54 protein-coding genes (2 of these 54 cut by a window edge) are annotated in these 55553 nt (G+C 73.7%); 26 read left to right on the top strand and 28 right to left on the bottom strand.

What is annotated here, in order from left to right; translation table 11 throughout:
- On the bottom strand, positions 1-159 hold the beginning of the coding sequence (locus tag ACQP2F_RS24675) for a hypothetical protein (protein ID WP_433291123.1). The gene continues 222 nt to the left of window position 1, outside the view; only the first 159 of its 381 coding nucleotides appear in the window; it begins with the start codon at positions 157-159; its stop codon lies beyond the left edge, outside the window.
- Here ACQP2F_RS24675 and ACQP2F_RS24670 point away from each other — a divergent pair.
- Together ACQP2F_RS24670 and ACQP2F_RS24665 are read left to right on the top strand one after the other, a co-directional pair.
- Complete coding sequence (locus ACQP2F_RS24670) at positions 143-505, top strand: TetR family transcriptional regulator C-terminal domain-containing protein (protein WP_433291121.1); 363 nt, start codon at positions 143-145, stop codon at positions 503-505. The two genes, ACQP2F_RS24675 and ACQP2F_RS24670, sit on opposite strands and share 17 nt — an antisense overlap.
- 26 nt (positions 506-531) lie before the next feature.
- Positions 532-2022, top strand: a complete 1491-nt coding sequence (locus ACQP2F_RS24665; RefSeq protein ID WP_433291119.1) for an AMP-binding protein — start codon at positions 532-534, stop codon at positions 2020-2022.
- A gap of 41 nt (positions 2023-2063) precedes the next feature.
- Here ACQP2F_RS24665 and ACQP2F_RS24660 read toward each other — a convergent pair whose 3' ends face one another.
- The 4 genes from ACQP2F_RS24660 to ACQP2F_RS24645 are packed head-to-tail and all read right to left on the bottom strand — an operon-like array spanning position 2064 to position 5203.
- On the bottom strand, positions 2064-2372 hold the full coding sequence (locus tag ACQP2F_RS24660; protein ID WP_433291117.1) for an NIPSNAP family protein: 309 nt from the start codon (positions 2370-2372) through the stop codon (positions 2064-2066).
- 37 nt (positions 2373-2409) lie between these two features.
- Positions 2410-3801, bottom strand: coding sequence for an NAD(P)(+) transhydrogenase (Re/Si-specific) subunit beta (locus ACQP2F_RS24655; RefSeq protein ID WP_433291115.1), 1392 nt, complete (start codon positions 3799-3801; stop codon positions 2410-2412).
- Positions 3798-4103, bottom strand: coding sequence for an NAD(P) transhydrogenase subunit alpha (locus tag ACQP2F_RS24650; protein ID WP_433291113.1), 306 nt, complete (start codon positions 4101-4103; stop codon positions 3798-3800). Before ACQP2F_RS24650 ends, ACQP2F_RS24655 begins: the two co-directional genes overlap by 4 nt.
- Positions 4100-5203, bottom strand: a complete 1104-nt coding sequence (locus ACQP2F_RS24645) for an NAD(P) transhydrogenase subunit alpha (protein ID WP_433291111.1) — start codon at positions 5201-5203, stop codon at positions 4100-4102. The genes ACQP2F_RS24650 and ACQP2F_RS24645 overlap by 4 nt, the downstream gene beginning before the upstream one ends.
- Positions 5204-5369: 166 nt before the next feature.
- Here ACQP2F_RS24645 and ACQP2F_RS24640 point away from each other — a divergent pair, with 166 nt between their 5' ends.
- Positions 5370-6116 (top strand): acetoacetate decarboxylase family protein, encoded by a 747-nt coding sequence (locus ACQP2F_RS24640; protein WP_433291109.1) that lies wholly within the window; start codon positions 5370-5372, stop codon positions 6114-6116.
- On the opposite strand, the gene ACQP2F_RS24635 is transcribed toward ACQP2F_RS24640, so the two are convergent.
- The 4 genes from ACQP2F_RS24635 to ACQP2F_RS24620 all read right to left on the bottom strand — a co-directional run bounded on the left by ACQP2F_RS24635 (position 6080) and on the right by ACQP2F_RS24620 (position 12089).
- The gene (locus ACQP2F_RS24635) at positions 6080-6754 is read right to left on the bottom strand and encodes a M15 family metallopeptidase (RefSeq protein ID WP_433291107.1); all 675 of its coding nucleotides are present in this window, start codon (positions 6752-6754) and stop codon (positions 6080-6082) included. The genes ACQP2F_RS24640 and ACQP2F_RS24635 overlap by 37 nt on opposite strands.
- The gene (locus tag ACQP2F_RS24630; protein WP_433291105.1) at positions 6735-6896 is read right to left on the bottom strand and encodes a hypothetical protein; all 162 of its coding nucleotides are present in this window, start codon (positions 6894-6896) and stop codon (positions 6735-6737) included. The genes ACQP2F_RS24635 and ACQP2F_RS24630 overlap by 20 nt, the downstream gene beginning before the upstream one ends.
- Before the next feature lie 109 nt (positions 6897-7005).
- Positions 7006-10326, bottom strand: a complete 3321-nt coding sequence (locus tag ACQP2F_RS24625) for a hypothetical protein (protein WP_433291103.1) — start codon at positions 10324-10326, stop codon at positions 7006-7008.
- 188 nt (positions 10327-10514) lie between these two features.
- Positions 10515-12089: a methyl-accepting chemotaxis protein gene (locus ACQP2F_RS24620; protein ID WP_433291101.1), complete on the bottom strand. Its 1575-nt coding sequence runs from the start codon at positions 12087-12089 to the stop codon at positions 10515-10517.
- A 123-nt stretch (positions 12090-12212) separates the two neighbouring features.
- Here ACQP2F_RS24620 and ACQP2F_RS24615 point away from each other — a divergent pair, with 123 nt between their 5' ends.
- The gene (locus ACQP2F_RS24615) at positions 12213-13796 is read left to right on the top strand and encodes a methyl-accepting chemotaxis protein (RefSeq protein WP_433291099.1); all 1584 of its coding nucleotides are present in this window, start codon (positions 12213-12215) and stop codon (positions 13794-13796) included.
- Positions 13797-13846: 50 nt separating this feature from the next.
- Here ACQP2F_RS24615 and ACQP2F_RS24610 read toward each other — a convergent pair whose 3' ends face one another.
- Positions 13847-15367, bottom strand: coding sequence for a methyl-accepting chemotaxis protein (locus ACQP2F_RS24610; protein ID WP_433291097.1), 1521 nt, complete (start codon positions 15365-15367; stop codon positions 13847-13849).
- A 112-nt stretch (positions 15368-15479) separates the two neighbouring features.
- Here ACQP2F_RS24610 and ACQP2F_RS24605 point away from each other — a divergent pair, with 112 nt between their 5' ends.
- Genes ACQP2F_RS24605 through ACQP2F_RS24595 form a run of 3 tightly spaced genes read left to right on the top strand, consistent with a single transcriptional unit; the run spans position 15480 to position 18956 of the window.
- Positions 15480-17369, top strand: a complete 1890-nt coding sequence (locus ACQP2F_RS24605; RefSeq protein WP_433291095.1) for a propionyl-CoA synthetase — start codon at positions 15480-15482, stop codon at positions 17367-17369.
- A 17-nt stretch (positions 17370-17386) separates the two neighbouring features.
- Positions 17387-18121: a PASTA domain-containing protein gene (locus tag ACQP2F_RS24600; protein ID WP_433291093.1), complete on the top strand. Its 735-nt coding sequence runs from the start codon at positions 17387-17389 to the stop codon at positions 18119-18121.
- A gap of 43 nt (positions 18122-18164) precedes the next feature.
- The gene (locus ACQP2F_RS24595) at positions 18165-18956 is read left to right on the top strand and encodes a phosphotransferase (protein WP_433291091.1); all 792 of its coding nucleotides are present in this window, start codon (positions 18165-18167) and stop codon (positions 18954-18956) included.
- Positions 18957-19021: 65 nt separating this feature from the next.
- On the opposite strand, the gene ACQP2F_RS24590 is transcribed toward ACQP2F_RS24595, so the two are convergent.
- Entirely contained in the window at positions 19022-19570 is a 549-nt protein-coding gene (locus tag ACQP2F_RS24590; protein WP_433291089.1) for an AAA family ATPase, read from the bottom strand.
- 173 nt (positions 19571-19743) lie between these two features.
- Positions 19744-19908 carry a hypothetical protein gene (locus ACQP2F_RS24585; RefSeq protein WP_433291087.1) on the bottom strand — a complete coding sequence of 55 codons (165 nt, stop codon included), beginning with the start codon at positions 19906-19908 and terminating at the stop codon, positions 19744-19746.
- Between the two features lie 74 nt (positions 19909-19982).
- On the opposite strand from ACQP2F_RS24585, the gene ACQP2F_RS24580 reads away from it, so the two are divergent.
- From ACQP2F_RS24580 to ACQP2F_RS24570, 3 genes are read left to right on the top strand one after another with little or no spacing between them, the layout of a single operon-like run.
- Positions 19983-20108, top strand: coding sequence for a hypothetical protein (locus ACQP2F_RS24580; RefSeq protein WP_433291085.1), 126 nt, complete (start codon positions 19983-19985; stop codon positions 20106-20108).
- A gap of 14 nt (positions 20109-20122) precedes the next feature.
- The gene (locus ACQP2F_RS24575) at positions 20123-21166 is read left to right on the top strand and encodes a DNA polymerase IV (RefSeq protein ID WP_433291083.1); all 1044 of its coding nucleotides are present in this window, start codon (positions 20123-20125) and stop codon (positions 21164-21166) included.
- Complete coding sequence (locus tag ACQP2F_RS24570) at positions 21163-23130, top strand: hypothetical protein (protein WP_433291081.1); 1968 nt, start codon at positions 21163-21165, stop codon at positions 23128-23130. The genes ACQP2F_RS24575 and ACQP2F_RS24570 overlap by 4 nt, the downstream gene beginning before the upstream one ends.
- Positions 23131-23291: 161 nt before the next feature.
- On the opposite strand, the gene ACQP2F_RS24565 is transcribed toward ACQP2F_RS24570, so the two are convergent.
- From ACQP2F_RS24565 to ACQP2F_RS24555, 3 genes are read right to left on the bottom strand one after another with little or no spacing between them, the layout of a single operon-like run.
- Complete coding sequence (locus ACQP2F_RS24565; RefSeq protein WP_433291079.1) at positions 23292-24656, bottom strand: transaminase; 1365 nt, start codon at positions 24654-24656, stop codon at positions 23292-23294.
- A 39-nt stretch (positions 24657-24695) separates the two neighbouring features.
- Entirely contained in the window at positions 24696-25724 is a 1029-nt protein-coding gene (locus ACQP2F_RS24560) for a nucleoside hydrolase (protein ID WP_433291077.1), read from the bottom strand.
- Entirely contained in the window at positions 25658-27295 is a 1638-nt protein-coding gene (locus ACQP2F_RS24555; protein ID WP_433291075.1) for a sulfatase, read from the bottom strand. Before ACQP2F_RS24555 ends, ACQP2F_RS24560 begins: the two co-directional genes overlap by 67 nt.
- 134 nt (positions 27296-27429) lie before the next feature.
- Here ACQP2F_RS24555 and ACQP2F_RS24550 point away from each other — a divergent pair, with 134 nt between their 5' ends.
- Together ACQP2F_RS24550 and ACQP2F_RS24545 are read left to right on the top strand one after the other, a co-directional pair.
- The gene (locus tag ACQP2F_RS24550) at positions 27430-29790 is read left to right on the top strand and encodes a phosphoketolase family protein (protein ID WP_433291073.1); all 2361 of its coding nucleotides are present in this window, start codon (positions 27430-27432) and stop codon (positions 29788-29790) included.
- Positions 29791-29831: 41 nt separating this feature from the next.
- Positions 29832-31304 carry a serine hydrolase domain-containing protein gene (locus tag ACQP2F_RS24545; RefSeq protein ID WP_433291071.1) on the top strand — a complete coding sequence of 491 codons (1473 nt, stop codon included), beginning with the start codon at positions 29832-29834 and terminating at the stop codon, positions 31302-31304.
- Between the two features lie 21 nt (positions 31305-31325).
- Here ACQP2F_RS24545 and ACQP2F_RS24540 read toward each other — a convergent pair whose 3' ends face one another.
- Positions 31326-31745, bottom strand: a complete 420-nt coding sequence (locus ACQP2F_RS24540; RefSeq protein ID WP_433291069.1) for a GNAT family N-acetyltransferase — start codon at positions 31743-31745, stop codon at positions 31326-31328.
- 487 nt (positions 31746-32232) lie between these two features.
- On the opposite strand from ACQP2F_RS24540, the gene ACQP2F_RS24535 reads away from it, so the two are divergent.
- Positions 32233-35145 (top strand): tetratricopeptide repeat protein, encoded by a 2913-nt coding sequence (locus tag ACQP2F_RS24535; protein WP_433291067.1) that lies wholly within the window; start codon positions 32233-32235, stop codon positions 35143-35145.
- Between the two features lie 150 nt (positions 35146-35295).
- On the opposite strand, the gene ACQP2F_RS24530 is transcribed toward ACQP2F_RS24535, so the two are convergent.
- Together ACQP2F_RS24530 and ACQP2F_RS24525 are read right to left on the bottom strand one after the other, a co-directional pair.
- Complete coding sequence (locus ACQP2F_RS24530; RefSeq protein WP_433291065.1) at positions 35296-35838, bottom strand: YciI family protein; 543 nt, start codon at positions 35836-35838, stop codon at positions 35296-35298.
- Between the two features lie 11 nt (positions 35839-35849).
- Positions 35850-36956 carry a hypothetical protein gene (locus ACQP2F_RS24525; RefSeq protein WP_433291063.1) on the bottom strand — a complete coding sequence of 369 codons (1107 nt, stop codon included), beginning with the start codon at positions 36954-36956 and terminating at the stop codon, positions 35850-35852.
- Between the two features lie 37 nt (positions 36957-36993).
- Between ACQP2F_RS24525 and ACQP2F_RS24520 the strand changes: the two genes are divergently transcribed.
- Complete coding sequence (locus tag ACQP2F_RS24520; protein ID WP_433291061.1) at positions 36994-37518, top strand: pyridoxamine 5'-phosphate oxidase family protein; 525 nt, start codon at positions 36994-36996, stop codon at positions 37516-37518.
- A gap of 31 nt (positions 37519-37549) precedes the next feature.
- Positions 37550-37801, top strand: a complete 252-nt coding sequence (locus tag ACQP2F_RS24515) for a hypothetical protein (RefSeq protein WP_433291059.1) — start codon at positions 37550-37552, stop codon at positions 37799-37801.
- On the opposite strand, the gene ACQP2F_RS24510 is transcribed toward ACQP2F_RS24515, so the two are convergent.
- Positions 37791-38408: a TetR family transcriptional regulator gene (locus tag ACQP2F_RS24510; protein ID WP_433291057.1), complete on the bottom strand. Its 618-nt coding sequence runs from the start codon at positions 38406-38408 to the stop codon at positions 37791-37793. The genes ACQP2F_RS24515 and ACQP2F_RS24510 overlap by 11 nt on opposite strands.
- A gap of 61 nt (positions 38409-38469) precedes the next feature.
- Between ACQP2F_RS24510 and ACQP2F_RS24505 the strand changes: the two genes are divergently transcribed.
- Positions 38470-39348 carry an oxidoreductase gene (locus tag ACQP2F_RS24505; protein ID WP_433291055.1) on the top strand — a complete coding sequence of 293 codons (879 nt, stop codon included), beginning with the start codon at positions 38470-38472 and terminating at the stop codon, positions 39346-39348.
- Here ACQP2F_RS24505 and ACQP2F_RS24500 read toward each other — a convergent pair.
- Complete coding sequence (locus ACQP2F_RS24500; RefSeq protein WP_433291053.1) at positions 39335-40252, bottom strand: aldo/keto reductase; 918 nt, start codon at positions 40250-40252, stop codon at positions 39335-39337. The genes ACQP2F_RS24505 and ACQP2F_RS24500 overlap by 14 nt on opposite strands.
- 133 nt (positions 40253-40385) lie before the next feature.
- Between ACQP2F_RS24500 and ACQP2F_RS24495 the strand changes: the two genes are divergently transcribed.
- The 3 genes from ACQP2F_RS24495 (at position 40386) to ACQP2F_RS24485 (ending at position 43104) form a co-directional block, all read left to right on the top strand.
- The gene (locus ACQP2F_RS24495) at positions 40386-41249 is read left to right on the top strand and encodes a LysR family transcriptional regulator (RefSeq protein WP_433291051.1); all 864 of its coding nucleotides are present in this window, start codon (positions 40386-40388) and stop codon (positions 41247-41249) included.
- Positions 41250-41308: 59 nt separating this feature from the next.
- Complete coding sequence (locus ACQP2F_RS24490) at positions 41309-41632, top strand: diguanylate cyclase domain-containing protein (RefSeq protein WP_433307603.1); 324 nt, start codon at positions 41309-41311, stop codon at positions 41630-41632.
- A gap of 893 nt (positions 41633-42525) precedes the next feature.
- Positions 42526-43104: a dihydrofolate reductase family protein gene (locus ACQP2F_RS24485; protein WP_433291049.1), complete on the top strand. Its 579-nt coding sequence runs from the start codon at positions 42526-42528 to the stop codon at positions 43102-43104.
- Between the two features lie 4 nt (positions 43105-43108).
- On the opposite strand, the gene ACQP2F_RS24480 is transcribed toward ACQP2F_RS24485, so the two are convergent.
- Entirely contained in the window at positions 43109-44011 is a 903-nt protein-coding gene (locus tag ACQP2F_RS24480) for a phosphotransferase (protein WP_433291047.1), read from the bottom strand.
- Positions 44012-44070: 59 nt separating this feature from the next.
- Between ACQP2F_RS24480 and ACQP2F_RS24475 the strand changes: the two genes are divergently transcribed.
- On the top strand, positions 44071-44523 hold the full coding sequence (locus ACQP2F_RS24475; protein ID WP_433291045.1) for a hypothetical protein: 453 nt from the start codon (positions 44071-44073) through the stop codon (positions 44521-44523).
- On the opposite strand, the gene ACQP2F_RS24470 is transcribed toward ACQP2F_RS24475, so the two are convergent.
- From ACQP2F_RS24470 to ACQP2F_RS24455, 4 genes are read right to left on the bottom strand one after another with little or no spacing between them, the layout of a single operon-like run.
- Positions 44520-45308, bottom strand: coding sequence for a universal stress protein (locus ACQP2F_RS24470; RefSeq protein ID WP_433291043.1), 789 nt, complete (start codon positions 45306-45308; stop codon positions 44520-44522). The genes ACQP2F_RS24475 and ACQP2F_RS24470 overlap by 4 nt on opposite strands.
- A gap of 59 nt (positions 45309-45367) precedes the next feature.
- The gene (locus tag ACQP2F_RS24465) at positions 45368-46021 is read right to left on the bottom strand and encodes an isochorismatase family protein (protein WP_433291041.1); all 654 of its coding nucleotides are present in this window, start codon (positions 46019-46021) and stop codon (positions 45368-45370) included.
- 5 nt (positions 46022-46026) lie between these two features.
- Positions 46027-47082 carry an acyl-CoA dehydrogenase family protein gene (locus ACQP2F_RS24460; RefSeq protein WP_433291039.1) on the bottom strand — a complete coding sequence of 352 codons (1056 nt, stop codon included), beginning with the start codon at positions 47080-47082 and terminating at the stop codon, positions 46027-46029.
- Entirely contained in the window at positions 47079-47792 is a 714-nt protein-coding gene (locus ACQP2F_RS24455) for an alpha/beta hydrolase (RefSeq protein WP_433291037.1), read from the bottom strand. The genes ACQP2F_RS24460 and ACQP2F_RS24455 overlap by 4 nt, the downstream gene beginning before the upstream one ends.
- A 121-nt stretch (positions 47793-47913) precedes the next feature.
- On the opposite strand from ACQP2F_RS24455, the gene ACQP2F_RS24450 reads away from it, so the two are divergent.
- Positions 47914-48783: a class I SAM-dependent methyltransferase gene (locus tag ACQP2F_RS24450; RefSeq protein WP_433291035.1), complete on the top strand. Its 870-nt coding sequence runs from the start codon at positions 47914-47916 to the stop codon at positions 48781-48783.
- The gene (locus ACQP2F_RS24445; protein WP_433291033.1) at positions 48783-49412 is read left to right on the top strand and encodes a TetR/AcrR family transcriptional regulator; all 630 of its coding nucleotides are present in this window, start codon (positions 48783-48785) and stop codon (positions 49410-49412) included. The genes ACQP2F_RS24450 and ACQP2F_RS24445 overlap by 1 nt, the downstream gene beginning before the upstream one ends.
- On the opposite strand, the gene ACQP2F_RS24440 is transcribed toward ACQP2F_RS24445, so the two are convergent.
- Together ACQP2F_RS24440 and ACQP2F_RS24435 are read right to left on the bottom strand one after the other, a co-directional pair.
- Positions 49379-49987 (bottom strand): hypothetical protein, encoded by a 609-nt coding sequence (locus ACQP2F_RS24440; protein ID WP_433291031.1) that lies wholly within the window; start codon positions 49985-49987, stop codon positions 49379-49381. The genes ACQP2F_RS24445 and ACQP2F_RS24440 overlap by 34 nt on opposite strands.
- 65 nt (positions 49988-50052) lie before the next feature.
- Positions 50053-50568, bottom strand: a complete 516-nt coding sequence (locus ACQP2F_RS24435; RefSeq protein WP_433291029.1) for a hypothetical protein — start codon at positions 50566-50568, stop codon at positions 50053-50055.
- A gap of 221 nt (positions 50569-50789) precedes the next feature.
- On the opposite strand from ACQP2F_RS24435, the gene ACQP2F_RS24430 reads away from it, so the two are divergent.
- From ACQP2F_RS24430 to ACQP2F_RS24420, 3 genes are read left to right on the top strand one after another with little or no spacing between them, the layout of a single operon-like run.
- Positions 50790-52862, top strand: a complete 2073-nt coding sequence (locus ACQP2F_RS24430; protein WP_433291027.1) for a sensor histidine kinase — start codon at positions 50790-50792, stop codon at positions 52860-52862.
- Positions 52859-53515, top strand: coding sequence for a response regulator (locus ACQP2F_RS24425; protein ID WP_433291025.1), 657 nt, complete (start codon positions 52859-52861; stop codon positions 53513-53515). The genes ACQP2F_RS24430 and ACQP2F_RS24425 overlap by 4 nt, the downstream gene beginning before the upstream one ends.
- Positions 53512-54369, top strand: coding sequence for a glutamate ABC transporter substrate-binding protein (locus tag ACQP2F_RS24420; protein WP_433291023.1), 858 nt, complete (start codon positions 53512-53514; stop codon positions 54367-54369). The genes ACQP2F_RS24425 and ACQP2F_RS24420 overlap by 4 nt, the downstream gene beginning before the upstream one ends.
- Positions 54370-54386: 17 nt before the next feature.
- Here the strand turns inward: ACQP2F_RS24420 and ACQP2F_RS24415 are convergent, their stop codons facing one another.
- Entirely contained in the window at positions 54387-54965 is a 579-nt protein-coding gene (locus ACQP2F_RS24415; RefSeq protein WP_433291021.1) for a CGNR zinc finger domain-containing protein, read from the bottom strand.
- Between the two features lie 75 nt (positions 54966-55040).
- Between ACQP2F_RS24415 and ACQP2F_RS24410 the strand changes: the two genes are divergently transcribed.
- On the top strand, positions 55041-55553 hold the start of the coding sequence (locus ACQP2F_RS24410) for an MFS transporter (protein WP_433291019.1). It continues 660 nt past the right edge of the window; only the first 513 of its 1173 coding nucleotides appear in the window; it begins with the start codon at positions 55041-55043; the stop codon falls past the right edge of the window.

The following is a 55553-nucleotide window of genomic DNA, read 5'->3' as shown; positions in this document are numbered from 1 at the left end:
GATCATCCGCGATCCGAACACCACGGTGACGCCGAGGTAAACCGCCGACAGGCCGTGGGCGGTCTCCGCCGTACCCCCTCTCCGGAGGTCGGCCGGCGTCACGCCGAGCAGCGCCGAGCTGCTCGCCTTCGCCTGCGAGGAGGTGATCGCCCAGGTCACCGACCGCATCCAGGGCATGACCTTGCCGGCCGGCATCCGCGAGGCGGCGGCCGAGGTGCTGCTGGAGACCATGCCGGCCGACGAGCGCCGGCACACCGAGGCGGCGATCGCCTTCTCGTTCCTGGCGCTCGGCCTGCGCGATCCGGCGCTCGCGCGGGTGCAGAGATTGCACTTCACCAGCATGTACGAGCTGTGCGCCCGCCTTGCCCCGCCACCGTCGGCCCGGCGGCTGCATGCCATCGTCGACGGCCTCACCGTGCACGTGCTGGCCGGCCATCTGACCGTCGCCGAGATGGTCGCCGAGCTGGGCGCCTACCTGGACGAGCTCTTCCCGCCCGGAAGCTGAGACGCGGAGGCTGCCATCATGCGGATATGCCGCTCCTCGCCGCGCTCCTCGACCCCGCCGACCTCGGCGCCGCCCTGACGACGCCGGAGGGCACGTTCGCGCGGCACGACCTGCTCGGCTGGGCCGCGTCGATCGCCGCCGACATCGCGGGCGCGCGCCTCGTGGCCGTCGACGCCCACCCCGGCGCCCCGACCATCGCCGCCGTCGCCGGAGCGCTGCTGGCGGGGGTGCCGATCGTGCCCGTTCCGCCCGATGCCGGCCCGGTCGAGCGCACCCACATGCTGCGCGACTCGGGCGCGGAGATGCTGCTGACCGACGATCCCGGGGGTGCCGATGAGGGTGGCGGCGGCCGGCCCTCGAAGGGCGCCGGGCCCGCCGGGCCGTCCGTGGCTGCCGGCGGCTCCGTGGCCACACCGCTGCCGGTCGTGCCGATCACGCGCGCCGGGCGGGCCACCGCCATCCCCGCCGAGCCCGACCCCGCCGCGCCCGCCCTCGTGCTCTACACCAGCGGCACCACCGGCGCGCCCAAGGGTGTCGTCATCTCCCGGGCCGCCATCGCCGCCGACCTCGACGCCCTCGCCGACGCCTGGAACTGGACCGCCGCCGACACGCTCGTCCACGGCCTTCCCCTCTACCACGTGCACGGGCTGGTTCTCGGCGCCTTGGGCCCGCTGCGCACCGGCGGCCGGCTGATCCACACCGGAAGACCGACCCCCGACGCGTACGCCGCAAGCACCGGAACCATGTACTTCGGCGTTCCCACCGTCTGGTCCCGGATCGCCGCCCGCCCCGACGCCGCGCGCCGCCTGTCGGCCGCCCGCCTGCTCGTCTCCGGCAGCGCACCCTTGCCCGGCTCGGTCTTCGACACCTTGCGGTCGCTCACCGGCCAGGCGCCGGTCGAGCGCTACGGCATGACCGAAACCCTGATCACGGTCAGCGCCCGGGCCCACGGCGAGCGGCGTCCCGGACAGGTCGGGCTGCCGCTGACCGGCATCACGACCCGGCTGGTCGACGAGAAGGGCGAGCCGGTGCCGCACGACGGCGTCACGATCGGTCATCTGCAGGTCGCGGGCCCGACCCTGTTCGACGGCTATCTGCGGCCGGGCGGCGTGGAGCCGTGGCAGACCGATCTCCGGGCCCGGGAAGCCGGGGGCGCCGCCTTCTACCCGACCGGCGATGTTGCGACGATCGCGCCCGACGGGTGGCACCGCATCGTCGGCCGCGCCTCGACCGATCTGATCAAGACCGGCGGCTACCGGGTCGGCGCCGGCGAGGTCGAGGACGCCCTGCTGCTGCACCCCGCCGTCCGCGAGGCCGCCGTCGTGGGCGTGCCCGACGAGGACCTCGGCGAGCGCATCACCGCCTTCGTCGTCGGCGATCCGGTCCCCGAGCGCGAGCTGATCGACTTCGTGGCCGCCCGGTTGGCCGCCCACAAACGCCCACGCCGCGTCGTGAAGGTCGAGGCCCTCCCGCGCAACGCGATGGGAAAGGTCCAGAAGGCCCGGCTCAAGGGCTGATCCGGTCGCGGCGGCCGCGCGGGTCGCGGCGGCCGCGCGGGCTAGTCAGGCAGCAGCGGGCGCATGAAGGTTCGCTCGTAGCGCAGCACGCACCCGGACTCGTCGCGGATCCGGTCGGCGGCGACGAACTCCGGGTCGACCCCGAACCGCTCCCGGTACGTCTCGTAGGCCGCGAGGCTCGGGAAGCTGAACAACGCCTCGGCCCGGTCGCTGGCCCCTTCGGCCGGCAGGAAGTACCCGTGGTGCACGCCGCCGTGGTCGGCGACGAGCCGCATCCAGGCCCGCGCGAACCGCTCGAAGGCGTCGATCTTCGCCGGGTCGATCGTGTAGTGCACGACGCAGGTGATCACGACTCCACCATGCCCGCCAAGCGAGATTTCCACCCCTTCATTCCGCGTACGCGTGGAGCCCGGTCAGCAACGCCGCCAGCCCCGCCTTGGCGTCGGCGAAGAGCATCGCCGTCCGCGGGTCGGTGTAGAGCTCGTTGTCGATGCCGGCGTAGCCGTGCCCGAGCGACCGTTTGAGCACGATCACCGACTTGGCCTTGTCCACGTCGAGGATCGGCATGCCCGACACCGGGTTCCCGGGCCGCCGCGCCGCCGGGTTGGTCACGTCGTTCGCCCCGACCACCAGCACCACGTCGGTCCGGGCGAACTCCGGATTGCTCTCGTCGAGGTCGCGCAGCTGCGGATAGGGCGCGTTGGCCTCGGCCAGCAGCACGTTCATGTGTCCCGGCATCCGCCCCGCGACCGGGTGGATCGCGTAGGACACCTCCACCCCGCGCTCGCTGAGCGCCTCGGCCAGGGCGACGGCCTCGTGCTGGGCCTGGGCCGCGGCGAGCCCGTAGCCGGGCACGATGATGACCTTCCCCGCGTACGCGAGCTGGATCGCCGCGTCGTCGGGCTTGATCTCGCGTACCGGCGCCGCTCCCGCCCCCGCACCGACCGCGACCGCGTCTCCGGTGCCGTAACCACCCGCGATGATCGCGCCGATCGGCCGGTTCATGGCGTCGGCCATCAGCTTGGTCAGGATCGCGCCGGCCGCGCCGACCAGCCCGCCGGCAATGATCAGCGGGGTGCTCCCGAGGACGAACCCGGCCATCGCCACCGCGGTGCCGGTGCACGCGTTGAGCAGCGAGATGACCACCGGCATGTCGGCGCCGCCGATCGGCAGGGTGACCAGCACGCCCGCGGCCAGCGCCAGCACCGCGACCCCCACCAGCAACGCCGGCTGCTGATCGCCGGCCACGAACCAGACGCCCAGCGCCACCGCGACCACCGCCAGCCCGGCCGAGATCGGCCGCCCGAACGGCACCACGATCGGCCGGCCCGGCACCCGCCCGGCCAGCTTGCCCGACGCCACCAGCGAACCGGTGAACGTGACCGCGCCGATCGCCACGTCGAGCACGCCGGTCACCGCGGCCTGCGCCGACGCCGCCCGGTCGCCCAGCGCGATGAGCGCCGCCGCGCCGCCGCCGACCGCGTTGAACAGGCTCACCAGCTGCGGCATCGCCGTCATCAGCACCCGCCGCGCCGCGATCAGCCCGGCCGCCGCTCCCGCGACCGCCCCGATCGTCAGGGCGATCACGGCGCCGGTCGTGGCCACCCCGTCGTGGGCGAGCACGACCGCCGTGGTGAGGATCGCCACCGCCATGCCGGCCGCCGAGATCCGGTTGCCGCGGCGGGCGGTCGCGGGCGCGTTCATCAGGTGCAGCCCGATCACGAAGCAGACCGCGCACCCGAGGTACACCAGGTGCACGACGGTGTCGAAGGCGGTCACCGGCGGCCCCCTCGCTCGCCGGTCCGGGTGCGGAACATCGCCAGCATCCGGTCGGTCACCAGGTAGCCGCCGGCCACGTTCATCGCCGCGCAGAAGGCGGCCACCGCCAGCAGCACGTACCCGCCGACGCTCGTCACCGTCGCGGCCAGCAGCATCACGCCCACGATCACCACGCCGTGGATCGCGTTGGCGCCGGACATCAGGGGCGTGTGCAGCGTCGCCGGCACCTTGCTGATCACCTCGAAGCCGACCAGCAGGGCCAGCGTGAACACCGTCAGATCGGCCAGCAGCATCGGGCTCATGCGTGATCCTCCCCGTCGTCCTCGCCGTCGCCGCGCTCCGGCACGAGCACGGCGTCCGTGATCTCGTCGCCCGGGTCGAGCACCACCTCGCCCCGCGGCATCAGGTGGGTGAGCAGCGCGAGCAGATTCCGCGCGTACGCCGTGGACGCCGCCGCCGGCACGGTGGACGCCAGGTTCGCCGCCCCGATCACCGCCACGCCGCCGTCGGTGACCGTGCGGGTGTCCGGAATCGATCCCTCCACGTTGCCCCCGTCGTCGGCCGCGGCGAGGTCGAGAACGACCGAGCCCGCCCGCATCCCCTTCAGCGCCTCGGCCGTGACCAGCAGCGGCGCCCGCCGCCCCGGCACCTGCGCCGTCGTGATCACGACATCGAACCGGGGTATCGCCGCGGCCAGGCCACGCAGCTGAGTCTCGGCCTCGTCCTCGGTGAGGCCGCGCGCATAGCCGCCCTCGGCGTCGGCCGCCGGCCCGCTCAGGTCGAGCACGGCGGCCCCGGTCGACGCGATGTCGCCGCGCGCCGCCGCCCGCACGTCGTAGCCGGTGACCTGCGCGCCCAGCCGCCGCGCCGTGGCGATCGCCTGCAACCCGGCGACGCCCGCGCCCAGCACCAGGACCTGCGCCGGCCGCGTGGTGCCGGCCGCCGTCATGAGCAAGGGGAAATAGCCCGGGTAGGCCTCGGCCGCGAGCAGCGCCGCCTTGTAGCCGGCCACGTTCGCCTGCGAGGTCAGCGCGTCCATGGCCTGGGCCCGGCTCAGCGTCCGGGGCAGCCGGTCGAGGCTGATCGCCCGGACCCCGGGGGCGAGGGCCGGCGCGCGGCCCAGCAGCCCGATGACCAGCTGCCCGGGCCGGGCCGCCGCCGCCAGGTCCTCGGGCGGATGCAGGCACAGCAGCACGTCGCTGCCCGCATAGACCAGCTCTCGCGTGACCACGGTGGCGCCCGCATCGGCGTACCCGATGTCGTCGAACCAGGCCCGCCGCCCGGCCCCGGCCTCGACGAGCACGTCGACCTCCCGCTTGCGCAGGCGCCCGGCGACCTCCGGCGTGAGCGCGACCCGCCTCTCCCGCCCGGCCGTCTCGGCCAGCACACCGACCGTAGTCATGATCACCTCATTGTCGATCCGCACGGTTCACCCACGATGCTGTCCCACACAAGCCCACGAAGCCACCCGGCGGCAACCGTCCCCTTTCCCTCCGTTGCCGGGTCCCACCCTGGGGTCGGCCCCCGGGGGAGAGTCAAGTCCCTTTTCCGGGCGATAAGGTCGGCCCATGGCGCAGCGCCTCGGTCCCGGCACGTGGTCGATCCAGGGGGAGACGGTCACGCTTCCGGTGACGATCACCGACGCGACGCTGACGGCTGCCGTCTTCACCGCCCCGGCCGCCGCCGCCCGCCGCGTGCTCGAGGGCGTCCCGCTGTCGCCGATCGTGCTTCTCGGCCGGGCGATCACCCTGCTCATGACCGTCCACTACGGCGAATGGGCGCTCAAGAGCTACGACGAGGTCGGCGTCGGCCTGCTCGTGCGCGGCCCGCGCGGCCGTCCCGGCCTGCACATCGTCGACCTGCCGGTGACCGGGGCGTTCACCCGCGAGGCGGGCCGGGACTTCTGGGCGCTGCCGAAGTGGCTGATGGAGGCCGACCTGACGTTCGGCGACTCGACCGAGGTCACCGTGCGCGACGGCGGGGCCGAGGTGATGCGGGCCTCGATCGGCAACGGCCGGGTGCGGCTGCCGTTGCGCACCCGGCTCTCGCTGCCGTCCTGGTCCTACCTCGACCACGGCGCGCAGGCGGGGCGCCTGCTGCGCGGCCGGCTTCCGATGCATCTGTCCGGCATGCGGGTGGGTCGCGGCGCTTATTCCGTACGGCTGGGGAAGCACCGCATGGCGGACCGGATGCACGCCCTCGGGATGTCCGGCCGGCCGTGGCTGACCGTGACCGGGGCGCGCATGACCGGTCCGCTCGGTGAGTTCCGTGAGGTCGCTCAGGGCAACCGCAGCACCATGCCCGGCCGGATCTGATCCGGGTTCGGGCCGATCACGCCGCGGTTCAGGTCGTAGAGCGGCCGCCACCCGCCGGCCAGGTGCAGCCGGTTGGCGATCGCGGAGAGGCTGTCGCCGTTCTTCACCGTGTACTTGCCCGGGTTGTGCGGCGCCGGCGCCGGCTTGTGCCCGAGAATCTCGCGGCGGGCCCGCGCCAGCATGTCGTCGGCGTCCGCCGGCGCACCCATGAACTCGAAATGCATCGGGTCCTTGTGCTTGCCCTTGTAATTGCCGCCCCAGGCGAACCCGTACCGATTCCACAGCGGGACCACCCACGACGGAAGATCGGTGTGCAGAACGCCGTGCCAATTCTCCGGATTACGGTGCCAGTTGAGATCGACGGCGAGTCCCCAGGAATGGTTGCTCGGCTTCCTGCTCTTGCGGGTGGCCCGGTTGGCGTACCCGCCGCAGGTGTGCGGATCGAGCCGGTAACCGCGGCGCTCGGTCTCGTCCAGCAGGATGTCGACCAGCGGCGCGACCCGCCGGTGCACGTTGACCCGGGTGCCGGAGCGGTCGGCCTTGACCCGGGCCATGTCCTTGGACCGGTTGGCGGGCCAGCCGTCGCCCCAGCCCTTGCCCTTGGCGCTGACCGAGTAGTCACGAATCGAGAACCGCATCGGACACCTCCTCGGGCTCCGGCTGGTCCGATTCCTCGACCGCGTCGTACTCGTCGGGGTCGTCGCTTTCCGGCGGCACGGGCAGAGAATCGTCCATGTCCGCGAGGCGCCGGTCGTCGCCGGCCTGAATGGTGTCGCTCATTTTCGCTCTCCTTTCCGCAAGCCAGAATGGAAAGCGGAAAGGGAGGGGTCAACGCACCCGTCACATGCGGGACGGAATGTATCTGGGCGCCTTCCGGCGTCCCGCCGGCTCAGCCGATGGCGCGCGCCAGGCGCAACGCTTCGGCCTTCAAGCGAGGATCATCGGCCCGTACGGCGAGGGCACCGAGCCCGGCGAAGTCGGCGCGCGGCCCGAGGGCGGCGATGTCGGCACGCCCACCGAGGTCGGCACGCCCACCGAGGTCGGCACGCCCACCGAGGTCGGCACGCCCACCGAGGTCGGCACACGCAGCGGGCCCGGCGGGTGCGCCGATCGCCTCGGCCGCCTCGGTCGCGACCGCCAGCAGATCGGCGAGACCCGGGCACGGCGGGTCGAGGCGCAGCAGGCCGGGCACCAGCGAGCAGATGACCGCCCACCCGGCGGGCCAGGCCCCGGCCCGCCCGATCCCGGCGAGCGCGGCCGCCGCCGGCCCGGCGCCGCCCATGCCCGCCGTCAGCAGCAGCCGGATCTCCCGGCCGAGCAGCCCGGCGTCGAGGCTTCCGTCGCGCGCGAGCTGCAGGACGGCGTCGATCGCGGTCCGGCGGTCCCGCTCCCGGCCGGCCGTCAGCCCATAGGCGAGGGCGGCGGCCATGGCCGCCCCGAACGGCCCCGACGACCGAGCCAGCCGCGGCAGCACATCCACCGGCCGCCCGCCGCGGTCGCCGGCGTCACCGTCGCCGCCGCGGTCACCGTCGCCGCCGCCGTCATCCCGGCCGGCGGCCAGGTAGGGCAGACAGTGCGCCGCGATGATCTCGCGATGGCCGGGCAGCACCATCGGCCAGCACCGCATGTCCGGCATCATCCGGGCCGCTCCGCCGTCACCGGCCGAGCCGGCACCGCGGGCGTGTTGCTCAGCGGCGCGACCGCTTTGCTCAGCGGCGCGACCGCTTTGCTCAGCGGCGCGACCGCTTTGCTCAGCGGCGCGACCGCTTTGCTCAGCGGCGCGACCGCTTTGCTCAGCGGCACGATCGTCGGCGGTTTGGTCATCGGCGCGGGTCGCGGGGGTGTCGAAGCGCACGGCGGCCGGTGGCGTGGTCAGCAGTCCTGCCAGTGGCTCGGCCGGGGCGTCCGGGGGCTTGGCCAGGGCGATGACCCGGGCCCGGGCGGTCGACGGGTTCGGGCCGTGCGAGCCGGTCCAGTCGAGGGCCGCCCGCCGGTGGCGGTGGGCGCCGGGTGCGGTGGCGACGGTCGTGAACGGGTCGGGCAGCCCGCCGGCCCGGAGCCACGCGGCATAATGCCGGCCGGCCGGTGAGGTCAGGCGGGCGGCCGCCTCGATGACGGCGGGGTCGACGTCCCGCGGCAGGCGCAGCAACGCCTGCGTGAGGTCGTGCGGGCCCGGCTGCCAGCCGTCGCGTTCGGCCTCGATCAGGCGGAACAACACTCGCGCCGGGTTCACGTGACCGTCCACTGTGGCTGGCGTGGCGAGCAGGACGGGTGCGCCGCCGTCCGACGACAGCAGGTGGGCCACCTCGCCGATGCGGGCCAGCAGCAGGGCCTGTGGTGGCGAGGGCCGCGGAGCCGGCGGCGGGGTGAGCGCGCCGGTCCCCGGCCCGGGAAGCAGGACATCGAGCGGCGACGGCCCACCGTCCACAAGGGAGGCAAGAGCGGCGGCCAGGTCGGCGCGGTCGGTCCGGGCGAAGGAGACGAGGGCGGCGAGGAGGCGTTCGAGGGCTACCGGTTCCCACCGGTCGGCGCGGGCGGCGGCCATTTCGGCGGCGAGCTCGGCGACCGAGGCGATCGGCGGGGGCATGGCGTTGGCCGGCCGCGGCGAGGAGGCGTGAGGAGAGTGCGCGCGGGCGTGCCGGGCCACCGGCTCGGCCGGGGCGACGGAGCGCTCGACGTCGGGTGGAGAGATGGCGGCGTCGCTCGAGGCAGAGGTCGGTCGGGCGTCGGCGGTGGCGATGGATGGATCGGCGGTGGAGGCGTCGGCGGCGGTGGCGGCGTCAGCGGTGGCGGCGGTGGCGGCGGTGGAGGGGTCGGTGGTGGCGGCGTCAGCGGTGGCGGTGGCGGTGGAGGCGTCGGCCAGGGAGGTGTCAGCGATCGAGGGGCCGGCGGTGGAGGGGGTGCCGGTCGCGGCTTCGGCCTCGACCGGGGAACGAGGCTCGGCCTGGCGGGCCAGGGCTTCGCGCACCAGCGTGACTATCTCGGCGGACTCGTTCCGGAGTCCCTCGGTCATGGCCTCGCGCAGGCGGGCGGCCCGCTCGGGGTGGCGGGCCATCGAGCGGGCCAGTCCGGCCAGGTGGGTGCGGACCAGCTTCTTCTCGCTGCGGGCCAGGACGGCGCGGGTGGCTGCCTCCTGGGCGGCGAGCTCCAGCTGGCCGGCCTCGTCCAGGGTCTCGAGCGCACGCTGCGCCACGGCGGCCACCGACGAGCTCGGGGCGGCTATGAGGCGTACGGGATCGGCCTGGTTCTGCACCAGTTCTTCGGGGGTGGGGGAGAGGAGCCGGAAGCAGGCGATCGCGGTCCGCGGGGAGCCCGGGCGGTCGGGATCGGCCATCCGGTGCAGGGCCAGGCGGATCAGGGTGTCGCGGGGGAGCCGGCCGTCGTCGGCCAGGGCGGCCAGCGCGTGCGGCCAGCGGTCGTCGAGGACCACGCCGCCGGGTGGGTCGAAAATCTTGGGGAGCATGCGGTCCAGCCACTCGTCGGCGGCCAGGAGCTCGGGCAACGAACCGGGGCTTTTCCCGTACGCGCGAAGCCAGTGCCGGGCCACCGCGTCGGTGCCCGGTGGCGGGACGCCGGCCGCGCGCAGAATGGCCTCGGTGACCGGCCACGACGTCCGCGACCGCAACTGCTTGGCCAGGCCGCTCGCGACCGTGGCGAGCGGCGGGCGACCGGGCGCCGACAGCACGCGGACCACGTGACCGACGGTGCCGGCCGTGGGTTCGTGGTGGAAGCGGCTCGAGCGCAACCAGGCGACGACCCCGTCGGCGCTGGGCAGGCAGGCCGCCCCGGCGACCAGCAGCACCGCCTCGCGGGCCGCCGTCGGGGCTCCGGGCCGGGGCAGCAGCGCGGCCAGGGCCCGGCGGCCGCGCTCGGTCAGCATCAGCAGCGCGTCGGCCATGTCCTCGGCCGTGCCGTCGTCGAGCAGGGCGCGGAACTCGTCCGCGCCGAGCCTGCGCTCCGGAGGATCGGCCCGCCCGGAGGCCAGGGCGCCGGAGGCCAGGGCACCGGAGGCCAGGGCGCCGGAGGCCAGGGCACCGGAGGCAAGGGCGCCGGATGCCAAGGCATCGGAGGCCGAGGCGCCGGAGGCCGAGCCGCCGGACGTCGAGGCGCTAGACGCCTTGGCACCGGACGCCCTGTCGCCGGACGCCGAGGCACCGGGCGCCAGCCGGCCGCCGAGCCGGGAGGCGACGGTCTCGTTAACCGCCTCCATGATCGCGACCGTACCGGTCGCGACGCGCGACTCGCGCGGTTTTGGCCCGGTTCCCCTGAGGACAGTAGCCTAGCCTCCTAGGATGCCGAAGGCGGGGCGCCCGGCGCCACGGGACGGCCAGTGCCACGGGACGGCGCGACCGCCGAACGCAGGGGCGGCGCGAAAAGGCCGCGGCGGCGCGAAAGCTCTCAGTACCGGAAACCGGAAACCAGCTCGCTGAGCTCGGTAGACAACCGGGCCAGGCCCACCGTGGCCTGCTCGGTCTCCACGGCACTCCGGCTGGTGACCCGGGCCGACTCGGCGACGCCGGTGATGTTCTGGGCGATGTCGTTGGTTCCGGTCGCGGCCTCGTCCACGCTGCGGCTCATCTCGGACGTGGTCGCCGTCTGTTCCTCCACCGCGGACGCGATCGTCGTCTGGAAGTCGCTGATCCGGGCGATCACCCGGGTGATCTCCTCGATCGCCACGAGTGCGCCCTCGGTGTCGGCCTGGATGGCGGCTACCCGGCGGGAGATGTCCTCGGTGGCCCGGGCCGTCTCCTGGGCCAGGTCCTTGACCTCCGACGCCACCACCGCGAAGCCCTTGCCCGCCTCGCCCGCCCGGGCCGCCTCGATCGTCGCGTTCAGGGCCAGCAGGTTGGTCTGCTCGGCGATCGACGTGATCGTCATGATGACGTTGCCGATCTCGGCCGACGACGCGCCGAGCTTGCTCATCGTCGTCGACGTCTGGGCGGCCAGGCCGACCGCCTCGCCCGCCACCTGGGCCGCCTCCGAGGCGTTCTGCGAGATCTCCCGGATCGACGCGCCCATCTGCTGGCTGCCGGCCGACACCGAGTCGACGCTGCGGGAGATGTGTTCGGCCGCGGCCGAGGCGGTCTGTGCCTGTGCCGCGGTGGACTCGGCCGAGGCGGCGATCTGGGCCACCGTACCGGCCATCTGCTGGGTCGCGTCGTTGAGCCGGCCGGCCGAGCCGTCGATGGTGGCGACCGTCGTGCGCAGGCGTTCCATCGCCACGTCCAGCGCGCGGCCCATCTGACCGGGCTCGTCGCCCGACGTCAATCCGGACGTACGCGTGAGGTCGCCCTCGGCCAGCCCGTCGCACACGGTCTTCACCCGGGCCAGCGAACCGACGATCGAGCGGGCCACCACGATGCCCAGCGCGAGGGCGATCAGGGCCCCCACGACGACCAGCACGATCGCGCGGATCCGGCTGTCCCGGGCGCCGGTACGGGCCGCGGCCGCGTCCCCGGCGGCGTCGGCCGACTCGGCGGCGCGCAGCTTGTCGACCACGTCCCCGGCGGATTGCATGATGCCGGTGACCTGCGTGTCGCGTACGGACTGGTAGTCCCGCAGGTCGTCGTTCCGGCCGAGCGCCAGCAGCTTGTCGTTCGCCGCCTGGACCAGCGCGTTCCACTTGGTCTCCAGGGCGGCCACGAGCGCCGGGTCGCCGGCCGGTCCGTTCGCCCGGTAGTCGGCGAGGGCGGTGGCGAACTCCTTCTGGTCCTGCTCGAAGGCGTTCCGGTACGCCTCGCCGGTCGCCGCGTCGACCGAGATGGCCGCGTTGGCGAGGTCGAGCTGTCCCTGGGCGAGCGCGGCGTCGACCCGGCCGATCGCCAGCACGCTCGGCACGTTGTTCGCGTAGAGGCTCTGGGCCGAGGCGCTGGCCGTGCCGAGCGAGACGATGCCCGCGACACCGACGACGACCGCGACGGCGACCGCGACGCAGACCGCGGCGGTGATCTTCAGGTTGACTCCGGCGTTCACGAGCACAAGTTATGCCGCGGAACCGGAGGAAGTCCGCGGAACGGTCAGTATCGGGAAGTAGCTCATCCCCGGGGCCGAGCGTGCCGATCTTTCCTGTGCGAGATGCGACAGAGAGGCGCGGGCATGGGACTGGCGAAAGCGTTCGACAACCGGTCGCTCCGGACGAAGATAGGCACGGCGGTGCTGACCGCCACGGTCAGCGGCCTCATCGTGGGCGGCGTCGCGATCGTGACGCTGCGCGGGCAGAACGCCGACGCGGCGGCGGCCCAGCGCAAGACGATCGCGCTCGAGTCGGCGGCCGGGTCGTTCGCGAAGAACGTCGAGGCGTACGGCGGCAGCGTCTCGGCCCTGCAGCTCTACCCGAGCATCGCCGACCAGATCAAGCAGGGGCTGCAGGCGTCCCAGGCGGCGATCGACGACTCGCTGGCCAGCCTCGAGCGGGATCTGGCCGGTGACCCGGCCGGCGCCGCGGCGGTCGCCAAGGCGAAGACCGACTGGCAGGCCTACCTGGACTTCAACAACACAGATCACTCCAAGGTGACCAGCAAGGCGGACTTCGACAAGCTCGTTCAGCAGTACAACCAGGTCTACGGCGCCGTCGTGGCCGACGAGAGCGTGCTCCAGGAGCGGGCGGAGGCGCTGTCGAACGCGAGCATCTCCGCCGCCGAGCACAACACCCGCAACGCGACCTGGGTCGTGACCGGGCTGCTGGCGCTGGGCGTCCTGCTCAGCCTGCTGATCGGCTTCCGGGTGGCGGGCCGGGTGCGCGGCGCCGTCCGCAACGTCTCGCACCTGGCCGAGGGCCTGGCCGAGGGCGACCTGACCCGCACCTCGGGGATCGACATCGAGGACGAGGTCGGCCGGATGGCGGCGGCCCTGGACAAGGGCATCACCCGGTTGCGGGAGGACCTGGTGCAGCTGGCCGGCAACGCCAGCACGCTGAACTCGGCCGCCGGCCAGCTCACCGCCGTCTCGGGCGAGGTCGACGCGGCCGCCTCCGAGGCCTCGGCCCAGGCCGGCTCGGTCGCCGCGGCCGCCGACGTGGTCTCCAACAACCTGCAGGTGGTCAGCGCCGGCTCGGAGGAGATGGGCTCGGCGATCCGGGACATCAGCGTCTCGACGACCGAGGCGTCCGAGGTCGCGGTGCAGGCGGTCGAGGTGGCGTCGCAGACCAACGCGATCGTGGCCCGGCTCGGCGAGTCGTCCAGCGAGATCGCCTCGGTGGTCAAGACGATCACCGCGATCGCCGAGCAGACCAACCTGCTGGCGCTGAACGCCACCATCGAGGCGGCCCGGGCCGGCGAGTCGGGCAAGGGCTTCGCGGTCGTCGCCGGCGAGGTCAAGGACCTGGCCCAGGAGACGGCCAAGGCCACCGAGGACATCTCCCGGCGGGTCACGGCGATCCAGGCCGACACCGACGGCGCGGTCAGCGCGATCGGCGAGATCTCGGCGATCATCGAGCGGATCAACGGCATCCAGCTGGCCATCGCCTCGGCGGTGGAGGAGCAGACCGCTACCACCCAGGAGATGAACCGGACGCTGTCGGAGGCGGCGGCCGGCGCCGGCAACATCGCCCAGACGATCGGCACCGTCTCGGACGCGACCCGGCGCACGTCGGGGGCGGTCGGCGAGACCCGCCAGGCGGCGGACGAGCTGGCGATCACCGCGGGCCAGCTGCAGACGCTGGTCTCCCGCTTCCGGTACTGAGGTTTTCCGGAGAAGGCCGCCGCGACCGCGGCGGCCTTCTCCACGCCCGGCTAGCGCTCGAAGGCGTGGGCCATCGTGGCCTGCTCCTCGAGCACCTCGCCGATCCGGGCCTGTACGGCGTCCATCTGCCCGATGGTCTCGCTGGTGGTCCGGATCCCGGCCGCCACCGACTCGGCGCTCGCCTGGAGCGCGGCGATCTGCTCGCTGACCCGCTTGGTCGCCTCGGCGGTCTCCCGGGCCAGCTCCTTGACCTCGCCGGCGACGACCGCGAAGCCCTTGCCGATCTCGCCGGCCCGGGCCGCCTCGATCGTCGCGTTGAGCGCGAGCAGGTTGGTCTGGTCGGCGATCGACGTGATCACCTTGATGACGTCGCCGATCGAGTTGGACGCCTCGCCGAGCGCGCTCACGTCCCCGGTCATGTCCGACGCGCGGGCGACCGCCTCGTCGGCGACCCGGGAGGCGTCGCCGGTGGCCGAGCGCAGCCGGTCGACGGTGTCGAGCAGGGCCCGCGCGTTCTGGGCCGAGGTCTCGGCGTTGCGCACGATGTCCAGCCGCTGCGAGACCAGCTGCTGCACGTTGCGCAGCGCGGACGCCCGTGACTCGCTGAGCTCGATGAAGTCGGTCGTGAAGAAGTCCATGGTGCCGACGATCCGGTCGCCGCTGATGATCGGGAAGCAGACGCCCGAGCGCACCCCGGCGCGGGTCGCGGCCGGCGCCCGTACGCAGTCGGTCAGGTCGCCGATGTTGCGCACGAAGACCAGGTCGCGCTGCCGCCAGGCGCGCCCGGAGAGCCCGACCCCCTCGGCGAAGGTGGCGGCCAGCGTCACCTTGCGGAACTCGTCGCCGGCCGAGCCCGACTCGACCTGGAACTTGAGGACGTTCTCCTCGTCGTCGATCTGCCAGTAGGAGCCGTAGGCCCAGCCGAAGGCGGTGCGGACGGCGTCGAGCGCCGATCGGATCGCCACCGACGAGTCGCTGGTGTGCCCGAGCGCGCTGACCACGTTGGTCACCGCCAGCCGGTCGTCGGCGAGCAGCCGCGTCACGAACGCGCCGAGGGCACCCTGCCGGGCCTGCTCGGCCACCCGCATGATCGCGCCCCACTTGCCGATCAGGGCGCTGTCCACGGCGACCCCGGTGCGGCCGTACATCTCCAGCACCGCCGTCACCCGCCCGTGCGCGATGACCGGCAGGGCGAACGCGGCCCGCGCCCCGGCCCGGAACGCGGCGGCCGCGCGGGCGTCGGCGTCACGCTGGTCGTCGGCGGCGTAGGCCACCTGCCGCGCCCGGATGGCCTGGTCGACCAGGCCGGCCTGGCCCGCCGTGCCGGCGAGCGCGGCCTGGATACGTCCGACCTCGAACTCCAGACGCGGCTGGCCGGCCTCGATGCACCAGATGGCGCCGTACTCCATGTCGTAGAACTCGACGTAGGTGGACACCAGGATGCGCCAGGTGCTCGCCTCGTCGGTGGCGCCCTCGAGGTTGGCGACGAACTGCTCCAGCGCCTCGATGTCCCGAGGGGTGCGCGCCCGCGCCTCGGGCGTGACGGCGGCGCGATTCCCGAACAGACCCATACCGGCAGCGTACGGAGCGTAGCGAACATCAGGATCCGGTTCGGCGCAAACGCCCCGCCGTTCGGCGCAAGCCGACTGGACGCGGCCGGGTAAAGGGTGCTGACTGGCAACCATGGGCGAATACCAGCGGCAGTACGAGCGGAGCCTCGCCGATCCCGAGGGCTTCTGGCGGGACGCGGCCACCTTGATCGACTGGGTGACGCCGCCCGGCCGGATCCTCGACGACGACAATCCGCCGTTCTACCGCTGGTTCCCGGGCGCGGAGCTGAACACCTGCTTCAACGCGCTCGACCGGCACGTGGAGGAGGGGCTCGGGGAACAGCCGGCGCTGGTGCACGACAGCCCGGTCACCGGCGGGCTCCGGACGTACTCCTATCGGGATCTGCGCGACGAAGTCGCCGTTTTCGCGGGGGCGCTGCGGCGGCTGGGCGTCGGCCAGGGCGACCGTGTGGTGATCTACATGGCGATGGTGCCGGAGACGGTGGTGGCGATGCTGGCCTGCGCCCGTCTCGGCGCCGTCCACTCGGTGGTGTTCGGCGGGTTCGGCGCCAGGGAGCTGGCGGCCCGGATCGACGACGCGCAACCGGTGGTCGTGGTGGCCGCGTCGTGCGGGGTCGAGGCCGGCCGGGTCGTGCCCTACCTGCCGATGCTGGACGCGGCGCTGGCGGCGGCGTCGCACCGGCCGCGTCACTGCGTGGTGCTCCAGCGCCCGCAGCACCCCGGCGAGCTGCGCGCCGGCCGCGACCTGAGCTGGACCGACGCGATCGAGGGTGCGTCACCGGCCGAGTGCGTGCCGGTGGCGGCGACCGATCCGCTCTACATCCTCTACACGTCGGGAACCACCGGGAAGCCGAAGGGCGTGGTGCGCGACAACGGCGGGCACGCGGTCGCCCTGCGCTGGTCGATGGAGGCGATCTTCGACACGGCGCCGGGGGAGGTCTTCTGGGCGGCGTCCGACGTCGGCTGGGTGGTGGGCCATTCCTACATCGTGTACGCGCCGCTGCTCACCGGCGCGACGACGGTGCTCTACGAGGGAAAGCCGGTCGGCACCCCGGACGCGGGCGCGTTCTGGCGGGTCGTCGCCGACCATCGGGTCACCACCATGTTCACGGCGCCCACCGCCATCCGGGCGGTGAAGAAGGAGGATCCGGCCGGTCTGCTGATGCGCGGGCGCGACCTGAGCTCGCTGCGCACGCTCTTCCTGGCCGGGGAGCGGCTCGATCCGCAGACGTACGCGTGGGCGGGCGAGCTCCTCGGCGTCCCGGTGATCGACAACTGGTGGCAGACCGAGACCGGCTGGCCGATCGTGGCCAGTCCCCGCGGCATCGAGACGCTGCCCACCCGCCCCGGCACGCCGTCGGTCCCGGTTCCCGGCTACCGCGTCCGGGTGGTGTCGCCCGCGGGCGAGGACATGCCGGCCGGGTCGGACGGGTCGATCGTCCTCGGGCTGCCGTTGCCGCCGGGCTGCCTGCCCACGCTCTGGGGCGACGACGAGCGGTTCGTACGGTCGTACCTGTCGGCGTTCCCCGGCAACTACCTGACCGGGGACGGCGGGCGGTTCGACGAGGACGGCTACCTGTACGTGATGGGCCGCACCGACGACGTCATCAACGTGGCCGGCCACCGCCTGTCCACCGGCGCCATGGAGGAGGTGCTGGCCGGGCATCCCGCGGTCGCCGAGTGCGCCGTGATCGGCGTGGCCGACCCGCTCAAGGGTCAGCTGCCGCGCGGCTTCGTGGTGCTCAAGTCCGGTGTGGACGCCGACCCGATCGGGCTCGAGGAGGAGCTGGTCGCGATGGTCCGCGCCCAGATCGGCCCGGTCGCGTCGCTGCGCCGCGTCGACGTGGTCGCGGCCCTGCCCAAGACCCGCTCCGGCAAGATCCTGCGGCGCACCATGCGGGGCATCGCCGACGGCCGGGACGAGCAGCCACCGTCCACGATCGACGATCCGGCCGTGCTCGACGCCCTGCGGCCGGTCCTGCTGGACCGCCGGACGAGCTAGCTCTACCCTTGCGCCGCATGGGCATCCGAGACTGGTTCTCCTCCTCGCGCCGCGGTCCCCGCAAGGCCGGTGACAAGATCCAGCGCGGGGTCCTGGCGATCGCCGTGGTCATGCTGCTCGGCATGATCACGGTGTCGATCTGCCTGACCGTCACCACCGGCAGCGGCGGCGCCGGCGTCACCGCGTTCGTGCTGTTCGTGGCGGCCGCCGCCGTCGGCGCGGTGCTGGGCTTCCTGTTCGGGCTGCCGCGGGCCCGGGTGGCCGAGAGCGCCGGCCCGTCCACCTTCTACCTGACCAACTCCAACCTGATCAAGGTCTCCGACTGGCTGACCACCATCGTCATCGGTCTCGGGCTGGTCAACCTGGGCAAGGTCGTGCCCGGCCTGCGGTCGCTGGCGCACGCGCTGCAGGAGCCGCTGGGCGGCGCCGCCTACTCGGGTGCGGCCGGTGTCTCGGTGCTCGTCGTCGGCGTGCTGGCCGGCTTCGTCCTCGACTACCTGTGGACCAGCATCCGGGTGCGGGAGCTGCTGGAGGAGGCCGAGCGGCAGAACCAGCAGACCGTTCCCGAGCTGCGCAACCAGACGCTGGGCGAGGCCCGGGCCACGGCGAGCCGCAACAACGTCACCCTGCTGGTCCCGGAGGACGCCCCCGACTCCTCGCTGGTGACCCGGCAGGCGGTCGCCCCCGGCACGACCGTCCCGTCCGGCACGACGGTCGCCGTGAGCACGGTCGACCCGCCCGGTCGTCCCTGAAATTCGCTCGCGGCCGGCGGCCCGGTCGCGGTAGAACGGCCCGATGACCGAGGAACGGCTGCCCGGCGGCCGCAGCTTCGGGGCCGTGCTCGCCGGTGGCGAGGTCCGCCGGCCGGCCCAGCCCTGGACGGCGACCGTCCACACGGTGCTGCGGCACCTGGCGGACGCCGGCTTCGACGGCGCGCCACGGGCCCGCGGCTTCGACGAGCAGGGCCGCGAGCGGCTGACGTTCCTGCCCGGCGAGACGCTGGGCGGCAGCGCGGGCCCGGCGTGGCCGCCCTGGCTGCGCTCCGACGACGCGCTCCGGCAGGTGGGCGCCTGGCTGCGGCGGCTGCACGACACGACCGCGTCCTACCGGCCGCCCGCCGACGCCGTCTGGTTCACCGGCCGGCCCTGGCAGCCCGGCCTGGTGATCGCCCACCTGGACGCGGCGCCGTGGAACGCCGTCTGGTCCGGCGACACCCTCGCCGGCTTCGTCGACTGGGACACGGCGGGCCCGTCCGAGCCCGAGGGCGACCTGGCGTTCTCGGCGCTGACCTGGGCGCCGCTGCTGACCGCGTCGATCGCCGGGCCGGCCGGCTTCACCGACCCGGCCGGCCCGCGCCGGCGTTTCCACCTGCTGCTCGACGCCTACGGCTATCGCGGCGACCGGCGCGCGATCCGCGCCGCCGTGCTCGGCCGCGTCGAGCGCAACGTGGCGGTGATCCGGGAGCTGGCCGCGACCGGCGAGCCGGTCTTCCAGCGCATGCTCCCATGGGCCGCCGACCTGGAACGCTCGGGCGCCGAGGTCGCCCGGCTGCCCGACGACTTCTGGGTCACGCCCGCGGCGGCGTGACGACCCGCTCGGCCGCGATGGGTCACGGCCGCGGCGGTGTGACCGGCCGGCTCGGCCGCGATGGGTCACGGCCGCGGCTGCGTGACGGCCCGCTCGACCAGCGCCACCCGGGCCGGGAGGGGTGCGGGCGGAATTCTGACAAGGGTGAAGCCGAGCTCGAGGTAGGTCGCCTCGTGAAGGGCCTCGAACGCCAGCGAGTCCTCGAAGGTGATGCGCCGGGCGGCGGTCGGCTCGACGAAGCCCAGGTTATCGACGAAGAGGACCGACCGGTCGTAGATCTGCCCGGCGACCACCCGATCGACCTCCTCCCGCACGGCCCGGGACGGCTCGCGGCCCAGGTGCCGGCTCAGCGCGAGGGTGCAGACGGGCGAGCGGTCGAAGAACACGGCGCCTCGGTGGCAGGCGTCGGCGGCCAGCTGCCGCCGCCGCTGGAGGCGCACGATCCGGTCGGCGAAGCCGGGATCCCGCCAGGGCTCCGGATGGTCGAGCGCGTGCTGCAGGGCGATCACGTCGGTGGCGGCCTCCTCCACCACCGGGTGGCCGTCCAGCTCCAGCCGGCGCAGGATCGCGGTCTTCCCGGAGCCGGGCGCACCGGTCAGGATGTAGTGCGGCATCCATCCAGGATGCAGCGGGCGTTGCTGCCGGCGGCCCTGGTCGTGGCCACCGGCGTGGCGCGCGACTTCGATCTCGGCATCAGCGGGCCGCCGATCTCGGTGTGCATGCCGTTCGTGGCCAACGGCCTGGTCGAGCTGTGCAGCGGGCTGGCGTCGGCGGCGATCCTGTTCGGCTACCGGTGGTGGGCGGCGCCGGTGCTGGTCGCCTGCTGGCTGGCCACCCACCGGCTGCTGCGGGAGAGCACGATCTGGCGGAACTGGCGCAACGACGAGATGGTCGCGCTGCAGCGGCGGGCCGAGTACGCGTACCGGATGGCCGTGGAATCGCCGGCGGCCAAGGAGGTCCGGCTGGCCGGCTGGGTGGTGGACCGGTTCGCCTGCCTGGGGCGGGCCCCCGGTGTGGCTGCACGGGATGGCCGACCTGATCGTGGTCATTCAGGGCAACCGGATCGCCGAGGTCGGCAGCCACGACGAGCTGATGGCGCTGGGCGGCGTCTACGCCGGCCTCTACACCCTCCAGGCCGAGGCCTACCGCTGAGTTAGCGTGAACCGGTGACCGGCACCTGGCTGCTGCACGTCGACCTCGACCAGTTCTTCGCCTCGGTCGAGGTGCTGCGCCGCCCCGAGCTGCGGGGCCGGCCGGTGATCGTCGGCGGTTCGGGCGACCCGGCCCGGCCGCGCACCGTGGTGGCGACGGCTTCCCGCGAGGCCCGCGCGTTCGGCGTGCACTCCGGGATGCCGATGCGCCTGGCCGCCCGCCGATGCCCGGATGCGGTCTTCCTGCCGACCGACATGCCGGCCTACCGGGAGGCGTCGGCCCGGGTGATGGCCACCCTGCGCGATTTCCCGGTACGCGTGGAGGTCTGGGGCCTCGACGAGGCCTTCCTCGGTGGGGAGATCGCCGACCCGGCCGCGCTGGCCGGGGAGCTGACCGCGGCCCTCCTCGAGCGGACGGGGCTGACCTGCGCGATCGGGATCGGGCGCAACAAGAACCAGGCCAAGATCGCCGCGCGGTTCGCCAAGCGCGACCCGTCCGGCGTCGCGACCCTGACCGACGAGTCGTGGATGCCGGTGATGGGCGGCCACCCGGTCGGTGATCTGTGGGGCGTCGGCCCGAAGACGGTGCGCAAACTCGAGGAGCTCGGCCTCCGGACGGTCGCGGAGCTGGCCGCCGCCGACGCCGGCACGCTGGCCGCCCGCTTCCCGCCGCGCGCCGCCGCCTGGCTGATCGACATCGCCCGTGGCGGCGGCGACACCGAGCTGGCGACCGAGCCGTGGGTGGCCCGCTCGCGCAGCAAGGAGGTCACCTACGACCACGACCTGACCGACCGCGCCGCCATCGAGGAGCGGGTCGCCGCCCTGGCCCGCGCGCTGACCGCCGAGGTGGTGGCCGAGGGCCGCCGCGTGATCCGGGTCGGCGTGAAGGTCCGCTCGTCGTCCTTCTACACCCGCACCCGCGAGGCGAAGCTGCGCGCGGGCCCGACGACCGACCCGGAGGTCGTCGCCGGCACGGCCCGCACGGTGCTGGGCAAGTTCGAGCTGGACCGCCCGGTGCGGCTGCTCGGCGTACGGGCGGATCTGGAGCTCGAGGAATGACCGAGCACGCCGAGCTCTTGACCGGGATGCTGGACGACCTGCTGGAGCGGGACGCCGAGATCGCCGCGATCGTGCGCGCCGCCGGGGAGTCCGAGATCGGAGCCGCCGAACTGCGCGAGGCGGCGATCCGGCGCTTCGGCGAGGCGCTGACCGCGTGCGCGCCCGAGGAGCGGACGTTCGCCGAGCTCCGGGCCGAGGCCGACGCCGATCGGCGAGCGATCGAGCACTTCGGCGGCCTCCGCATCCTTGTGCTGCCACGACAGCGCCGGCGTTGGGCCCGCCATCAAGAGCTTGTCGCGCGGCGGGACGGCGCCGAGAAGGCGTGGCACGAGGCGCTGCGCGAGCGAGGCCTCAAGCCGCTGCTGCGGGACGAGGTCAACGCGCGGCTGCCGCGCTACCGGTCCGTGCTCGACGTGCTGCGGGTCGAGGGCCTGGCCGAGATCCGCAACCCGCTGCACGTGGTGGAGTCGACGGCGCCCGGCCAGGTCGAGCGGCAGATGAGCCTGATGCCCGGCGGCAGCATCGGCGTCTCGGGCTCCCGCGGTGTCGGGAAGACCACGCTGCTGGAACACTTCTGCGACCCCGCCTTCGCCCCGCGCGACGAGGAGCACGACACCACCGTGCGGGTGCTGTTGCCGGCGCCGGTGCGCTACGAAGCACGCGAGTTCGTGCTGCATCTGTTCGCCAGGGTCTGCTATGCGGTGCTGGGCCCGGCCGAACGGCTCGGCCTGCGCGACGAGCTCGACGGCACCAGGTCCGAGCGGCGTTCGGTCCGCCTGATGGCGATGCTGCTCGTGGCCGGGATCGCCGGCCTGGCGCTCGGCGCGTACCTCGTGATCGCGTCCGTGGCGGGCGTGAAGGTCGACCCCGGGCTGTCGGCCGGGGTCCTGCTTCTCCTCGGCTCCGTCTTCGCCGTCGTGATGGGCTCCGAGCTGTTGCGGTCGCGGGCCCCCGGAAATCCGCGCACGCCCGGTGACCCGCTCGCCGCCCAGGCCCGGGCCCTGCTGGTCGGGCTGGCCTACCAGCAGTCGGTCGCCGAGGGGTGGAACCGCGCCGTCAAGCTGCCGGCCGGAATCGAGCTCGGCGCCTCCTCGACGACGACCATGACCGAGCGGCCGATGAACTACCCGGAGATCGTCGCCCGGTTCCGCGAGTTCCTCGGCCAGGTGGCGGCCGGGCGCCGGGTCCACATCGGCATCGACGAGCTGGACAAGTTCGACTCGACCGACGACGCGCGGGCGTTCCTCAACGACATCAAGGGCATCCTCGCCGTCCGCGGCTGTTTCTTCCTGATCGCGGTCTCGCAGGACGCGATGAGCGCGTTCGAGCGGCGGGGACTGCCGCTGCGGGACGCGTTCGACTCGACCTTCGACACGGTCATCGACGTCCGGCCGCTGCTGTTCGCCGACTCCCGGCGTCTGCTGCGCCGGCGCGTGATCGGGCTGCCCGAGCAGTTCATGGCGCTCGTCCACGTGATGTGCGGCGGGCTGCCGCGGGACCTGATCCGGGTGGCGCGCGACCTGGTCGGCCTGTCCCGGGCCGAGGGCGACCACCGCCTGGACGCGATCGCGGACCAGCTCACCGCCCTCGAGGTGCGGCGCAAGCTGGCGGCCGCGCGCCTGGTCGCTCAGCGGGACGGGCCGCCGGCCGCGGCCGAGGCGCTGGCCCCGGACGAGACCCCGGGCGACTTCCGGGCGGCGGCGCACACCCTGCTGGCCGCGGCCTCCGACGGAGTGGCGGCCGAGGCGGCGGCCTATCTCTACTTCTGCGCGACCGTACGGGAGTACTTCGCCCGCCTCGCGCAGGCCGGCCGGGTCGACGGGGCCGCCATGGCCAAGGCCGCCCGCGACGCCGACCGGCTCGCCGAGTGCCGGCACTCGTTCGCGTCCGGGCAGCGATACGCCTGGTCCTTGATCTCCCGGTTCCGCGAGGCGAGCTACCTCGAACCCTGGAGCCCCGGCTAGGGCCTGTCCCGTGGATCACGCGGGGCTGCGGCGAGGCCCAGGCGGCGCCTGACGGCGTCCGCGAAACGCCCGAATCCAACACCGGGATGCGGCCGCTTCGCGGCCGACGCCAGCCACCACCTGGACCGCGCCTCGCACTCGCGTGATCCACGGGACAGACCCTAGAGCAGCTCCGCCAGCGCCGCGGCGAACACCTCGTGGTGGCGCTCGACGTCGGCCAGGGTGGTCGCCGGGGACATCAGGGCCATGTTGTGGAACGGGGTCAGCATGATGCCGCGGTTGGCCAGGTAGACGTGCAGGAAGTCCTCCAGCTCGGCGTCGGCGGTGGCGGCCGACTGCGTGCCGTTCAGCGGGGCCGGGTCGGCGAAGCGGTACTCGACGCGGGCGCCGAGCCGGCTCACCGACCACGGCAGGCCGTGCCCGCCGATGATCTTGCTGATGCCGTCGGCGAAGGCGGTCGCGGTGGCGATCATGCCGTCGAACGCGGACGGGGTGAGCACCGACGTCAGGGTGGCGCGGGTGGCGGCCATCGAGACCGGGTTACCGGCCAGGGTGCCGCCGACGCCGCCCATGTCGACCAGGTCGAGGTCGGTGCGCGAGAGCAGCGTGTCGGCGAGGGCGGCCGACAACCCGTACGCGCCGACCGGAATGCCGCCGCCGATCGCCTTGCCGATGGTCAGCACGTCCGGCTCCAGGTTCCAGGCCGCGGTCGCGCCGCCCGGCCCGGCCGAGAACGTGTGGGTCTCGTCGTTGATCAGGTACGTGCCGTGTCGCCGGGTCAGCTCGCGGACGCCGGCCAGGTACCCGGGCTGCGGCAGCACGATGCCGATGTTGGTCAGCGCCGGCTCCATCAGCACCGCCGCGACGTCGCCGTGGGCCAGCTCCCGCTCGAGCCCCTCCAGGTCGTTGAACTCGGCCACCCGGCTGGTGCGGGTCACCTCGGTCGGCGCGCCGACGTTGCCCTCGCGGCTCGCGCCCCGCCCGTCCGGGCCGACCACGATCAGCGACTCGTCCACCGAACCGTGGTAGCAGTAGCTGTTGACCAGGATCTTCGGCCGGCCGGAGACCGCGCGCAGCAGCCGGATCGCCCACCGGTTGGCGTCGGTCGCGGTCAGCGCGAAACTCCAGTAGGGCAGCCCGAAGCGCCGGGCCAGCTCGTCGCCGACGACGGCCGCGTCCTCGGTCGGCAGCATCGTGCTCGCGCCGCCGAGCGTGGCCAGCCGGTTGGTGACCGCCTCGACGACCGGCGCCGGCGAGTGCCCGGCCATCGCGCCGGTGTCGCCCAGGCAGAAGTCGGCGTACTCGTTGCCGTCGATGTCGGTGACCCGCGCGCCGCGGGCGGTGGCGACGTAGACCGGGAAGCCGCCGGCCGTCTTGTTCATCCACGTCATCGGCACCCGGCCGAAGAGGTGGCCGGCCCGGCCGTAGGCCTCGGCCGAGCGCGGGTGACGGTCGGCGAACAGGGCCCTCTCGCGGGCGGCGAGCGAGGCGAGACGGGAGCGATCAACTCCGGATTCCGTCGGCATGGCGCGACGCTACCAACGATCAGCACACCGCGGGAGGGGTCAGGCCACTGATTCCGCGTCGGCGAGAATCCGACGGAGAATGACCGGCCCGGCCGGGGAGTCAAGGGCGAGCACCACGCGTACGCGGGAGGCCGCCGTCTGGTCTTCCCGCACCCCGCCCTCGGCATCGACGCGCAGCGGCAGCTCCGGCGCGTCGGCCGGCGTCACCTCACCGACCGCGATCGCCGCCGCCAGCGGATCGTGCAGCGGGATCTCGCGGATCCCCGTGCGGGACTCGTAGGACGCGAAGTAGGCCGGGAGCATGGCGGCCAGCGTCTCGTGCAGCGGCGTGCCGCCCGCCCGCAGCGCCGCCCGGTCGTCCTCGGTCCACCGGTGCCGCATGGTCACGTCGAGCGGCACCAGCGTGACCGGCCACGGCGCGGCGAGCACCGTGGCCGCCGCCCGCGGATCGTTGCGGATGTTCGCCTCGGCCCGGGGCGTGATGTTGCCCGGCGCCCGCACCGCCCCGCCCATCACGGTCACGCTCGCGACCAGCCCCGGCAGCTCCGGCGACTCGCGCAGCGCCCGGGCGACGTTGGTGGCCGGGCCGGTGACCAGGACGTGCAGCTCGCCGGGGTGCTCGCGGGCGAGGTCGATCAGCAGCTGCCACGGTGCGCGGGGGTCGGCCGGGCCGCCCGCGGGAAGCGTCACGCCGCCGACGCCGTTGCTGCCGTGCACCGGTTCCGCGCCGCCACCCCGGCTTTCCCCGTCACCGCCGGTCTCCTCGCCGCCGGTCTCCTCGCCGCCGGTCTCCTCGCCGCCGGTCTCCTCGCCGCCCACGCAGACCGGAATGTCCGGCCGGCCGGCCAGGTGCAGCAAGCCGAGCGTATTGCGGCCGGCCTGACCCGCGGACGTGTTGCCGGCGGCCGTCCCGACGCCGGCGAGCGTCACCCGCGGGCAGGCCAGCAGGTAGGCGATCGCGAGCGCGTCGTCGATGCCGGTGTCGCAGTCCAGGTAGAGCCTCAGGATGCCGCCGCCTTCGTGCCGAACGCCGTGAAGAACCGGTCGCGGAACGCGTTCATCGGCCACTGCGGCGTGTCTCCCCGGGGACGCAACCCGTCGGCCCACCGCCAGTCGGTGATGCGCTCGATCACCGCTTTGTCCTTCGTCACGATCGAGATCGGGACGTCGTGGCTCGCGCCCGCGCCGGACGCGATCGGCGACGGCTGGTGGTCGCCGAGGAAGACCAGGACGAGCTTGTCGTCGCCGTACTTCAGCACCCAGTTCACCAGGGACGTCACCGAGTAGACGATGGATTTCCCATGCTCCGGGCGCACCTGCCTGGGGTCGGCCCACAGCGCCTTGGGCTGCTTGCCGTCGGCGACCATCGAGGCGTAGATCGAGCCGTCGCCGACCCGGTCCCAGTCGTCGAGGTAGGCCGGGATCGGCGCCCACGGGGTGTGGCTGGAGACCAGCGGCATCTCCACCATCAGCGGCTTGCGCGGCGTCTTCTTGTACTCGACGGTGTTGAGCTGCTTGAGCGTGTACTGGTCGGGCATCGGCGCCCAGCTGAACTTCGGGCCCTGGTAGCCGAGGTTCCGCGAGTCCCACACCTGGTCGTAGCCGTAGAACGCGCCCTCCGGCCAGGCCCGGGTCGCGCCCGGCATGACGCTGACCGTGCGGACGTCCTTGTTGTGGAAGGCGCGGGTCAGCGTGAGGCGGTTGCTGGAGACCAGGTTGCGGTAGCGCTGCTGGTTGTTGATCCAGAGGCCGGACTCGAACGTCGAGTGGGCCAGCCAGCTGCCGCCGCCGAAGGTCGGCGAGGTCAGCCAGCCGCTCCGGCTCTGGTAGCCGGCGCTGCCGAGCTGCCCGCCGAGGCGGTCGAGGACCGGGTCGACGACCGGCGCCAGGGTGGGGTGCTCGATCGCGCTGCGGCCGTAGCTCTCCACGAACGTGAAGATCACGTCCTTGCCCTCGAGCGCGGTGAGCATCTGGGCGGCGGGGACGGTGGCGAACGCGTCCTGCTTGACCTCCTTGGCGAACTCGGACTCGTCCTTCAGGCCCGCTTGCGCCTGGTGGGCGCGATCCCAGGCGTACGTGGCGGTGCTGCGCGCGGCGATCGGAATGCCGCCGGTGAACGAGACGCCGAGCGCGAAGGTGGCCGCCCACGCGACGGCGGTGCCGCCCGCGGCGTACAGGGCAGGCTTCGGATTGCCGGCCACCAGCTCGCCGATCCGCAGCACCGACCAGGTGGTCAGGGCCATCACCGCCCCGACCAGCAGGACGATCGCGGCGACCGCGCCGATCGCGGCGGCCTTGCCGTACGAGTCGACGACGAAGCTGTACGCGTCGTCGAACAGCACCCAGTCCAGGACCGGGTCGAACGGGCGGTTGAGCTCCGAGAAGAAGCCCATGTCCAGGCATTTCTCGACGACCAGCCAGCCGAGCAGCACGCCGAGCACGACGCCGGCGATCCGGCGCGGCCGCCTCGGGAGCAGCAACAGCGCGATCAGGAAGGCGCCCTCGACCGGGATGCGCACGAACCCGGCCGGGGTCAGCCGGTACAGCACGTTGGGGAAGATCAGGGCGGCGAAGACGACCAGGCCGGCCAGCGTCGTCAGCGACCGGGTGACGGCCGGGCTTTTCAGGTGGAGCTGCACGGGTAGTGACACGGATAGCGGGGCAGGGGAGTTCAAGTTATCCACAGGGTCGAAAGACCCTTACATGCCGGCTACCTCCCGGCATTAACTTCTAGGGGTCCCGCCCTCGTCCCGCCGCCGGAAGGAAGTCTGTTGTGAGCCTCGATGCCGCCCGCACGCTGGCCGAGCCCGACCAGGCCGACCTCGACCGTCTCGACGCCTGGTGGCGGGCGGCGAACTATCTGACCATCGGCCAGATCTACCTGCAGGCCAACCCGCTGCTGCGCGAGCCGCTGGCGGCCGCGCACATCAAGCCGCGGCTGCTCGGGCACTGGGGCACGAGCCCCGGGCTCTCCTTCATCTACGCCCACGTCTCCCGGCTGATCCGGCACACCGGGCAGGAGGCGATCTACCTGGCCGGTCCCGGCCACGGCGGCCCGGCCCTGGTCGCCGCCGGCTACCTGGAAGGCACCTACTCCGAGATCTACCCCGACGTCACTCAGGACGAGGCGGGGATGAACCGGTTGTTCCGCCAGTTCTCAAGCCCCGGCGGCATTCCCAGCCACGTGTCGGTGACCACGCCCGGCTCGATCCACGAGGGCGGCGAGCTGGGGTACGTGCTGGTCCACGCGTTCGGCGCGGTGATGGACAACCCCGGCCTGCTCGCGATCGCCGTGGTCGGCGACGGCGAGGCCGAGACCGGCCCGCTCGAGGGCTCGTGGAAGGGCGTCTCGTTCCTCAACCCGGCCCGCGACGGCGCGGTGCTGCCGATCCTGCACCTCAACGACGCGAAGATCTCCGGGCCGACCGTTCTGGGCCGCAAGGATCCGGTGCTGGTCCGTTCCCTCCTGGAGGGCCACGGCTACTGGGTGCTGGAAGTCTCCGGGGACGATCTGCCCGGCATGCACACCCGGTTCGCGGCGGCGCTGGCGTCGGCCTACCAGCGCATCTCCGACAAGAGGAACGGCCGGTCGGACGAGCCCTGGCCGATGATCATTCTGCGGTCGCCGAAGGGCTGGACCGGGCCGCACGAGGTCGACGGCGTCCCGGTCGAGGGCACCTGGCGCTCGCATCAGGTGCCGCTGTCCGGGGTGCGCGACAACCCCGGGCACCTGGCGATGCTGGAGAGCTGGCTCAAGTCGTACCGGCCGGAGGAGCTGTTCGACGACGCCGGCGCGCCGATCGGGCTGATCCGCGAGCAGGCGCCCGAGGGCGACCTGCGGATGAGCGCGAGCCCGCACGCGAACGGCGGCCTGGTCACCGAGGAGCTGGCGCTGCCCGACTTCCGCGACTACCAGATCGAGGTCAAGGCGCCGGGCACCGAGCGGGCCGAGTCGACCCGCAAGCTGGGTGAGCTGATGCGCGACATCTACCGGTCCAGCCCCGACCGGTTCCGGCTGTTCTGCCCGGACGAGACCAACAGCAACCGCCTCGGCGCCGTCTTCGAGGTGTCCGACCGCGCGTTCATGGAGACGGTCCGTCCCGAGGACGTGAAGCTCGGTCCCGAGGGACGGGTCATGGAGGTGCTCTCCGAGCACAACTGCCACGGCTGGCTCGAGGGCTACACGCTGACCGGGCGGCACGGGCTGTTCGCGACCTACGAGGCGTTCGCCATGGTCAGCGCCTCGCAGACGGTCCAGCACGGCAAGTGGCTGCAGGAGGCGAAACGGCTGCCGTGGCGGGCGCCGGTGCCGTCGCTGAACATCCTGCTGACCTCGACCGCCTGGCGCAACGACCACAACGGCTTCTCGCACCAGGGCCCCGGCCTCATCCAGGTGGTGCTCAACCAGCGCGGCGACGTGGCCCGCATCTACCTGCCGCCGGACGCGAACTGCCTGCTGTCGGTGGCCGACCACTGCTTCCGGTCGAAGTCGTACGTGAACCTGATCGTGCAGGACAAGCAGCCGCAGCTGCAGTACCTGACGATGGACGAGGCGATCGAGCACTGCGCCCGCGGCGCGAGCGTCTGGGGGTGGGCCGGCACCGACGACGGCACCACCGACCCCGACATCGTGCTGGCCTGCGCCGGCGACATCGTCACCATGGAGACGGTGGCGGCCGCCCAGATCCTGCGCGACCGGCTGCCCGCCTTCCGCACCCGGGTGGTCAACGTGGTCGACCTGATGACGCTGATCCGCCCCAAGGACCACCCGCACGGGATGAGCGGGACCCTGTTCACCGAGCTGTTCACCGACACGGTCGACGTCGTCTTCGCCTTCCACGGCTACCCCGGCGCGATCCACCAGCTGGTGCACGGCCGTCCCGACGCCGACCGGTTCCGGGTGCGGGGCTTCGTCGAGCAGGGCACGACCACCACGCCGTTCGACATGACGGTCCGCAACCGGGCGTCGCGCTACCACCTGGTCATCGACGCCATCAACAACGCCCGTCGCCTCCCGCGCGGCGCCGCCGACCTCAAGGCGTGGTGCGAGTCGCAGCTGGCGCGCCACGAGGAGTACGTGATCGAGCATCTCGAGGACATGCCGGAGGTGCGCGACTGGGTCCTGCCCTCATAGCCGTCATTTGTCAGATAGCCGTCGTTTGTTAGCTTGCCCGGGTGCCGTCTCGCCACACCCTGCTGCCGCGTTCGGCACCCTCCGCCGCGGGGGTGCCGGCGCGGGCGGTCGCCGCGCTGCTGGACCGGATCGAGGAGCTGTCCCTCGAGTGCCACTCGCTCATGGTCGTGCGCCGTGGCCGGGTCGTGGCCGAGGGCTGGTGGGCGCCGTACTCGGCCGGCCGCCCGCACCTGCTCTACTCGCTGACCAAGTCGTTCACCTCGATCGCCACCGGGATTGCGATCGGCGACGGGCTGCTGTCGCTGGAGGACCGGGTGGTGGACGTGCTGCCCGGACACGTTCCGGCCGACGTCTCGGCGCAGGGCCGCCGCATCACGGTCCACCACCTGCTGTCGATGACCAGCGGGCACCGGGAGGACAGCCTCACCGAGGCCTGGCGGCGGGAACCGGGCGACCTGACCCGGGGCTTCCTGCGGGTGCCGTTCGCCTACCCGGAGGGGACCCGGCACACGTACGACAACGCGACCACGTACCTGCTGGCCCGGATGGTGGAACGGGTGACCGGCCGCGGGCTGCCGGAGTTCCTCGACGAGCGGCTGTTCCGGCCGATGGGCGTCGAGCACGCCGAGTGGGACCGGCTGGCGAGCGGCGCCGTCTTCGGGTTCCACGGGCTGCACCTGACGACCGAGGCCGTCGCCGCGTTCGGCGAGCTGCTGCTGCGCGAGGGCCGGTGGGGCGACCGGCAGCTGGTTCCGCGCGACTACGTGCGGCTCGCGACCCGGCGGCACATCGAGACGCTGCCGGCGGAGGTCGGCGGGGGTGGCGCCGACTGGCTTTGCGGGTACGGATACCAGTTCTGGATGTCGCGGCACGGCTACTTCGGCAACGGCGCCTACGGGCAGGACTGCCTGGTCGTGCCGGACCACGACCTGGTGATCGCGATGACCTGCGCGGTGCTCGACGAGCAGCCCCTGCTCGACGCGATCGGGGAGTGCCTGCTGCCCGCCCTCGACGGGGAGCCGAGCGCCCGGGACGACGAGATCCTCGCCGCCCGGATGCGGCGTCTGTCGCTGGCCCCGGTGCCGGGTGCGGCCGCCCCCGGACGCCGAGCCGAGGCGACGATTGAGCCCGCCGAGCCCGCCGAGCCCGCCGAGCCCGCCGAGCCCGCCGGGGCCGCCGGGGCCGCGCCTTTGCCGAGCGGCACGAAGGTGGTCGTCGAGCCGGTGGAGGGTGGGTGGCGCCTGCGGCTCGGGTCGTCGTTGATCGTCGATGCCGGCCACGGCGAATGGCGGGAGAGCTCGCCGCTCGGCCGCCCGGTCGTCGCGGCCGGCGCTTGGCAGGGCGACACGTTCGTCGCCGACCTCTACGTCATCACCACCCCGCACCGGCTCCGCCTGACGGTCGACGCCGTCGAGGGCACGGCCGCCGCGGCGTGGAACGTCGAGCCGCTGACCAAGCCCGACCTGGCGCTGCACCTGCGATCGCCGCTGATGACCCGCCCCGACGTCGCGTAGCCGCCGGCGGGTGATTCCGCTCTACTCGGCCGGCTCCCAGAGCAGCAGCTGGCGGTGGTGCTCGAAACCGTTGCGCAGATAGAAGCCGACCGCCCGCCGTCCGGAGTGGACGGTCACGTGCAGCAGCCCACGGGCCCGGGCCTCGTCGAGGATCGCGGCCATCAGCGCGGCGCCGATGCCCCGGCCGCGATGCTCCGCGCGGACCATGACCGACTGGACGTCACCGTAGCGCCGGTCCATCGACCCGTTGCCGGGCACCCGTTCCGCGACAAGCAGCCACGCGACGCCGACCACGCGGCCGCCGATCTCGGCAACGAACGGCAGGTGGGTCTCGCGGTGGGCGGCGACCCATGCGGCGTACGCGGGAAGCTCGTCGGCCGCGATGTCACGCAACTCCGCCAGCGCCGCCACATCCGCCGCGCCGCCCCCGCGCACGGCCACCGGTGAGTCGATCAGCGGATTCTCCTTCGCTCGCCCGGTTCCCCGACCGGCCCGTCAGTTCCGCGCCGCAGCCCACGCCCGGCCGTCCCGCGCCGCGACGTGAGTCTAGTGCCGCGGTTCCCGCCCGGCCGTGAGTTCAGCGCCGCAGCCCTCGCCCGGCCGTCCCGCGCCGGGCCGTGAGTTCAGCGCCGCAGCCCACGCTCGGCCGTCCCGCGCCGGGCCGTGAGTTCAGCGCCGCGGTTCCCGCCCGGCCGTGAGTTCCGGCCGCAGCCCTCGCCCGGCCGTCCCCCGCCGGGCCGTGAGTTCGGCGCCGCAGCCCACGCCCCCGGTCCCGCGCCGGATCCACCGCGCCCGCCGGCTGCGCGCGAACGCCGCCGGTCTGGTTTGAGCGCGGTGGGTGAGCATGCGCGGGTGGGCACCCGCGCGGTGGGGTGAACGCGCCCGCGCGGGCGTGGTGGCCCTGGACGGTATGGGCGACGATGGATGCATGGTGGCTACGGCGGAGGTCCTCCGGTCGTTCTGCCTGCGGCTCAGGCGGCTGCGCCTCGAGGCCGGCGGGCCGACGATCGACTCGCTCGCCCGCAATGACGCTGTGCCGCTCGGGCGCAGCCAGCTCTATGCCGTGCTCAACGGGGACGTCAAAGAGCCGCCGCAATGGGACTTCGTGCGGCCCTATGTGGAGACCTGCGTGGCCTACGCGCGGCGGCACGGGAACGCGCTCAGCGTGCCGGATGATGTGCAGGTCTGGCGGGCCGAGCTGCACGCGCTGGTCGAGCTGGCCGACGCGGAACGGCGGCGGCGCGGCGAGGAGCCGGTGCCGCCGCCGGTGCCGCTGGCGACCGAGTCGCTGCCCCCGGACGTCGCGGGATTCGTGGGGCGGCAGGCGGAGCTGGCGCGGCTGCTGGGCGGCGGCGAGAAGAGCACGGACGGCGGGAAGAGCGCGGGTGGCGGGAACAGCGCGGGCGGCGGGAACAGCGCGGGCGGCGGGAACAGCGCGGGCGGCGGGAACAGCGCGGGCGGCGGGAACAGCGCGGGCGGCGGGAACAGCGCGGGCGGCGGGAACAGCGCGGCAGGCGAGAAGAGCGCGGACGGCGGAAAGAACTCGGTCTTCCTGATCGACGGGATGGCCGGCGCGGGCAAGACCGCCCTGGCCGTCCACGCCGCGCACCGGCTCGGCGACCGGTACCCGGACGGGCGGCTCTTCCTCAACCTGTGCGGCCACCGGCCCGACCGGGCGCCGCTGACGCCGGGGGAAGCACTCGCCTCGCTGCTCGGGGAGGTGGGGGTGCCGGCCGCGGTGATGCCGGCCGACGTGGACGCCCGGGCCGCCGTGTGGCGGCATCAGATGCGCGACAAGCGGTTTCTGCTGCTGCTCGACGACGCGGCGGACGCCGAGCAGGTGCAGCCGCTGATGCCGAGCGCGCCGGGCTCGCTGGTGCTGATCACCAGCCGCAACCGGATGCCGACGATGATTCACGCCCGGCCGCTGCGGGTCGGCACGCTGACGGCCGGGGAGGCGTACGACCTCTTCGTCGCCATCGCGGGGGGTGACCGGGCCGAGGAGAGCGACGACATCCGGGCCGTCGTCGCCCGATGCGGGCGCCTGCCGCTGCCGATCGCGCTGGTCGCCGCCCGCCTGCGCACGCATCCGTCGTGGACGGTGGAGCGGCTGCTGCAGGAGATGGGCGAGGAGACGGGCGCCGCGCACGCCGCGTTCGACGTCTCCTACCGGGCGCTCGATCCCACGCTGCGGGAGAGCTTCCGGCGGCTCTCGGTGCACCCGGGCGCCGATCTGGACGCCTGGGCGGCCGCCGCCATCCTGGGCGCCGAGGTCGGCGACGCCGCCGCCCGGCTGGAGGACCTCTACCGCGACCACCTGCTCGACGAGGCGCGGCAGGACCGGTTCCGCTTCCACGACCTGGTGCGGGAGTACGCGATCGGCCGCGACGACGACCCGGGGGAGCGGTCGGCGGCCGAGGGGAGGCTGCTGCGCTACTTTCTGGCCACCGCCCGGCGGGCCGCCGCGTTCCACGAGATCCGGCCGCGACCGGGTGGCGACGAGGGGACGCCGGGCCCGCGGGTCGACACGCTCGACTCGGCCACCCGCTGGCTGCGGACCGAGACCGGCAACATCGCGCTGTCCGTCGCGCAGGCGTGGGCGCGGCATCCGGAGACCACCGTCGCGCTCACCGACGCGATCTTCCCGTACGTCCGGCAGGCCGGCCCGTGGGACATGGCGCTGGACCTCTACGAGGTCGCCGTGCGTGCCGCCGGCCGCACCGGCGATCCGCGCGCCCGCTCGACGGCGCTCCTCGAATACGGCGTGGCCTGCGTGCTCGCCGATCGCTACCCGGAGGCGGTCGCCGCCCTGCGCGAGTCGGCCGGCCTCGCCCCGACCGGTCTCGACCGGGCCGACGCGCTGACCCAGCTCGGCATGGCGCTGCGCTTCGACGGCCGGTTCGCGGCGGCCATCGACGTGCTGAACGACGCGATCGGCCGCTACGCCGAGCTGGGCGACGCCACCGGGGAGACGCAGGCGACCTACACGCTGGCGGTCACCTACCGGTTCGCCGGGGACTACCGGACGGCCCGGGACCTCGCCGAGCGGGCCGTCGCAACGTCCCGCCGGTCGACCTATCTGCCGGCCCGGGCCATCGCGCTCAGCGAGTTCGGCGTCACCGAGTACCTGCTCGCCCGCTATGCGGACGCCGCGGCCTCGCTGACCAGCGCCCTCGACCTCGCCCGCGGCCTGGAGAACCGGCTCGGCGAGGCCACGGCGCTCAACTACCTGGGCGCGGCGCAGTACCTCGGCGGTGACCCCGGGGCGGCGATCGACTCGCTGACCCGGGCTCTGGCGCTGTTCCGGCAGCTGGGCGAGCGCCTGGGGTCGGCCGACGCGCTGTCCCAGCTCGGCGTCGCGCGTCTCCTGGCCGGCGAGCCGGAGACGGCGGCGGCCCTGCAGCGGCAGGCGATCGAGGAGTTCCGGGAGCTGGGCAACGAGCTCGGCGAGGCGGTGGCGCACAACGAGCTGGGCAGCGCGCTGCGCGGGCTGCGCCGCGAGGACGAGGCCCGGGCCGAGATCGTGCGGGCGGTCGAGACGCTGCGCCGGCTCGGCTACCGGCCGGGGCTGGAGGAGGCGCTGAACAACCTGGGCCGCACCGAGCTGGGCCGGGGGCGTCCGGGGGAGGCGCTGCGCCACCACGAGGAGGCGCTGGCCCTCAACGACGAGACCGGCATCCCGCTCGAACGGGCGCGCGCCCGCGAAGGCATCGGCCGGAGTCTCGCGGCGACCGGCGACGGGCGGGCGGAGGAACATCTGCGGGCGGCGCTCACCGCGTACGAGCAAGTGCGAAGCCCCCTGGCGCAAGCGCTCCGCCGCGATTTCCCCGCGCTGGGCTGAGGTTTCGATCGGGTGGGGCCGCCGCCCCAGTTCCACCCGCACATCCGGCGAGACGATCCCCGAGTGCAAGGTCGCCGGATGTGCCTTCGACTGTGCGCCCGCACGGAGATCGACCGGCGCGATCCCGGACGACACCGGACGAGACCGGAGTCAGCGGCGGCCGCCGAACTGCCACGGATGCGCCTCGACCGCGGCGTAGAGCGAGGCGTCGAGCAGGTCGGGCGCCTCGGCCAGGACGGCGGTGCCGAGCCAGGCCGAACCGTCCTCGGCGAACAACGGGCCCTGCACGATCACCCGCTCGTCGTCGAGGTCCCGCGGCGGCGCCGAACCGGGCCGGGCGTGGCCGAGCAGCAGGAAGCGGCCCTCCTCGTCGGTGCCGGGGAACTGCCACATCGTGCGTCCCGACCGGTTCTCGAAGCGGCGGATCAGGACGTCCCGGTAGACGCCGGCGCGGTAGTTCGGCTCCTCGAACGCGAACCGGCGCGCGGCCGCGGCGTCCGGCAGATCCACGATGTGGACGCTGCCGGTGGGTGCGGACCGATCGGCGGTCAGCGTGGGGCCGCGGGCGATCATCCGGGAGGCGTACGCGTCCATGAAGCTCCAGTGCTCCTCGGCCAGCTTCCACCGCAGGTCCAAGGTGCCCGGGCGGTCACGGCACCAGAAGAAGTACTCCATGGCGTCGATTGTCGTCATCCCGGCCCGGGTCAGCGGCGCCGGACGGCCATGACCAGGCCGATCACCAGCGCCATCAGGATGAGGGCCAGTCCGGTGAGGATGGCGCCGAAGGGCAGGCCGGCGAGGCGCGTCGCGGCGGAGTTCGTCCTGGCCGCCGACGCCGACGGTGCAGACGGGGACGCCCCCGACGCCGACGGTGCGGACGTGGACGCGCCCGATGCCGATGCCGACGGCGACGACAACGCCGGTGGGGGCGCTGACGCCGATCCCGCTGGTAGGAAATATCGCAGGATGCCGGGTTTGCGGCCGTCGGAGACCGTCAGCAGCGCGGTGCCGTCGGCGGTGTAGGAAACGGATTCGCCCTGCGGCTCGTCGGGCAACGGGATGGCCCGCGGCCGGCCCCGGGTGATGGCCCCGACGATGTCGTCGTCCGTGACATCGAATTCAAAGGCGTCCGCATACGTACGCAGGACAGCCCGCCGCCCGTCCGGGCTGACCGCCCCGCCGGTGATCAGCAGGTGGCCGGCGATCGAGAACGGGTTGGGCGTGCTCGTGATCGGCAGCGTCACCGCCCCGGCGCGGCGCAGCGGGGTCGTCCGACCGGCCTCCAGCGCCGCCCCCGGCACGTACACGTTGCCCTCGGCCACCCCCTTGGTGACGATGACCGGCGTCCCGGCCGCCGTGATCAGCAGCGCCTCGGCGTCGTGCGCGCCGTCCGGGTAGGCCAGGCGGTAGAGCACCGGCTTGCCGCCGCCCGGCGCCAGCCGCCAGAGGCCGATCGTCTCCCGGTCGCGCTCGTTGTCGCCGATGTCGCCGACCCAGACCGTCCCGTCCCGCCCGAGCCCCAGGTCCTCGGTGTCGCGCGGCCGCGACGGGTAGGACACGGCCCGGGTGACCGCACAGCGCCGGTCGAGGAAGAAGATCTTCCGATCGGCGGCGATGTCGGAGCCGTCGTTGACCACCACATAACCGTCGCCGGTGGCGGCCAGCCCGGAGAGCTCGGTCATCCGTTTGTCGGTGATGGTGCAGACCGTCGCCGGGTCTTTCGCCGAGGCCGCCGCCGGGGACGTCAGGGCGACCGGCGCGGCGGCGCCGGCCAGGATCGCGACGAGGGCCGTCACCACGCGCAAAGTCATCGCGTCCATTAAAGCGTGGCGGGTCTACGTTGTGGTCATGCTGGAGAACGCCGAAGAGATCGCCGCGCTGCAGCGGTTGCTCGACCGGTCGCCTGCGGGCGCGACCAGCCACCTGCGCAACATCGTGCACGCCCGCCGGACCCTCACCGCCGAGGACCTGACCGGCCTGCTCACCGGCATGAAGGTGCTCAGCGTCGCCACCGTGACGGCCCGCGGTGAGCCGCGGATCAGCGCGCTGGACGGGCACTTCCTGCACGCCACCTGGACCTTCAGCACCTCGGGCACGGCCGCCAAGGCCCGCCACATGCAACGCCGGCCGGCGGTCAGTGTCGCCCACATCGACGGCGAGGAGCTGGGTGTCTTCAGCCACGGCCGGGCGCAGCGGATGGTCCCCGGCGACGACGACTGGACCGAGACCCTCGAGCACTGGACGGCGCACTACGATAGCTCGCCGCTGAGCTGGGGCGAGGACGTCCGGCTGTACCGGCTGGATCCACACTGGATGGTCGGCTACGCGTCCGACCGCCTGGAGGTCCTTTCGCGGCGGGGCCTCACGCTGTAATCTCCGCTCCCAGTTGATCGAGGGAGCGGCGATGCTCGATGAGGTTCCCGGCGTCCGGCTGGCCCGCCGCCGCCCGGTCGTGCGGCGGTTCCGCCCGCGCGTCTACCAGGTCGCGTCGGTGCTGCTGCTGATCGCCGCCGTCCAGGCCGTCATCGTGCTGGCCGTCGACGGTGCCGAGGAACCGCTCTGGCTCTGGCTGGCCGCCCCGGCCGCGCTCGGCGGGGGCGGGATCGCCCTGGCCTACAAGTCGATCCCGTTCGAGCACGTCACCTTCAGCGAGTGAGCGCGGGGGAGAGCTGGCGGAACGCCCGGTCGAGCAGCGCCTGCGCGTCCTCGGCGCCGTCGCTGAGGGCCCAGCGCCTGACCACCACCTGCAGCGCGTTCAGCGCCAGGCCCGCCGCCAGCGCGGCGAACAGGTCGTCGCCGGGGTAGCGCGCGGCCAGCTGCCCGGTCAGGTCGTCCTGCCACTGCGCCTGCCGCTCCAGGAACCGGGCCAGCAGCGGCGGCGTCACCATCACCATCTGCACCACGCGCAGCGCCTTCTCGGCGTGCCCGCCGTACCGGCCCTCGGTCGCCGGCGGCCCGGCGCAGTCGGCGAGGGCGGCCGCGACCGCGTGCCGCAGCGCCACGGCCGGGGTCTCGCCGGCGGGCCGGGCCGCGAGTTCGGCGCACATCACCTCGCCGATGCTCGCGAGCAGCTGGACGACCACGTCCTCCTTGGACGCGAAGTAGCGGAAGAAGGTGCGCCGGGAGACGCCGGCCGCGGCCGTGATCTCGTCCACGGTGGTGGCGTCGAAGCCCTTGATGGCCAGGGTCTGCAGCGCGGCCTCGGTCAGCTCGTCGACCACGAGCTGCCGTTTGCGGTCGGCGAGCGAGGGCGACGGCTTCATGCCGACGATGGTACGGCATGCAGTAGTTGACACTGAGTGCCACGAACTGCATGATGTGCCTATGACGACGCGCTGGAACACGCCACCCCAGGACGGACGCATCGCGGTGGTCACCGGCGCCACCAGCGGGCTGGGCCTCGAGGTCACCCGGGCGCTGGCCGGCGCCGGCGCCCGGGTCATCCTGGCCGTCCGCGACACCGATCGCGGCGGCGCCGTCCGCGACTCGCTGCCCGGCCGCGGCCACCAGGCCCGGCGCCTGGACCTGTCCGACCTCGACTCGGTGCGCGCCTTCGCCGCCGCCGTCGACGAGCCGATCGACGTGCTGGTCAACAACGCCGGGGTGATGGCCATCCCGTACGCGCGCAGCGCCCAGGGCCACGAGATGCAGTTCGCGGTCAACCACCTCGGCCACTTCGCGCTGACCCTGTTGCTGATGCCCCGCCTCGAGGCCGCCCCGGCCGCCCGCGTCGTCCCGGTCACCTCGGTGCTGGCCAAGAAGGGCCGCCTGGAGGAGGGGCCGCGCTACGACCCGAAGGCGGCCTACAACCGGTCGAAGCTGGCCAACGCCGTCTTCGGGATCGAGCTGCACCGCCGGCTGACGGCGGCGGGCAGCCCGGTCACGTCGGTGCCGGCCCACCCCGGGTACTCACGGACGAACCTGCAGAGCAACGGGCCGACCGGGCTGCACCGGTTCCTCCTGGAGAAGATCGGCAATCCGCTGCTCGCCCAGGACGCGGCGAAGGGAGCGTTGCCGCTGCTGTACGCCGCCACCGACCCGGCCGTCCGGGGAGGTCAGCTGATCGGTCCGGACGGGCCGGGCGAGCTGCGCGGTCAGCCGGCCGTGGTCGAGCCGGCGCCGGCCGCCCTCGACCCGGCGGCCGGGCGCCGGCTGTGGGAGCTCTCCGAGGAGCTGACCGGGGTGTCGTTCACGATCGCGTAGTGCCCCGGGCCGCGAACGACCGCCGGTCGCCCTGCCAGGCCTCCCTCGGCGCCGCCTGCTCGAGCGTGTCCAGATCGGCCGGGGAGAGCTTCACGGCGGCCGCGGCCGCGTTCTCGGCCACCCGGGAACGGTTGCGGGTGCCGGGGATCGGGACGACGTCCGGGCCGCGGGCGAGCAGCCACGCCAGCGCGAGCTGCCCGGGCGTGACGCCGTGCCGCGCGGCCACGTCGCCGACCGCGGTGGCCAGGGCGAGGTTGCGCTCCAGGGCCTCGCCCGCGAAGCGCGGATCCGAGGCGCGGAAGTCGCCGGGCCGGAACGGGCCGGCCGGCAGCTTCCCGGTCAGCAGGCCTCGGCCGAGCGGACTGTACGGGACCAGGCCCGCACCGGCCGCCCGCGCGGCCGGCACCACCTCGTCCTCCGGCTCCCGCCACGACAGCGACCACTCGAACTCGATCGCCGCGATCGGATGCACGGCCGCCGCGGCCCGGATCTGCCCGGGGCCGACCTCGGACAGGCCGAGGAACCGGACCTTCCCGTCGCGGACCAGCTCGGCCATCGCGCCGACCGAGTCCTCGATCGGGACGGCCGGATCGACCCGATGCAGGTAGTACAGGTCGATCACGTCGACGCCCAGCCGCCGCAGCGACCCTTCGCAGTAGTGCCGGACGCGCGCCGGGTGCGCGTCCAGGCGTACGCCCTCCTCGCCCCGCACGATGCCGAACTTGGTCGCCAGCGTGACCTCGTCGCGCCGCCCCCCGATCGCCCGGCCCACCAGCCGCTCGTTGTGCCCCGAGCCGTAGCTCATCGCCGTGTCGAGCAGGGTCACGCCCGCGTCCAGCGCCGCCCGGATCGCCGCCACCGACTCGTCCTCGTCGGCCGGTCCGTAGGCCTGGGACAGCCCCATGCAGCCGAACCCCACCGCCGAGCACGTCAAACCACCGAGATTCCGTAACTCCATGCGACCCAGCCTCCCGTCGTCCCCGGTCCGGGGCCAACAGCGATTGGCGTACGGATTAATCGCCGTGGACGATGAATGAGTGGAACTACGTCAGCTTGCCACGTTCGAGGCCGTCGCCCGCCAGGGCGGCTTCACCCGGGCCGCCGAGCACTTGCACCTCGCCCAGTCCGCCGTCTCGGCCCAGATCCGCGCGCTGGAGGCCGAGCTCGGCGTCGCCCTCTTCGCCCGCACCACCCGCCGCGTCACCCTCACCCAGGCCGGCGAGCTGCTGCTCAGCCGGGCCCGCCGGATCCGGGCCGAGCTCGACGGCGCCCGCGCCGACCTGACCGAGCTGACGTCGGTCCTGCGCGGCCGGGTCACCATCGGCGCGACCGCCGTGCTGGGCCCGTTCGACCTGCCCCGCGCGCTGGCGACCTTCAGCGCGAGCTATCCGGGAGTCGAGCTGTCGCTGCGCTCCGACCTGGTCGCGGGCCTGCTCGCGGCCCTGGACGAGGGCGAGACCGACCTGGTCGTCGGGCCCGCGCATCCCGACCTGCCGCCCCGTTTCACCGCGCGCCGCCTGGCCGAGGAGCACCTGGTCCTGGCCCTCCCGCCCGGCCACCGCCCGGTCACCTCGCTCGCCGACCTGGAGTCGTCACCGTTCGTCTGCCTGCCGCCGGGCAGCGGCCTGCACCAGATCCTGCTGGCCGCGGCGCCGTTCACCCCGCGCATCCCGTTCGCGACGCACAGCGCCGCCAGCATCCGCGAGCTGGTCGCCGCCGGCCTCGGCGTCGCCCTGCTGGCCCGCTCGGCCGCCACCCGCCCCGGCCCGCCGATCGACATCGTGACGCTGCGCCCGGCGATCCCGCACCCGCCGATCGCCGTGCTGCACCGCCGCGACCGCCCGCTGACCGCCGCCGCCCGCGCGTGCCGATCGCACCTGATCCGGCTGAGCGTCACCTGAGTCACGCCCGGCGCGCCTGCTTCAAGTAGCGGGCGTCGTCAAGGCGGTCGCTCCGCCGGATCGGAGAGCTGCTGCGCGAACGCGACGAACTCGCCGCGCGCCTCACCAAGCAGGCCTTTCACGACGCGCTGACCGGCCTGGCAAACCGTGCGCTGTTCCTGCGCAACCTGAGCCGCTCCCGTTCGGCGACCGTGTTCCTCATCGACCTCGACGACTTCAAGCCGGTCAACGACCGCTTCGGCACGCCACCGGTGACCGCTTGTTGGTGGAGGTGGGCGGCTGCGCGGCCGCGCCGCATGGCGGAAGAAGAGGATGTGTCGCGAACCGGCAATTCAGTTTGGCATGATCGAATACTGACGTGGGATAGGGCGGCCGCGGAATAATTTATGCATGCGGCAGATGCAGTTGTTCACGGTGGCGAAGTTGGCCGAAATGCGTGATCCGACTGCGTCTCGCCATTATTCCGATCGTGCCCATGAGTTTCGGCGGGCGCATGAGCGACATCGCGAGTGGGGATTGGCGCGCAGGCATGCCGAGCGGCTGCTTCGTGCGCGCGGCCGGGCGAGTGCGTGCCCGGTGGTGCCCGCAAACGGGGACGGCCGCGGCGAGCGCCAGGCCGATCCGGACGGGCTTGGGTGGGATCAGATCACGGCGGCCCAGGTCGAGGCGGCCCAGGTGGGGGCGGCTCAGGTGGGGGCGGCTCAGGTGGGGGCGGCTCAGGTGGGGGCGGCTCAGGTGGGGGCGGCTCAGGTGGGGGCGGCTCAGGTGGAGGCGGTCCCGGTCGACGCGGCCAAGTTGGAGTCGACCCAGGTAGAGGGGGCCGAGGCGGAGGCGGCCCAATTGGAGCCGGCCCAATTGGAGCCGGCTCAGATGGAGCCGATCCAGATAGAGGCGGCCCACGTTGAGGCGTGCCAGGTTGAGCCGGGCGGAATTGCGCCATGCCCGGCGGAGTATCGGGAAACGGTGAACGGTATCGCCTCGCCCCGGGTGGAGCGCTGTTTTGTTTCTCCATATCGTACCTTCAAAAGCCGCTATTGCGTCAGCGGCGCCGCGGTCGGTGAATGGTCGGCAACCGTCGCCAATTGTTTCGAACATTTGCGTGTGGCGGACCAGCGTGGTGGCGGCGCGACGCCGCCGGCGGCCGCCCGGCCGGGGTCGTCGGCTGGTCGGTCGGGCTCGAAGTACCGCGGATGCAGATTGCTCCGGGAAGAGTGTCGGATCGCGAGCGGGCCGTTCGTGGTGAGGGTGGAAGCACACCTCGACGAAGGGAACCGTCATGACCGCGCTCTACACCTGGGATGTCTTCTCCACCCTCGACGGCTACGGCTCGTTCGGCGAAGAGGCCGACTGGGGCGGCTACTGGGGCAAGCAGGGTCCCGAGCTGCTCGCCCGCCGGGCCGCGCTCTTCGACACGCCGCAGCGGATGGTGTACGGGGCGACGACGTTCCGGGAGATGGCTCAGATCATGTCCTCGGGAATCAACCCCCACGCCCTCGACGAGTGGAACGTCCGGACCATGCGCTCGCCGGCCACGGTGATCTCGTCCACGCTCGCCGACACCCTCGGCTGGCCGGACGCGACGATCGCCGGCGGCGACGCCGTCGAGATCGTTCGCCGGCTCAAGGAGGAGTCCGACGTGCCGCTGCGCTCGCAGGCGAGCCTTTCGCTGAACTGGGCGATGATGGCCGCCGGGCTGGTCGACCGGGTGCAGGTGACCATCTTCCCGGTCATCTCCGGCCGCACCGGCACCAGCCCGATCTTCGGCGGCGCGGGCGACTTCGACCTCGAGCTGCTGGAGAGCCGGACCCTGGACGGTCACACCCAGGAGCTGGTCTACCGGCCCACCGCGCACTGAACGCTCAGGCGAGATTGGCACGAAGGTATCGCAGTGCCGCCTCGGCGTCGCCGCCCTCGGCGTGCGGGCGGCGCAGGGCGGCGGCGTACGCGGCGATGTCGGCCAGGTTCCACATGAGGCGGTAGAAGGCCAGCGCCTCCGGGCGGGGAGTGTGGCCGGTGGCGGCGGCGTAGCGGGCCAGCGACGCCGAATCGTCGGCGAACCACAGGTCGCGCTCGGGTGGTGCCAGTCGCACGGTGTCCCAGTCGATCAGGCGCGGGCCGTCCGGCGTACGCAGGATGTTGCCCGGATGCGGCTCGCCGTGGGTGACCACCGTGGGGGCGTCCGCGATGATCCGGCCCAGGCGGTCCAGCTCGGCCAGCCTCGACGCGATCAGCGAGGCGTGTTCCCGCAGCAGCCGGCGGGCGGCGGCGGCATACGGGCCACCGGCCCACGCCCGCCCGGCCGCCAGCGACGCCCGCCCGGCCGCCAGCGACGCCCGCCCGGCCAGGCGCAGCTCGGGCGGGGGAGCGGCCCCGGCCGGCGCCCGGTGCAGCGCGGCCAGCATGTCGATCACGGCCGGCCGGTCCGCGGGCGGATGCGGCCCGAACTCGCCCGCCACCCCGTCCACCAGGGGAAACACTGCCAGGTTGAAGGGCCGGGCCAGGGGCCGCAGGGGCGAGCCGTTGCGCGCGGGGATCGGGGCCACCACGAACGGCAGGTGCAGGGACAGGGCGGTGCGCAAGGCCCGCTCGAGCGGCGCGAACGCGGCGTCGGTCACGGTCAGGAACCAGCGGCCGTCGGCCTCCCAGTGGTAGCCGCCGGCGCCGACCGGGAGGTAGCGCAGTGTCGGCGCCCTGATGCCCCAGCCGCCGGCGAGCGCAGCGGTCAGGGACGCGGTCGTCACGCCCGCGGGCTCGTCCTGCATGAGCACATCATCTGCCCGGGGCGAGGACACGCGGCCGCAGGCGGGCGGATGCTGTCCGGATGAGACGCCTCCTGACCCTCGGCCTGGTGATCGGCGCGCTGAGCGCCGGGTGCTCGGGCGGCGGTGGCGGCGGCGATCTCCCGGCGATGCCGCAAAAGACGATCAAGGACCAGGTTCAGCTGTACGCCGGGATCACGCTCGCCGCCTCGGGGGTGGCCACCTTCACCCGGTCGGCGACCAACGTCACCGGCTGCCCGCAGGGGCACGGACGCCTCTCCGACCCGGACGAGACCTTCTACGTGCAGGGTCTCTACCTCCTGACCGTCCCGGACGGCCAGGAGGCGGCGACGCTGGCCAAGGTCGGCGACGAATGGCGGCGCGACGGCTACACGGTCGGGTCACCGGCGACCGCCGCGGCCGGCCTGCACGCCACCACGCCCGACCACTACACCCTGGACCTCGCTCCGGACCTGCGGCTGTCGATCGCGTCGCAGTGCTTCAGGACCGGCTAGCGGGCGATCAGCACCGGGCAGTCCGCGCGCCGCAGCAGGCGGGAACCGACCGCACCCAGCAGCACGCCCTCGTAACCGTGCCGGCGCGGGCCGACGACGACCAGCCGGGCCTGCTCGCACCGGTCGACCAGGACCTGGTCGGGGCGGCCCGACACGTACTCGTGCTCGGCGTGCACGTGCGGGAACTTCTGCCGCCACGGGTCGAGGCGCCCGTCGAGCTCGGTGCCGAGCGCCTCCTTCGCGGCCGAGCGCCCGCCCTCGCTGGCCGCCGTCACCGCCAGCACCGGGGCGCCGCGCATGGCCGCCTCCTCGAAGGCGCGCTTGACGATCGCCTCGCCGGCCGCGTCGGAGTCGATGCCGACCACCACCGGGCCGGTGTCGCAGTCGGGGCGGCCGCGCACGACCACCACCGATGTGCGGGCCTGGGTGGCGACCTGGCTGCCGACCGAGCCGGCCGGCTGGCCGGGGACGCTGCCGCGGGCCCGGTCGCCGACCACGAGCAGGACCGCCTCCTCGGCGGCGTGCAGGAGCATGGGAGCCGCGTACCCGGGGTGGGCGATGCCGCGTACGTCGATGCCGGGCGCCACCGACCGCGCCTGCCGCACCGCCTCGTGCACGATGGACGCCGCGCCGGCGTCGCCCTGCTGTCCCGGAACCTGCCGCTGATAGGCCGTGAGGACCCGCAGCTCGGCGTCGCGCAGTTCGGCCTCGGCCGCCGCCCACCGGACCGCCGCGATCGAGCTCGGCGAGCCGTCGGCGCCAACCACTATCCGCGTTCGAAGCATGGCCGCCTCCAGAAGGGATGCGCTTCCAGCGTTACGCGCAATCCGGGGAGTTGGCAACGCTAATCCTGCAGCAGTCCGATCACCTCGTCGGTGGTGCGGACATCGCCGTACGTGCGGTAGATCGTGTAGAGCGTCGCGTTGTGGTCCTCGTCCCGGCGGGCCGCGTTGCCGTCGGCCAGCATGATGACCCGGTAGCCGAGCGTGCTGGCGTCGCGCGCGGACGCCTCGCAGCAGACGTTGGTCACCGTCCCGGTGATCAGCACGGTGTCGATGCCACGCTCGCGCAGCAGCCCGGGCAGGGGTGACTTGCCGGGGAAGAAGGCGCTGGTGGCGAACTTCTCGACGAGCAGGTCGGCGTCGTCCACCTCGAACTCGTGCCACAGCCGCTCGCGCAGGCCGCCCTCGCCGCCGCTGAGCCGGAACGCCTCGGCGTGCTCGGGCCCGAAGAACTCCTCGGCCACCGGTGACGGCTCGCCGGCCCCGGGCAGCACCCAGACGACCAGCCCACCCGCGCTTCGCGTCGACGAGGCCAGGCGGGCGATGTTGGGGACGATGCCGCGGACGTACGCGCTCTCCTCGGCGAAGAACGGGACCATGTCGACCACGATCAGCGCCGTCGCCTCGGGGCGGATCGAGACGTACGCGTGCCGCCGCCCCCGCCGCTCCTCCTGCCGGCGGTATTCCCGGTCCTCGATCCGCCAGGCGTGCGTCATGGCGGTCACTCTGCCAGGGCGGCGGCCCCGATCGCCAGCAGCGACACGTCCTCCTGCGGCGCGTGCACGAGCGCGCTCTGCACATCGCGGAAGTGCCGTTCGAGCGGGTTCCCGCGGCTCAGGCCGGGATTGCCGAGCATCCGCACGGCGAGCGTCACCGCCGCGACCGCGTGCCGGTTGACGATCACCCGGGCCGTCAGCGGGTCGTCCGCCGTGAGCAGCAGGTGCTCGGCCGTGCTGAGCAGGGTCTCGATCTCGCCGGCCGCGGCCTTGAAGCGGTCGGTGGTGGCGACCGGTCGGCCCAGGTTGGCGGGCACCCGCTCGCGCGCGAACCGGTGGAAGTACTCCTGGGCGGCGCGGGCCACGCCGAGGTAGATGGCGGCGAGGGGGAGATGCAGGGCGGCGCTGTCCGGCCGGGTGCCGCCCAGATCCAACCCGTGGTCGTACGGGATGAGCACGTCGCGGAACACGACGTCGTGGCTGCCGCTGGCCCGCAGGCCGAGCGGGTCCCAGGTCCGGACGATCTCGATGCCGGGCGACTCCGCGGGCACGACGAAGGTGCCGATCCGCGGCTCCGGCTCGTCGGTGGCCGCCCACACCAGGAAGTAGGCCAGGCCCTCGGCGCCGGTGACGAACCGCTTGTGCCCGGTCAGCGACCAGCCGGCGCCGGTGCGCCGGGCCGTGGTCGCGGGCCGGCCACCGCGCGACGGCGAGCCGAGGTCGGGCTCGACCCGGCAGATGTTGAGCAGCGTCGGCCGGGCCGCCGACTCGTCGAGGATCCGCCGGTAGAGCCCTTCCGGCCAGATCGGGCGGTGTGCCTGCAGCAAATGCGGCAGCTGGGTCATCGAGGTGATCAGCGCCACCGACGGGTCGCCGCGGCCGAGGTCGCGCAGGATGCCGGCGAGCTCGGCCGGCCGCACCGCCGGGCCGCCGTGACGCTCGGCCACGGTCACGGTCAGCAGGCCGGCCTCGTGCACCCGGCGGATGCCGTCGTGCGGGAACGCGCCGGTCTGGTCGTGGTGGGCGGCGGTCGCGGCCAGCGCCTCGATGAGCTCCTTCACCGCTCGACCGTGGCGATCCGGGGAAGGTCCGGGCCGAGCCGCAGGCGCTCCAGGAACAGCACGATGGTGGCGGCGACCGTACGGTGGCTGAGGTCGTTGAGGACGTCGTGCCGGCCGCCGGCGATCGTCACCAGCGTGCCCGGGTAGCGCGACCGGGCCTGATCGAGCGGGCTGATCGGGTCGGCGTCGCCGTGCAGCCCCAGGGACGGGACCGTGATGTGGCCGCTGACCTCGATCGGCGCCGGGGCCACGAAGAGGGCGCCGGGGGTGGCCGCGCCCTCGCTCAGCACCCGGCGGTGGGTGGGGCACGCCGTCCGGGCCTCGATCTCGGCGTCCCAGCCCCGGTCGTCCCAGCCCCGGTCGTCCCCACCCCCGTCCGCGGCGTCGCCGACCGGGATGCCGGCCAGCACCAGCGCATCCAGGCCGGGCGCGCCCCGGGCGGCGAGGGCCAGCGCGAACAGGGCGCCGGTGTCCGAGCCGACCACCACGTGCGGGCCCGGCAGCTGGTCGTCGACCAGCAGCTTCCCGGCCTCGGCCAGCCCGGCGCCGAGGTCGGCGGTCACGTCCGGCAGCACCCGGACCCGGTAGCCGTCGGCGGCGATGCGGCGGCCGAAGCGGGCGTAGGCGGCGGCCGTCTCGCCGCGCCCGGCCGCGACCAGCACGGTGCCGCGCGGGGCGATGCCGGCCGGCTCGTCGTAGGCGTCAGTCATGGTCAGCAGCATCGCGCCGCCGTGCGACCGGTGTCCAACGACGATCCCCGATCGGAACCGATCACGCCCGCTGATGAGTGCCGCTCTGGAAAAATGGACGTTCATTCATTATTCTCGGCCCATGCAGAACCGGGCCAGCCGCACCGCCGAGCAGGTCGCGCTCTTCCGGGCGCTGGAGACCGCGCGCGGGCGTGACCGGGTCTTCGACGACCCGTTCGCGGTGCGGTTCCTGGGCGGGGGCTACCGGCTGCTGGCCCGGCTCGCCCGGGTGCGGCCGGTCGGGCTGCGGCTGTCGCGCCTGATCGACCGGCGCTGGCCCGGGCCGCGGCCCTCGGCGGTGGCCCGCACCCGGCTCATCGACGACCTCGTGCTGGCGGCGCTCGACGGCGGCGCCCGGCAGGTGCTGCTGCTCGGGGCCGGCTACGACGCGCGGGCCTACCGGCTGCCGGGCATCGAGCGGGTGCCGGTCTTCGAGGCCGACCACCCGGCCACCCAGGCGGTGAAGCGGCGGCTGCTGCGCGGGGCCGTGCGCCCGGAGCGGCGGGGACACGTTCACTTCGTACCGGTGGATCTGCTCGCCGAAGACCTCGGCGGTGCGTTGCGTAAGGCCGGGTTCGCCGTGCTCGAGCCGACCGTGGTGGTGTGGGAGGGCGTGACCAACTACCTGACCGAGCCGGCGGTCGATGCCACCCTGCGGGAGGTGGCGGCGCTCACGGCTTCGGGGTCGACGCTCATCTTCACGTACGTGGACCGCCGTGTCCTGTCCGGAGCCATCGACGCGGGACCATGGCCGCGGGCGGTGAGCCGGCAGGGGGAGCCGTGGACCTTCGGGTTCCTCCCGGCCGAGCTGCCCGCCTACGTCGGCGCCCGGGGGATGCGCCTGGCGCTCGACATGTCGACGCGGGAGGCGGCCGGCCGCTACCTGCACCCGCTCGGCCGCGACGAGCAGGCGGCGTCGTTCTACCGGGTCGCCGCCGCGGAGATCCGGTAGTGCCCAAGGTCAGCGACGCCCACCGGGCCGCCCGCCGCCGCCAGATCCTCGACGCGGCGGCGGCGTGCTTCGCCCGCGACGGCTTCCACAAGACGTCGATGCAGGACATCGTGCGGGAGTCGGGCATCAGCGCCGGCCTGGTCTACCGCTACTTCGCCGGCAAGGACGACGTGATCGCCGCGATCGTCGACGAGTGGCACGACCAGCGCCTGGTCTTCTCGTCCGGCCCGGTTCCGGAGCGGGCCGCCGCCTACCTCGACCACCTGCGCGCGGTCGGGGCGCCGGAGTCGGCGGCCCGCATCCGGCTCGGCGTGCAGATCTGGGCCGAGGCGGTGCGCAACCCGCGGATCCGGGCCCGGTCGCGCCGCAACGTCGACGATCCCCGGGCCGCGGTCGCGTCGGCCCTGGCGTCGGCGCCGCTGCCGGCGGGGATCGACCCGGACTCGCTGGCCCGCATCCTGATCGCCGTCTACCAGGGGCTGCTGGTGCAGACCACGTGGGACGACGCGCTGGACAACGAGGCGTACGTGTCGACGGTGGCCGCGATGCTGACCGCCCTCATCCCCGGCGTGTCGAACGCTTCTCACGGCCCGCCTCATGGCACTTCGACCGGCGTGGCCGGGGCCTGAGCAGCCGCTCCCTGGGCCGTCCCGCAGGCGCAGCCGGCGGCGGGAACGGCTGCCCGGCCGGTGGCCCGGGCCGGGGGCCCGGCGGTCCGGCCGCCGGCCGGGGCGGGGCGCGGCGCCGACGGCCAGACGAAGGCGGCGTCCTCGACGCACTTGATGAGCCCGGCGACCGCCTCGGCCGGTCCGATCTGGCCGAGGCCGGCCCGGATCTCCAGCGCCTCCAGCCGGGCCCGCACCGCCTGCGCGGCCGCCACCCGCTCGTCGACCTGATGGGATTTGAGCAGCTGGGTGGCGACCGTGGCGGCCAGCGAGCAGACCGCCGCGGCGGCGCACAGCAGCCGCCATGCCGGCGACGACAGGGAGAAGACGCCGGTCAGCCAGGTCGCGAACGACTGCCCGCCGAAGGCCGGCGCCGCGGTCAGGAAGGTCGCCAGCGCGGCCCCGACCAGGCCGGCGTTGATCAGCAGCCGCCGCCGCGCGCCGGCCGAGCGAAGATAGCTGTCCGTGCGCTCCCGCCGTTCCCGGATCGCGGCCAGCAGGTCCACGGAACCGGAAGACGCGGTGTTGAGGTTGTCCATCAGATCCTCCCCATGGCCCGGGCGCCGGCGCGGGCGGCGGCCACGCCACCCGCGCCGGCGGGCAGTCAACCGTCGATCACTCCTGGACGCGTGGCGAGCAGCGCCGCGTCCTCGATGTAGGGCACCGGCATCCCCGCGAGGACGGTGCGATCGTGTGAGCACATCAGCTCGGCGAAGCCGGCGGCCGTCGTGTGCACCACGGCGACGTTGGAGAGCAGACCGACGTAGGTTCCACCGCTGCCGAGGTGCGTACCCACGTGGGCGGTGCTGCCGACCGAGGCCGGGATGCGCCCGTAGTTGAGGAAGATGCCGCAGCGGACGAAGTCCTCCGGCTGCCCGAAGTACACGGCGTTCGCCTTGGCCTGCAGGACCCAGTCACCCGCCGGCAGGGGAACCGAGACGATCGTGTCGGCGGGACCGCCGGTCGTCGGTAGGACCACGCTGGTGGCCGCGCGACGGAAGATCGCGCCAGGCGACGCGGCCGCCTGGGCCGAGCTCTGGGTCGCCGAGACGACGGCCAGCGCGCCGGCGGCCAGGCCGGCGGCGAGCAGGACGCGTGTGGTGGTGGCGGAGATGTTCATGGCACGTGCTCCTTGGATCGTTCGGTGGTCCGGTAGTTTCTCGACCGTGCGGCGCCCGGGTGGCCGGGCGCATGAGCCGGGCGTCCCCGCCGGCCGGGCGGCGTGCCCGGCCGCGGGCGGGCGGCGGGCCGGGTCACGGTCCCGGGTGAGCCGGGACCATTGCCCGTCCGGTCAGGACATTCGCACTGGAAGGCGGCTCCCGGCGGGCACAGACTGACGGGGTGAGGTTCGCCCGGTCCGGTGCGGCAGCGGCGGCGACGTTCTCGGTCGTCGTGGTCGCCGTCGCGTGGCGGAAGATCGTCCGGCCGAGCGAGGAGACCTGGTTCTTCGCGCCCGAGCCGTTCACCGGGCCCGCCTTCGTCGTGGCCTGCGGCGTGCTCGCGCTGGTCTGGGCGATCACCGGCGCGGTGCTGGCCTCGGTGCGCCCGCGCAACGCGGTCGGCTGGCTGGTCCTCGGGGTGGGCGTGTCGCAGGCGGCGGCGGTCTGCATCACCGCCTACAGCGGGTACGGGCTGCTCGGCAGCTCGCCGTCGTGGGGCGCCTACTTCGGGCCGGCCCTCTACCTGCCCGGCTGGCTCGTCCCGCCGACCCTGTTGCTCGCCCTCTACCCGGACGGCCGGCTGCCGGGCGCGTGGTGGCGGTGGCCGGCCGGGGCGGCGACGGTGTCGATCGTCGTCCTGATGCTCTGCATCCCGTTCCCGGTGGTCGACCCCGGTGCGGCCCTGGGCTGGGGCATCGTGCCCCGGTTCCCCGACCGCCTGGCCGACGTCCTGGTCCCCGGCCCACGCGTCTACGACCTCACCGTCTTCCTCTCGACCGACGTGGGGGCGACCATCCCGGCGCTGCCGGCGCAGTGGGCGCAGTGGAGCCGGATCAGCTCCTGGGTGTTCACCCCGCTGCTGGTGCTGTCGATGATCGTGATCTGGGTCGGCACGGTGCTGCGGCTCTACCGCGCCCAGTTCCCCCGCCGGCAGCAGCTGGCCCTGCTGATCTGCGTGGTGATGCCGTTCCTGGCCGCGTCGTTCTTCGTCACCGCCGGCTTCGCCAACGTCCTGATGCTGCTGCCGTTGCTGCTGGTCCCGATCGCGGTGGCGGTCGGCGTCCTGCGCTACCGGCTGTTCGGCATCGAGACCGTGCTGCGGCGCGGTCTGGTCTACGGCATGTACACCTCGGCCGTCGTGGCCGCCTATCTGGGTGTCACGGCCGCCGCCGGCGCGGTCGTCGGGGCCGCGCTCGACAGCCGGCCGCTGCCCGGGGTGATCGCCGCGGCGGCGGTCGCGGTCGCGCTCGCCCCGGCCCGGGACCGGCTGCAACGCGCCGCCGACCGGCTGCTCTACGGCCAGCGAGGCGACCCGATCCAGGCGCTGACCGCGCTCGGCGAGCGGGTCGCCGGCACCGGCCAGGGCGACCCCCTGGACGCGGCGCTCACCAGCGTGATGGCCGCCGTGCACGCACCGGGCGCCAGCCTGATCGGGGTCGACGGCCGGCGGCTGGCCGGGGTCGGCGCCGAGGACGACGCCGCGCCCACGACCAACCTGCCGCTGCGGTTCGGCGGCACGGCGCTGGGCGAGGTGCGGGTGCTGCCCCGCCGGCCCGGCGAGCGCTACACCGCCTCCGACGTACGGCTGCTGGCCGTGCTCGCCCTGCAGGTGGCGCTCGTGGTCCGCGCCTATCAGCTCACCGAGCAGCTGGAGGCCGAACGCGACCGGGTGGTCACCGCGGCCGAGGCCGAGCGCGACCGGCTCCGCGCCGACATGCACGACGGCCTCGGCCCCTCCCTCTCCGGCATCGGCCTGGGTCTGGAGGCCCTGGCCGACACCGACCACAGCCCGCTGCTGCGCCGGATCCAGGACGAGGTGGCGGTCGCGCTGGCCGAGGTCCGCCGCATCCTCGACGACCTGCGCCCGGCCGCCCTCGACACGATGACGCTGGCCGAGGCGATCCGCCGGCATGCCGCCACGATGTCGTCCAAGGTGCCGGTGTCGCTCAACACCTGCGTGCTGCCCAGCCTGCCGGCCGACGTCGAGAACGCCGCCTACCGCATCACCACCGAGGCGCTGACCAACGTCGCCCGGCACGCCGGCGCCCGCCACGTGCGGGTCAGTGTCGGCGTGCCGCACGGCGCCCTGCGCATCGTGGTCGCCGACGACGGGCACGGCACCCGGTCGGCCGTCGCCGGCATCGGGCTGACCTCGATGCGCCGGCGGGCCGAGAGCCTCGGCGGGCGGCTGGAGATCAGCTCGGGCAGCACCGGCACCACCATCACCGCCACCCTGCCGCTGGAGCCGTCATGACCCATCCCGTCCGGGTCGTCCTCGCCGACGACCATCCGATGTTCCGCTACGGGCTCGTCTCCGCCATCGCCGGCAACGCCGAGATCGAGATCGTCGGCGAGGCGGCCGGCGGCCGGGAGCTGCTGAGCCTGGTCGACGACGCCGAGCCGGACGTCGTGATCACCGATCTGACCATGCCCGACCTGGACGGCGCGGCCGCCACCCGCGCGATCCTCGCCCGCCACCCCGAGACCAAGGTGCTCGTGCTGACCATGCACGACGAGAACCAGGCGCTGATCGGCGCGCTGCGGGCCGGCGCCCGCGGCTATCTGCTGAAGGGCGCGGACCGCACCGAGATCACCCGGGCGATCCTCGCGGTGGCGGCGGGCGAGTCCGTGTACGGCACCGGCGTCGCCCACCGGATCAGCGACTTCTTCATCGGCGCCGGCCAGGACCGGGCCGCGACCGTCTTCCCCGAGCTGACCGACCGGGAACGGCAGGTGCTGACGCTGGTGGCCGGCGGATGCGGGAACCACGAGATCGCCCGCCGGCTGGCGCTGTCCGAGAAGACGGTGCGCAACCACGTCTCGGCGATCCTCTTCAAGCTGCACGTGGGTGACCGGGCCGCCGCCGTGGCCAAGGCCCGCGACGCCGGCCTCGGTGAACCGCGATGAGACGGCTGACGGCCGTCGCGCTGGCCGGCGTCCTGCTGGCCGGCGCCCTGCCGGCCGCCGCCGCCTGCCGTCGCCCGGAGCCGGTCGCGTTCGACGCCGGCACCACCATGCAACGGCTCCAGCAGAGCGGCCGGATCCGCATCGGGGTGAAGTCCGACCAGCCCAGCCTCGGCTTCCTCAACCCCGCGACCAACCACTACGAGGGCTTCGACATCGAGATCGCCACCATCGTCGCCGCCGAGCTCGGCCTCAGCCGCAAGCAGATCACCTTCGTCACCACCACGTCCGGGGTCCGCGAGGAGTACCTGGTCCAGGGCCGGGTCGACATCGTGGTCGCCTCCTACTCGATGAACGAGAGCCGGCGGAAGGTCGTCGGGCAGGCCGGGCCCTATTTCCGTACCGGCCAGCAGCTGCTGGTCCGCGGGGCCGACAAGGACGTCTTCACCGGCCCCGAGCGGATCGCCGCCGGCCGGGTCTGCTCGGCCCGCGGGTCGACCTCGATCGTGCGGTGGCAGGAGCTGTACGGCACCGCACCGGTGGCCGAGGAGACCTACACCAGCTGCGTGCGGCGCCTGCTGACCCGCTCGGTCGACGGCGTCACCACCGACGGCGTGGTCCTGCTCGGCTACGTCGCCCAGCTGCCGACGAAGCTGGCCGTGGTCGGGCCCGAGTTCTCCGACGACGCGTACGGGATCGGCTACCCCAAGGGCGACCGCGCGTTCTGCGAGTTCCTCAGCCGCGTGATCACCGACGCCGAGCGGGACGGGCGCTGGACCAAGGCCTTCGACGAGACCCTGGGCAAGGCCGCGGTGCCGGCCCCGGCCCGGCCGGCGGTCGAGCCCTGCCGCGACTGACCCCTCGACGCGACGGCTCAGCGTTTCGGGCGGGCTGCGGCCTTCTCGCGGCGGCGCTCGGTCAGGCGGCGGGACTTGGCGTGCGTGCCGCAGTCGTCCATCGTGCACCACTTGCGGGACTGGTTGCGGCTGCGGTCGAGGAACAGCCAGCCGCAGCCGCCCTGCTCCAGGGGGCACGAGTGCAGGCGGGACAGGTCGGCGTTGCGCAGCAGGTCGACCAGGGCGTCGGCCAGGCGGTCGCCGATCATCGTGGCCGGCGCGGTGCCGACGACCAGCGCGAACGTGCCGCCGGCAGTGGGCGTCAGGGTCGCGCGGGCGATCGCGGCCGACCAGCGGGCGACCACGGCGTCGAGCTCGCGGCCGGCCAGCGCGGCCTCGGTCAGCGCGCGCAGCGCCAGCACGTCGGCCAGCGACTCGGGGGACGGAACCGGCGCCTCCGACGGGGAGATCACACCGGCCCGGCGGGCCCACTCGACGACCGCCTCGGGCGAATCCAGGTAGTCCTCGTGCGGGCCCGCCGGAACCCGCGGGGCCACCGTGTTGACCAGGTCCAACGCCGGGTGGCCGCCGACGATGTGAAACTGCGGCAACGCCATGCTTCCACCATAGCGCGCGGAAGGTGGTAGCGTAGCCATTAGCTACCACCAAGACTCCGTCAAGGGGGAAGCACCATGCGGAACTGGACCGTCCTGGGGGCGCTGGCCGTCTCGACATTTCTGTACGTCACCACCGAGACCCTGCCGATCGGGCTGCTGCCGCAGATCGCGGCGGACCTCGGCACGAGCACCGGCGCCATCGGGCTGCTGGTCACCGCGTACGGGCTGATGGTGGTGATCGCGACGATCCCGCTCACCCGGGCCACCCACCGGTTCTCCCGCCGGCGTCTGCTCGGCGCGCTGCTGATGATCTCGACCGTCGCCACCGCGGTCTCGGCGCTGGCCCCCAACTACGGCACCCTGCTCGCCGGCCGGGTGGTGATCGCGCTCAGCCAGGCGCTCTTCTGGGCCGTCATCACGCCGGCCGGCGCGGCGCTCGTCGCGCCGCAACACCGGGGAAAGGCGATCTCCATCCTGTACGCCGGAAGCTCGATCGGCCCGCTCCTCGGCGTTCCCGGCGGCACCTGGCTAGGCCAGCAGACCACCTGGCGCGTGCCGTTCCTGGTTCTCGCCGGGCTCGGCCTCGTC

The organism is Actinoplanes sp. CA-030573 (genome assembly GCF_050951115.1).
Classification (GTDB): Bacteria; Actinomycetota; Actinomycetes; order Mycobacteriales; family Micromonosporaceae; genus Actinoplanes.
Note: the sequence above shows the minus strand (reverse complement) of the source record. Positions and strands in the feature narration are given on the sequence as shown.

Bases quoted from the DNA above. Each gene is read 5' to 3' on its own strand.
- ACQP2F_RS24590 (WP_433291089.1), bottom strand. From the start codon at position 19,570: ATGCCGCACTACATCCTGACCGGTGCGCCCGGCTCCGGGAAGACCGCG.
- ACQP2F_RS24635 (WP_433291107.1), bottom strand. From the start codon at position 6,754: ATGCGGTTCTCGATTCGTGACTACTCGGTCAGCGCCAAGGGCAAGGGC.
- ACQP2F_RS24525 (WP_433291063.1), bottom strand. From the start codon at position 36,956: ATGACTTTGCGCGTGGTGACGGCCCTCGTCGCGATCCTGGCCGGCGCC.
- ACQP2F_RS24580 (WP_433291085.1), top strand. From the start codon at position 19,983: ATGGCCGACCTGATCGTGGTCATTCAGGGCAACCGGATCGCCGAGGTC.
- ACQP2F_RS24645 (WP_433291111.1), bottom strand. From the start codon at position 5,203: ATGACTACGGTCGGTGTGCTGGCCGAGACGGCCGGGCGGGAGAGGCGG.
- ACQP2F_RS24565 (WP_433291079.1), bottom strand. From the start codon at position 24,656: ATGCCGACGGAATCCGGAGTTGATCGCTCCCGTCTCGCCTCGCTCGCC.
- ACQP2F_RS24450 (WP_433291035.1), top strand. From the start codon at position 47,914: ATGCAGAACCGGGCCAGCCGCACCGCCGAGCAGGTCGCGCTCTTCCGG.
- ACQP2F_RS24485 (WP_433291049.1), top strand. From the start codon at position 42,526: ATGACCGCGCTCTACACCTGGGATGTCTTCTCCACCCTCGACGGCTAC.
- ACQP2F_RS24500 (WP_433291053.1), bottom strand. From the start codon at position 40,252: ATGGGGCTGTCCCAGGCCTACGGACCGGCCGACGAGGACGAGTCGGTG.
- ACQP2F_RS24455 (WP_433291037.1), bottom strand. From the start codon at position 47,792: ATGACTGACGCCTACGACGAGCCGGCCGGCATCGCCCCGCGCGGCACC.
- ACQP2F_RS24610 (WP_433291097.1), bottom strand. From the start codon at position 15,367: ATGGGTCTGTTCGGGAATCGCGCCGCCGTCACGCCCGAGGCGCGGGCG.
- ACQP2F_RS24435 (WP_433291029.1), bottom strand. From the start codon at position 50,568: ATGAACATCTCCGCCACCACCACACGCGTCCTGCTCGCCGCCGGCCTG.
- ACQP2F_RS24515 (WP_433291059.1), top strand. From the start codon at position 37,550: ATGCTCGATGAGGTTCCCGGCGTCCGGCTGGCCCGCCGCCGCCCGGTC.
- ACQP2F_RS24470 (WP_433291043.1), bottom strand. From the start codon at position 45,308: ATGCTTCGAACGCGGATAGTGGTTGGCGCCGACGGCTCGCCGAGCTCG.
- ACQP2F_RS24530 (WP_433291065.1), bottom strand. From the start codon at position 35,838: ATGACGACAATCGACGCCATGGAGTACTTCTTCTGGTGCCGTGACCGC.
- ACQP2F_RS24615 (WP_433291099.1), top strand. From the start codon at position 12,213: ATGGGACTGGCGAAAGCGTTCGACAACCGGTCGCTCCGGACGAAGATA.
- ACQP2F_RS24425 (WP_433291025.1), top strand. From the start codon at position 52,859: ATGACCCATCCCGTCCGGGTCGTCCTCGCCGACGACCATCCGATGTTC.
- ACQP2F_RS24605 (WP_433291095.1), top strand. From the start codon at position 15,480: ATGGGCGAATACCAGCGGCAGTACGAGCGGAGCCTCGCCGATCCCGAG.
- ACQP2F_RS24640 (WP_433291109.1), top strand. From the start codon at position 5,370: ATGGCGCAGCGCCTCGGTCCCGGCACGTGGTCGATCCAGGGGGAGACG.
- ACQP2F_RS24535 (WP_433291067.1), top strand. From the start codon at position 32,233: ATGGTGGCTACGGCGGAGGTCCTCCGGTCGTTCTGCCTGCGGCTCAGG.
- ACQP2F_RS24625 (WP_433291103.1), bottom strand. From the start codon at position 10,326: ATGGAGGCGGTTAACGAGACCGTCGCCTCCCGGCTCGGCGGCCGGCTG.
- ACQP2F_RS24520 (WP_433291061.1), top strand. From the start codon at position 36,994: ATGCTGGAGAACGCCGAAGAGATCGCCGCGCTGCAGCGGTTGCTCGAC.
- ACQP2F_RS24665 (WP_433291119.1), top strand. From the start codon at position 532: ATGCCGCTCCTCGCCGCGCTCCTCGACCCCGCCGACCTCGGCGCCGCC.
- ACQP2F_RS24630 (WP_433291105.1), bottom strand. From the start codon at position 6,896: ATGAGCGACACCATTCAGGCCGGCGACGACCGGCGCCTCGCGGACATG.
- ACQP2F_RS24505 (WP_433291055.1), top strand. From the start codon at position 38,470: ATGACGACGCGCTGGAACACGCCACCCCAGGACGGACGCATCGCGGTG.
- ACQP2F_RS24480 (WP_433291047.1), bottom strand. From the start codon at position 44,011: ATGCAGGACGAGCCCGCGGGCGTGACGACCGCGTCCCTGACCGCTGCG.
- ACQP2F_RS24595 (WP_433291091.1), top strand. From the start codon at position 18,165: ATGACCGAGGAACGGCTGCCCGGCGGCCGCAGCTTCGGGGCCGTGCTC.
- ACQP2F_RS24465 (WP_433291041.1), bottom strand. From the start codon at position 46,021: ATGACGCACGCCTGGCGGATCGAGGACCGGGAATACCGCCGGCAGGAG.
- ACQP2F_RS24510 (WP_433291057.1), bottom strand. From the start codon at position 38,408: ATGAAGCCGTCGCCCTCGCTCGCCGACCGCAAACGGCAGCTCGTGGTC.
- ACQP2F_RS24600 (WP_433291093.1), top strand. From the start codon at position 17,387: ATGGGCATCCGAGACTGGTTCTCCTCCTCGCGCCGCGGTCCCCGCAAG.
- ACQP2F_RS24440 (WP_433291031.1), bottom strand. From the start codon at position 49,987: ATGGACAACCTCAACACCGCGTCTTCCGGTTCCGTGGACCTGCTGGCC.
- ACQP2F_RS24650 (WP_433291113.1), bottom strand. From the start codon at position 4,103: ATGAGCCCGATGCTGCTGGCCGATCTGACGGTGTTCACGCTGGCCCTG.
- ACQP2F_RS24415 (WP_433291021.1), bottom strand. From the start codon at position 54,965: ATGGCGTTGCCGCAGTTTCACATCGTCGGCGGCCACCCGGCGTTGGAC.
- ACQP2F_RS24475 (WP_433291045.1), top strand. From the start codon at position 44,071: ATGAGACGCCTCCTGACCCTCGGCCTGGTGATCGGCGCGCTGAGCGCC.
- ACQP2F_RS24570 (WP_433291081.1), top strand. From the start codon at position 21,163: ATGACCGAGCACGCCGAGCTCTTGACCGGGATGCTGGACGACCTGCTG.
- ACQP2F_RS24420 (WP_433291023.1), top strand. From the start codon at position 53,512: ATGAGACGGCTGACGGCCGTCGCGCTGGCCGGCGTCCTGCTGGCCGGC.